Here is a 57,671-nt window from a genome sequence, read left to right as displayed (position 1 = left end):
AAAATGATATACCATACTTCCTTTCGAAAGAAACAGCTGAAGTCCCGCAAGCCTTAATCTCAATATCAAATCATCATCTTCACAGAACATAGGAAAAAAAAGAGGGTCAAGCCCTTTAATTTCCATCAGTTTCTTTCTTGATGCTGCGAGAAAAAATGTGGTGTCGGAAATTGGCGGTAACGCATTGCTATTATCCGCATTGTTTTTTTCGTATGCGTAAAATTCGTCATATTTAAAATCCCAGAAATCGCTTCCGAAATCCTGAACCGCTTTCCATGATCTTTCATCTCCGGCAAATAATGGAGGTTCTACAGCAAGATAACCAATAACTTTCTCTTCTGACAAATGCTTCCGGAGATTTTCAACAAAGTGTTTTCCGGGCACCATATCATTATGAAGAAAAGTCACATAATTTCCGCCAGCTATTTCAATAGCTTTATTGTAGGTATCAGATAAAGATTTGTTTTCCCCTGAATAATAATATTTAAGATAAGGGTCATTTAAAGAATCCAGCCATTCATGAGTTCCGTCAGTACTTCCAAAACTTACGAAGACAATTTCCTGCCCGGGAAAATTATTCCGTGTAACTTCGTAGAACTTCCTGGAATACTCCAAATTATTCTTTAATCCTATCAAAAGCGAAATACTATTATCCATATTTACGATATCCTGATCCTGAATATTATTTGTTAATTCCTGTCGTACTCGTCCTCAAGTCTCACTATATCGTCCTCGCCGAAATAAGTACCGGTCTGCACTTCAATAAAAACAACAGGTTTATCAGAAAGATTCATCATACGGTGTTTAGCACCAAGCGGGATAAAAATACTTTCGCCATACTTTAAACTGACTTCTTTATCATCCAGAACGACGGTGGCATCACCTTCGATGATCGTCCATTGTTCCTGTCTTTTATGATGATATTGATAAGATAGTTTCTGACCTGCATTAACTTCGATCCTTTTTAGCTTATAATTTGGCTCATCGGCCAAAACATAATATTTTCCCCACGGTCTTTCCCCTATTTCTAACATATTTTTTTGTTACAAATTTAAATATTTAAGTACTTAAAAAACCAAAATTACACAATCTTTTTTCAGTCTGATAAAAAAGAAGGAGACTGTTTTATTCTACAGTCTCCTTTATTTTTAATACTATTGCTTTTACATTGATTAAAATACAATAGCAACGATTGATTATGTTTAGTATGCATAGAAAGGGATACCTTCCGCTACATATCCATTCGGGGTACCTGGATAAGTGCTGAAATAATGATCTCTCTGGCTTCCACTATAGAATTGGTAAATCGGCTTTTTAGAGCTATCCATTGTGGCGTAGAATACAATTCCCTCGTATGTATAATTCCATGGTGTACCAGAGGAAGTTGAGTAATAGTGATCTTTGTCACTTGCGCTATAAAACTGATAGATAGGAACCGTGTTTGGTGCTCTGTAACTGTATACTTTGAATTGTTCACCTTCAGCCTGATAATTATTAGGTGTTCCAGCATAAGTAGAAAGATAATGGTCTCTGTCTGAAGGACTGTAGAAACCATATACAGGCACTGGTATATAATCTAAAAACACTTTATTATCAATCAGGTATTGATTTACATAAGTCTTCAGTTCTTGTTTTTTCACCGGATCTTTTATCAGATCATAAATAAACACCAATCCATTTTGTCCGAAATCAACTAAGACAGAATTGTTAACAGTTGAGCTACTCTGCCAGTTAGAAATATTAACTTTCGTAGTCGGTTGCTCTAGATTAATCTCACCTATCAAACCTTTTGAGGGATCTCCTCCTATTGTTCTATACCACAATTTACTAGAGTAGTTCTTATAAGATTCTGATGTATTTACATCATTTGTAACATTCACATCAAAAATTTTATCCATACCCACTTTAACTCCGATTCTGGCAGCACGTTCACGATTTTCATTGGTTGTTTCTGATTGGAACATAATATTCATTTTAGCTCCGGTATAAATATCAACGGCTACGTGTGTACCATAGTCCTGCACAATCTGCTGAGGCGTTTTAGTTTGTAAATCCTGAATAAATTTAGGAGTCAGATAATCACCAAGCATATCAACAGTCGCATTAAATCTTAATCTTTTTTGTTTTATAGTAAGATTATAACTTCCGTAGATGTACTTAGCATCGAATTTATTATTCGTAGTAACAGCAGAATTAAATGCTATAGAAAGTGTTTTTTTTAAATAATGGTATTCCAGCGGTAACGTCTACCTTTGTTGAAACCATTTTAGAGTATGCTTCTGCATTTTCGCCATACTCTTCGTTGTACTCTTGGGAAAAGGTATTTTCAGAGATCACCCTTCCCGACTGCTCAGCTTTGAGCCTTTCAACATCAATAACTTTAAAACCAGATGCTGTGGCATTAGCATATTCTCCAGTGGCATTATAACCGTGTCCTAAAACATCATAAACTCCGTCACCTGCATATTTCGCGGCAGAAATGTTGTTTCTTGAGGCATTTGTGCTTTCTACATTAGCATTGTTATCAAGCTCTTCGACTGAACATGAGGTCATGAAGACCAAAGGTAAAGCACCTAAAAAAAGGGCAAATTTTCTTTTCATAGTATAATTTTAATGTGTCACAAAAATATTAATCACCAAGCTGCGATAAAAAATAAAGTCCATGGTTTTTATCATAACAAAGTGAAAAATTATTAAAGCAATCTCATTTACAATCCATTACACTTTAAGAAAGTTCATCAGTGATAAAAAAAGGATTTAAGTGAACAAAACTTAAAACAAAAGAAATTTAGAAATTTTTACCTTTATAATTTTAACTAAATTTGCATCAAAATTTTAATTGAAATGGGGAAAGTAAGAGTACGTTTTGCTCCAAGTCCTACAGGACCTTTGCATTTGGGAGGCGTAAGAACTGCATTATATGACTATCTTTTTGCTAAAAATCAGGGTGGCGAGTTTGTATTGAGAATTGAAGATACCGATACCGCAAGATATGTGGAGGGTGCCGAAGAATACATCGAGGAAGCCCTGGAATGGTGCGGGATCATTGCCGATGAAAGCCCTAAAAAAGGAGGAAAATTTGCTCCCTACAGACAATCCGAAAGAAGAGATATTTACGATCGTTATACGGAACAGATTCTGAAAACAGATTATGCCTATATCGCTTTCGATACGGCAGAAGAACTTGACGAAATCCGCGCCCAATACGAAGCGAAAGGTGACGTTTTCTCTTATGACAACAGAACGCGAAATCAGTTGAAAAACAGCCTGACACTTTCTGATGAAGAGGTTCAGAAGCTGCTTGATGAAAAAACGCCGTATGTCGTAAGATTCAAAATGCCGGTTGACAGAACACTGAACCTTGAGGACATCATTCGTGGAAAATTCTCCGTTAATACCAATACATTAGACGATAAAGTTTTAGTGAAAAATGACGGGATGCCGACGTATCATTTCGCCAATATTATTGATGATCACGAAATGGAAATTTCTCACGTGATCCGCGGTGAAGAATGGCTGCCATCTTTAGGTTTACACACATTATTATACGAAGCGATGGGCTGGGAAGCGCCTCAGTTTGCCCACCTTTCTTTAATTTTAAAACCTGAAGGAAAAGGAAAACTGAGCAAAAGGGACGGCGACAAATTCGGGTTCCCCGTATTTCCTCTTGATTTCACAGATCCTGCTACCGGAAATGTTTCAAAAGGATACCGTGAAAGCGGCTATCTTCCGGAAGCTTTCATTAATATGGTAGCGCTTTTAGGCTGGTCACCTGCCGATGACAAAGAAATCCTTTCTCTGGAAGAAATGGCGAAAGAATTTGATTTAAATAAAGTTCATAAAGCCGGAGCAAGATTCAGCAAGGAAAAAGCAGAATGGTTCAATCACCAGTACATTCAGAAAACGTCAGACGAAGAATTGCTGCATATTTTAAAAGATTCAGGTTTACCGATAAAGCTTTCAGATGATACGTTATTAAAAATAATTCACCTGATGAAAGAAAGGGCAACCTTCCCGAAAGATATTTATGAAAACGGTAAATTCTTTTTTGAAGCTCCGACTTCTTATGATGAAAAAGCATCAAAAAAAGCCTGGAATGACGAAACTTCTGTGATCCTGGGAGAGCTTGCTGCAAATTTGCAGAATATTGAATTTAATGCCGAAAATATCAAAGACTCCGTTCATCATTTTGCGGAAAACAAAGGCCTGGGAATGGGTAAAGTGATGATGCCTTTACGTCTCGCGCTGGTAGGGGAACTGAAAGGACCTGACGTTCCGGATATCATGGAACTTCTTGGAAGAGAGGAAGCTATCTCCCGGATAAACAATGCAATTAATAATTTTAAATAGATTCATATAATTTTTCATAAATTTGAAAGATTTAATTTACTTCAAGAAATGGAATATTTAAGTTTCGAACTTCCTATCAAAGATCTTATGGATCAACTGCAGACCTGTTCTTTAGTAGGAGAAGAAAGTGGTGTTGATGTAAAATTAGCATGTAGCCAGATCGAGGATAAGATTTTGGAAAAGAAAAAAGAAATCTACAGCAATCTTACCCCTTGGCAAAGAGTACAACTGTCCCGTCACCCTGATCGTCCGTATGCACTGGATTATATCAACGGTATGGCTGATAAAGGCAGCTTCCTTGAACTTCACGGAGACAGAAACTTCGCTGATGATCCGGCAATGGTAGGCGGATTGCTTACGTTGGACGGCCAGAAAGTAATGGTGATCGGAACGCAGAAAGGAAGAACAACAAAAGAAAGACAGCACAGAAGATTCGGAATGCCGAATCCTGAAGGATACAGAAAAGCATTGAGATTAATGAAACTTGCCGAAAAGTTTCAGATCCCTATCGTAACTTTAGTGGATACACCGGGTGCATATCCGGGCCTTGAAGCTGAAGAAAGAGGCCAGGGTGAAGCTATTGCCAGAAATATTTTTGAAATGGTTCAGCTAAAAACCCCGATCTTTACTTACATCATCGGAGAAGGAGCCAGTGGAGGTGCATTGGGAATTGGTGTAGGAAACAAGGTATACATGTTGGAAAACACCTGGTATACCGTAATTGCACCGGAAAGCTGCTCGTCCATCCTCTGGAGAAACTGGGATCATAAGGAAGATGCAGCCAATGCATTAAACCTTACCCCTAAAGATGCTTTAAGAGAAAAGTTCATTGACGGTATCATTGAGGAACCTCTGGGAGGCGCCCATTATGATCCGGCCGGAGCTTTCCAAAACCTTAAAACTTCTATTTTGCAGAATATCAAAGCGTTCTCAAAATTCACAGGACAGGAACTGGAAACCCAAAGACAAGATAAATTTATTGCGATGGGGCAATTTAAAGGATAAAATAAAAACAAACGGCTGGAAAATTTATTCCAGCCGTTTGTTTTTTTATAAATTTCTTTTTGTCATCAATCTCTCAGATTCAACTCAATCTCAATATCTTTATTGATCTTTTTTAATGAAGAGTATTTGGCATCGCAAACCATGGTCGTCAGGATGTATTCTCCTTTTTCCACCAAAAGAAAATTCTGCCCGTTGGCAGGAACATCTAGATTATAATATTTTTTGCCGTTTATTTTTACAATGAGATTGCATTTTGACCGGTTCCGGATATTGATATATGCTTCCTTATCCATCGGATCATTACTAAAAAGATGGGTAAGCATTGCGGCTGTTTTGTTATGCTGTTCGCTTGTTCCGGACTTTTTAGCGGCTGTACCGGCCACACTGGCATAATTTACGGTACGTTCGGGAGTTGTCGCACCGGCCTTAACTGCGATTGCTTTGGACTTGTTAAGACTATTTTCATCCAGCACCATTTGCTTGATTTTATCTTCACTTATTGCTTTAATGGTAGGCTTTGCTTCCGGCGAATTGTTTGCCATAACGATCTGCATGAGCTTTCTTTTGAAATAATCCGTTTTGGCATGACCCGGGTTTTGTTTTAGAAATCCTGCCACTACCCTGGCCTCTGCTGTTGCTTCCGCGTCACTTTCCGTGTAAATGATCACCGTTTCTTTCTCTACGATCGTTTTCGATTTTGTCTTTTTCTTTTTCTGTGAAAAACCAAGGGTAAATATGCATAGAAATATGAGGAGAAATATTTTTTTCATTAACTAAACATTTAAAAATTTATTAAATATATAAAATAACGCAAAAAGTCATTTTTTAGTTTATCATTAAAATCATTATCTTTGCATCGCTTTAAAATTAAGCTAAAAATTAATACTAATCTTAAATAAAAAAAATAATAGATATTATGTCTTATACACCAGCTGCTGCAGACGTAGCAAAATTGAGAAACCAGACAGGTGCAGGGATGATGGACTGCAAAAAAGCTTTAGTTGAAGCGGAAGGAGATTTCGAAAAAGCAGTAGATATCCTTAGAAAAAAAGGACAAAAAGTTGCTGCCAACAGAGCTGACAGAGAATCTACCGAAGGTGCAGTGATCGCAAGAGTAAACGAGGATAACACATTAGGTGCTATTATCTCTTTAAACTGTGAGACTGACTTCGTTGGTAAAAATGAAGCTTTCATCGAGCTAGCTTACGAATTAGCTGAAATGGCGATCTTTGCTGCTACTAAAGAAGAATTATTAGCTACAGATTTCCACGGAATCACTGTTGCTGAGAAATTAATCGAGCAGACAGGTGTGATCGGTGAAAAAATCGAGATCGGTGCATTCGAAAGAATTACAGGGCCTTTCTTAGGAGCGTACATCCACGCCGGAAACAAAATCGCTGCCATCACTTCTCTTTCTGCAAAAGTAGACGGAGCTGATGAAGTTGCCAAATCTGTTTCTATGCAAGCTGCTGCCATGAACCCAATTGCTCTTGACGAAACTTCTGTTTCTCAGGAAACTATTGATAAAGAATTGGAAATCGAAAGACACAAACTTGTAGAAGAAGGAAAGCCTGCTAATATTATCGACAATATCCTGAAAGGTAAAATGCAGAGATTCTACAAAGACAATACTTTGGTACACCAGGATTTCATCAAAGACAGCTCTATATCAGTTGCTGATTATGTGAAGTCTGTAAATGCTGATCTTAAAGTAACAGGATTTGTAAGAGTAAGCTTATAATCTTTTTCTGATTTAAAAAATTCATCCCGGCGAAAATTTTCGCCGGGATTTTTTTTGCATATTACCCCAGAAGTTCAAACTTTATCTACAAATGATTGCTCGTCGGAAAAATTAAATGAGACGCAAGCCGATAAAATTACCAGTTTCATATCCAGGATGTATTTTAATTAAAAATCGTGAATAAAATTAACTTTCTTTATGATTTATTAATAACTTATTGAATAATAGTTTATTTTTGTAGAAATCATAATCCATATCCATATGAAAAGACTTCTATTATCTTTCATATTAATGCTTTTGGGTATTAATATTGTTTTTGCGCAGAGAGATACAGAACATTGGTTTGCACCGATGAAAAATAATACAAGCCTTATCGGAGGCCAGAACAGCCAGGCGATTTATTTCTCTACCGATTCCGTACAACCTTTTGACATCGATATTTATAATAACAACCAGGTAATAGAAACCGTTACGGTCTCTAAAGGTAATCCTGCCATATATAATATTCCGATTACAAGTGCAAATTCAAATATTATTACGCCGCTGCAGACTGATCTTTTCAAAACGATTACAAAAGGATTATATACGAAAGGGCCAAAACCTTATTATGCTAATCTCAGATTCTCAATTCCTAATCACGGGGAAATTATAACTTCTAAAGGTAAAGCGGGGATTGGTAAAAAGTTTTATGCAGCTGCGGCGCCCATTACGGATGTCGGAGGAGGTGACATTTACAATTTCATGACGGGAATTCTTGCCACAGAAAACAACACCGTCGTTACCGTATCAGGATATAGCTCCGGCGTGGTATTTTCAAACGGTACTACAGGAGCCAATACACCCTCCATGTCTTTCACTCTGAATAAGGGACAATCCTACATTATCGAAGGAGCGGGAAACCAATCCGGAAATGCAACGGGTTTTATTGGTGCTAAAATCGAAGCCGACAAACCTGTATCAGTGACCAACGGTAACTTCAACGGCCAGTTTTCATGGGGCCCCGTAGGGTTAAGCTCTGATATCATTATGGATCAATCTGTTCCGGTAGAAAGACTCGGAAATGAATTTATTATTGTAAAAGGAAACGGTGATGTATCCGCCAAAATGGAAGATGCCTTAATCATTGCAACCGAAAGCAACACCGAGGTGCGGATCAATGGAGGACCTGTGGTTGCAACACTTGCCGAGGGACAATATTACAGGGTAAACGGGCCGAATCCCGGTGCTCCGGCCAATAATGTCAATTATATAGATCAGGGCAACGGGCATTACAATATGCACATTAAAACGTCTAAAAACGTTTACGTTTACCAGCTTCTTGCAGGCCTGTCCACAAGTATTGCAACCCTGGGATACAATTACATTCCGCCTTTAAACTGTTTTCTCCCGAGAAAAATCGATGAGATTGCTTTAATTAATAACCTTAACGGGACTACGAATGATATTAAATTAAACATCATTACAGAAACCGGTGCAACGGTCACTTACAGTGTTAACGGAGGCGCTCCGGTAACTCCGACAGCTGCACAGGGACCTTATCCCGTTCAGGGTACTTCAGACTGGCAAACCTACTCGATCCCGGCACTTGCCGGTAATGTCGCCGTATATTCTACGAAGGCCGTAACCGCAGGAATTGCAGGAGGAAGTGGGGCTGTCGGCTACGGAGGATATTTCGCGGGATTTTCATCCATTCCTGTAATTGCCAAACAATCGGGAGACTGCGTTCCCGGAATCGTTCTTGAGGTTGATGACAGCTTCGAAACCTACCAGTGGTACCTGAATAATATTGCCATTCCCGGGGCTACGCAAAACGTCCATACACCTACACAGGCAGGAAATTATACGGTAAAAGTAACGATGGGAACATGCCCTCCGGTAACGACCCCTATTTACAAGGTATTCGCCTGCGTGACCAATACCACAGCAACCCTGAATGCGTGCGCCACCAAAGTGATCACCCCGGCATTTTCATTCAATACTTCACAAACGCCGGTAGCCAGCACAGTGACCATCCTTACCTATCCTACGCACGGAACAGCAACACTCAACCCGTCAAACGGACAGATTACCTATATTCCGAACACAGGCTACATAGGACCTGACACCATCGTATACCAGTTCTGCGGTAATGCCAATGAATTTATCGATTGCGAACATGTGACTTTAACCTTAAATGTCGTTCCTTTCATTTTAACCGACAAAACCGTTAAGGCCTGCCAGTACAACGGAAAAGGATTCTTTGACCTCACGACCGCAGCGGTTACTACCTACAATCCTGTGGTGAAAAAGTTCTACCCTACCCTGCAGAGTCTTAATGAAGGAACCAATATGATCACAGAACCCACCCATTATCTTTCAGCAGAAGGCTTTGTCTACGTAAAAGTGACGACCAATGAAGGATGCGTGGGCAGTGCTAAAATAACCTTATCATTCTATCCTTCACCGGTAGTAAATGAAGCAACACTCAGTGAATGTTTCCTCGAAACCGATGAAACCAAAGCTAAATTTGATCTTACAATAGCCAGCGTAACAACTGAAAGCCCGGTAACAAAAAAATATTACCCTACTTTCGTGGATGCCAGCAACGGGACCAATGAGATACTTAATGCAGACACGTATATTTCCGGAGACGGAACTGCATTTATAAGAGTTTATAACAGCAATCAGTGTTATTCTATTGCCAAAGTCAATTTAAAAGTTATCCCTCCTAAAAGATCCGCCGTTCTTACTGACAAGATCATCTGTATAGATAACAGAACAAACCTTGATGCCGGACCGGGATACGCTTCTTATGAATGGAACACAGGAGCAACTACACAAGTACTGGAAGGCGCAACAGTGGGAGAATACTGGGTGATCCTGGAAGACAACGGATGTTTTATAAAACAGTTCGTTCATGTAAAAAAAGCGGATGCTCCGGTAATCACGGAAATTGAAATTTCAAACAATACAGCCACCGTACATGTGACAGGAGGTTCAGGTCCCTATCAGTATGCTGTGGACTCCCCTTCCAACTGGCAAGAATCGAATGTATTTACAGGGCTTTCCAGAGGTCAGCACATCTTCTTTGTTAAAGACTTCTACAACTGTACCCCAATATCTGTTGAAGTCACTGTACCGAATCTCATCAATGCCATCACTCCGAACGGTGACAACAAAAATGACTTTATAGACTACAGTGAGCTTACTTACAAAGACAATCTTTCCTTTGTCGTTTATGACAGATACGGAAACAAAATCTTTACAGGAGATAAGTTTAATAACTACAAATGGGACGGCAAACATTATGATAAAAAGCTGATCACCGGAACTTACTGGTTCCATATCAACTGGAATGAGCCTAACAAAGAAAAAACACCCATTAAATATACCGGATGGATATTGGTGAAAAATATTAATTAAAAAGGAATTTAAAATACTCATCAAGGAGGCTGTCTTATCTGACAGCCTCCTTGATTTAAAAGAGTAGTAAAAAGACCTTAATATAAAAGCTATCCCACTAAAAATTAAAGATTTTTACAAATATTTATGTTTTTTTTAAAAGAATTAAAAAAATATAATGACCTTAATAATTAATTTGTAAATTTGGGGACTTTAAAATTTTTATTAAATGAAGAAAATATTACTTTATGGTTCTATGATGCTCTCGTTAGCTTTAACAGCACAGCAGCAACATAGAATCTGCGGTTTTGATGAAGAATTAGCATTACAGGAAAGACAAAATCCTGGAATGAGGGAACAGTTTGAAAAAATTTACAAAAAGATCAGAGCTGAGCAGTTAAAAAATCCTTCTGCGACAACTTCAAAACTGGTAAATGGTGTTTATGAAATCCCGGTAGTTGTCCATGTTATCTATCCTAATGGCGCTGCCGTTGGAACTACATATAACAAATCTGATGCACAAATTCAAACCTGGATAGAAAACGCCAATAAGATGTACGCAGGAACCTATGCCTGGCCTGCCAGCGGAGTAGCATCTGACTTTGGTCAATCAGCAGTTTTTCCAATTAAACTGGTTTTAGCGAAAAGAACCCCAAATTGCGAACCTACCACAGGAATTGTAAGATATAATGGCAACTCATTACCCGGCTATAATACCAACGGTATGGCCTATGCCACCAGCAACGGAGCGAGCAGGACAGCAATCAAAAATTTGGCTCCACATTGGCCTGAATCGGCATATTTCAATATCTATGTTATCAGCAAATTTGACGGAGACAGCTCTCCTAATTCCGGACTGATGGGATTTGCATCTTTTCCTAATAACTTAGATTCAAACTATGAATCTTTTATGAAATCGGGGGTCGTTACCAATCTTCACGATACAACATTTGCTCACGAATTTGGACACGCTATGGGATTACTTCATACTTTCCAAGATGGTACTTACGATGCAATTCCTGGAGATTCTGATTATTGTCCGCCAACCACGGGAGTTTGCGAAGATGATGATGATGGTATTTGTGATACAGAAAGATCAGGTAGCGGATACACACTCTGGCCGGTACCAAGCAATTCCGATATTAATCCTTGTACTGGTGTTAACTATCAGGGTGTGCAGTATAATATGATGAATTATTCCAATTCCACTGCTCAGAAATTTACCGCCGGACAGGGAGAAAGAATCGACAACTATTTCATGTTGATCAGAAGCAGTTTAACAACATCAAAAGGAGCTACTGCATTACCTTCAACACCAGCAACCTCTATGGTTCCAATTGCAGCAACATGCAATCCTACAGGAGTAACAAATGCCGCGACAAATGGTTTTTTAACCGGACCTGTGGCAGTAAGACTAGGACAAATTAATAATAAATCTGCAGGGCTGTGGGGAGCTGCTCCTTCTTTTTATGTAGATTATACCACTCAGTCTTGCCTGGTGAATTCTTCTACTGATCTGGTGGTAGGACAACCTCAAACCGTAGAAGTTGACATTATGCTAAATCCTCAATCCGCAAGAGTATGGATTGATTATAATAATAACGGAACGTTTGAAGCTTCGGAATTAGTAGGGAGCGCAAATAATATTGCTTTAAACTCAAGTTCGATTGGAACGCTAAGTGCTACATTTACGCCTCCCGCCAACGCAGTATTGAATACACCGCTAAGAATGAGAGTTTTGGTAGATGCTGAATCTCAAAACAATTATGCACCATGTGGACAATTAGAGTATGGACAAGTAGAAGATTATTCTGTAAGACTGGTAAACAATCTTGCAACAAGTGAAGCTCAGGCTGATAATGACGACCTGGTTATCTATCCTAATCCTGCAGTAAGTGGTGACCAAGTATTTATTAAAGCTAAAAACGGAAAAGGCCTGAAAGTTTCCATTTCGGATATGTCCGGTAGATTAATTGCAAATCCGGCTGTTACTGAGGAAGGAAAAGATCTTTACAAAATGAATCAACAGCTTGAAAAAGGCGTTTATATGATCCAGATCTCGAACGGTAAAAACACTAAGGCATCCAAGCTGATTATTAAATAATCTCTTGCCTGCAATAAAAGAAATGTCTCCAATATTTTTATTGGGGACATTTTATTTTAAGAGCAACGCATACTATTTTATTTTCTTATATTCAAATTTCGGTTTGATTACGTAGTTTAAGAATCTTCCCTTTGACTGTACCGTTTTAAAACGTTCAATGATCTCTACAGGAACCTCCAGATAATCATAAACCGCACCCGACTGATAAAAAATCCTTAAAATCTCAGTCTCAGGAAAATAATGATATCTGTTAATCACTGATGATGGCATAGATATTTTTAAACAAAAAATATTCCTTAATGAAACTTTCAGCAGCAAATAAGCCTTCCGGAAATACTCCCGAAAGGCTTTGATATGAGATATATAAATGAATTACCTGCCTAATTTATCTTTAAAATCATCGATCCGGAAATCCGTTAAAGCATTGCCTTTCTCTACTTTTTCTTTTGAATAAAGCCTGAAATCGTTTTCGGTTTTTTCCAGGAGATAATCATAAGGCCCGACGTGGGAAATCAGTTTTACCAGCACCGGCGAAATCTCAAGACAGATAAAAAGACCCATGATAAAGGTCGCCGCCAATCCGATGATCGCAGAATTTTTTCCCAGTTCGTCCAAAGCCTGCAGCCTTGCCGCAAACCCGTTGAATTTATCCTCAAATGTTTCCGTGGATTTTCTTTCGGATTCAAGATTGGTGTAGACTTTCGAGATTTCCTTATCCAGGTATTCCAGACGGGGAGCAGCCTGCTTACGGTAATTCTCCAGATCCAGCCTTCTCTGTTCTTTCAGCTCCTGCTTACGTTTGGCATTCGGGCCGAAACCTTCTTTTCCGCTGGTTAGCCCGGATTGTTTTCCTAAGATCTCTTTTTCCAGCTCTACGGATGCGGAGTCATAGGATTTTTGGTAGTAGGCAATTTTATCGGAGATCTGTTTCTTTTCCGTTTCAAAGGGCCCGCTCTGCTGAAGAATCCGGCCGCTCATTTCGCCCTGAAGCTGTTTTTTGTTTCTTTGAATGATGGTATTCAATTGTTTATTTACCTCTTTCTCAAAAATTTTGAGCTCTAAAGGTTTGGAGATAATGATTCCCAGGAAAGTCGCCAAGATCAGTCTTGGAATGGCCATCAGAACCTGATTCCACCAGGTTCCCGTTTTTTTGATGGAAGAAACGATGTAACGGTCCAGGTTAAAGATCATTAGTCCCCACAACACGCCGAAGCCGATGGCCGTCCAGATCTCATCGAAGACCGTGTACATGGCGTAGCCTGCGGAAAGTGTGGCAAAGACTGCCGTAAACAGGACAATGCCGCCGATTCCGGCAAACTTGTTCCATTCGCTCGGTGTTTTTCTCAGGATGTGAATGTTTCCTCCGGAGCAGATCATCAGAAACTTTTGGAACCAATTGATGTTATGATTCGCTTGATTTATAGTTTGTTGGTTGTTTTTCATGACAGAAAATTTATACAAAGGTACTACTAAAATTCATACCAATGTAAAAGATAGTATTATGTTTTACCAAGTATGGTCATGTAAATGGTTATTTAATTGTTAATCAGTAAATTAAATTTATTCCGGAAAATATTCTTATCTTTAAGTAACAATCATTAAAAATTTAAATATGAAAAATGCAATCAGCCTTTCCCTGGTATGCCTAACATTGGCTTTAACTTCATGCAAAAAGGAAGATAAAATTGACGATGACCTTAAAGAAGTGGCGGCAAACATCAACAAGACCACACCTCAGATCCTTGCCGATGGGGTTCGCCTGGACAGTGTTTCGGTACAGCCCGGTAAAATTTTCAGGTATAATTACACTTTAACGGATGATACCAAAGATGCGGTAAGTCCGGATCAGATCGAAACCTTTAAAACTTCGGCAAAAGAAGGGGCACTGCGTGTAGTGAAGACGTCGCCGGAAATCAAGGAATTCCGCGATCGGGATGTAACGATGGTTTATACGTATTACGACAAGGACGGCAAGAAAACGGCAGATTTTAAAATTACACCCGAAGAATACAAAGCAAAATAAAATTCGGTAAAGAATAAAAGATCCCGCGAATATTGTATTCTGCGGGATCTTTTATTTTAAGCGGTCCGGATTCTGTTTCAGGAAACTTTCCCAGCCGGTATACGATTTTGTGTCAGCAATTGTTCCGGAATTGAAATGGTGGCAGACGGCAACGGCCAAGCCATCGGAGGCATCGAGGTATTTGGTCGGGAATTCTTTTAATTTCAGAAGGTTTTGCAACATTCCGGCGACTTGTTCCTTGCTGGCATTTCCGTTTCCGGTAATGGCCATTTTTATTTTTTTCGGGGAATATTCCGTGATGGGTACATTGCGGTAAAGACTGGCAGCCATGGCTACGCCCTGCGCCCGTCCCAGTTTCAGCATACTCTGCACATTCTTTCCATAGAAAGGCGCTTCCAATGCCACTTCATCCGGATGGAACTCATCAATCAGCGCCAGGGTTTTATCAAAAATATATTTGAGTTTGGTTTCGTGGTTGGGATATTTATGAAGCAACAGTTCATGGATCGAAATCATCTCCATTTTGCCTTTTTTCACGGAAATAATTCCAAAACCCATCACCGTTGTTCCGGGGTCGATCCCTAAAATAATTTTCTCTGCAATCATTGGGACAAAGATATGATTTTCTAACCTTTTATGGAGAAATGAAGAATTAATGTTTCGATACATCAACTATAAATTTCGGTTATACGATTTCAGAGTGCGTTTCACTAATAAATATTTTAAAATTAACAAGTTATGGCTTGATTTATTAATCTTTTACGTTTTATAAGCTGAATTTGAATATGTCGATTCTAAGATTTATTACTATTAAATAAGGATAAACTTCGTTTGAATGAAGTATATTAAGTAGAGTTCATAAAAAAATTATCAGCTACGATTTAAGCAAGGGTTTAAAATCAATAATTATTTTAATTCTAAAAATTAAAAACAATAAAATTAAATTATAATACATAAGAAAATTATGCATAAATTTGTGAGGTATAAAAGATTCGATATTGAAAAAGAACAGTCTTTATAAAGGAACATTGCAGAACATCATTCTGAAGCTGCTTGCGAAGGAAGTGAAAATGTATGGCTACCAGATTACCCAGCGTGCGAAAGAACTTACCCAAGGCGAGCTGGAAATGACGGAAGGCGCGCTGTATCCTCTTCTCCATAAGTTGGAAGCGGAAGGAATGATTACTTCCGAAATTCAGAAGATCAACGGAAGAGACCGGAAATATTATCTTTTGACCGACAAGGGAAAAAAACAGCAGGTCACACAAGAAGAGGAAATGAAAAGCTATTTGTTTAACCTAAATACCATTTTTAATATATGATTTCATTGGAACAGGAAAAGCAGATTACCGCTTATCTGAATTCGAAAAAATTGTCTCCTCAGATACTTGATGAGGTGAAAGATCATTTCATGATGCAAATTGTAGGTCTTATGGAAAATGAAAATATAGGTTTTCAGGAAGCATTTCTGATGGCCCGGATCAGCTGGAAAAGAGAGCTTGAAATGGTACGGGCCGATCTCCTGTCTTTTAAAAAGATAGCCAGGATCGAGAAGCAGGTAGTACAGATGAGGTTCCGCAAGATAACATTGGTTTCAATGGTATTTTCAGGAGCAGGTTTTTTATTATTACAGGTAGATTCCGATTTATTTATGAATCTGCAGATCTTGCTGTTTATCGTATGGATTGCCATGCTTTTATACAATGCTATCAGAAAAGGCTTCAGGGTTTCAAATTATGCAAGTATGAATTTTCATCCTTTACTGGTCAGGAATATGTTGGCCGGGTTGGCTGTATTTTATATTGGCTATGCTGTGACGGCGGATCACTGGGAGATTTTAGACCTTCAGATCAGTAAAATTTTCTGTATATATGCACTGGCGGTTCAGCTACAGCTTTTATATTTCAGTTCTAAAAAGATTAATGTTTTGGTTTAAAAAAGAGGATAAAATGATAACCACAGAACAGGAACGGCAAGTTACTAACTATCTTATTTTTCACAGGCTTCCGCTGGATATTCTGCTGGAAGTAAAAGACCACATGATTTCCCAGGTGGCGTATATTCAGGCTGAAGAAAATATGAGTTTTGAGGAAGCTTTCCATAAGACGCAGAAATTGTGGGAAAGTGAATTTAAAACTACAAAATATTCTTTTTTCTTCCAGGAGGAAATTCCTGCAATTGTAAAGAAAATTGTAAAAGCGAGAAACAATCATCTTTTGAAAAAATCGGCATTGTTGGGTTTGATATCTTTAGCGATTACTTTTGTGCTTATTTATCTGGCAAATGATGTAAATGTTTATACGGATTTTTTCAGGATACAGAACGGCTTATTTATTTTTGTTCCGATTATCATCTGGGCGTTTCATTACAAAATGCTGAAGTACATGAAGCATGATCAGAAATACAAAGGAAAGCTGTTGTATACCATCTATCAGCAAAATGTAGCCCTTAGTCTCTCTATGATAGGCCTGATGGCGCAAATCATTGTAAAAGACGGAAAATATCCGTACCTGTTTTTCAGAGAAAATGAGTACAGTGAAATGGGATATGTATCGGTAACACTGCTTTTGCCTTATACTGTGCAGGTACTGATTATTTTTGTCATGCTAAGCTTTTTCGCACATAAGAAGACGCTGTTCCGGATGGAGAAATTTCTGACTGCTCATTCATAAGATTTATATTAATTATATTGAAGTAAGAAGGAAATTAAAAAGAGTGTATTGGTTTTCATAACCTTATTTCAAAGAAAAGCCTCCCAATAAAATCGAGAGGCTTCTGTAATGATGAGATACCGATTAAAAAGAAACTGTATTTACGGTATTTGTAGCTGAGGTTGTAAAAGTGCTTTTTAAAGTTCCTCCGCTATTGGAGTAAGTACCTCCGGTATACAGTCCCCATCCTGAAGTTCCTCCTACATAGCTTCCACCAGTGTAGCTTCCGCCGAAATATACTTTGTAAACCACATTTTTATTTAGGTTAGGACTTGAAAAATGGAAATAATAGACTCCGTTTTTTGGCTTGAAGGTTACCATTTCAGTCCCGGCTGCATTTTCGATATGCAATAGGGAAGTGGTAGCAAGCTGGGCGCTGGATTTCAGGTACATTCCCACCTGCGTGGAAGCGGCTCCCATCGCTTTTGTCATAGTTGAATTGGAGCCTCCGGAAATGAGCAGCCCTCCATTCATCAGAAATGTTCCGTTGTAATCGATTCCTTCTTCCGGTTGGCTCGTCGGGCCGTTGACGATGGTTGTGCCACCCGTTACAGTAATATTTCCATTGCTGTCGATCGCATCGCTTCCGGTTACCACATGAATTCCTCCTGTAATATAGAGATGGCTGTTGTCATTAGCTTCCGTTCCGCCGGCGACAGTTCCGTACGTTGCATTGATGCCGTCATTGGAGGCGGTGATATTATTTACTCCGCCTGCCAGGGTGATGATGGGTGCTTCTACGCCTTCGCCAACTCCTGAAGTAGCAGAAATTGCAGAAACGGTATTGATTCCTCCGTTGATGGTAATGGAGGCATCGGAATGAATGCCGTCATCCGTAGAATTAAATGTATTATTTCCGTTGTTGATGGTAACAGCTCCGGCAGCCACTAATGTTTTCGGATGGCTGTAATCGGTGCCCGAAACTAAGAATCTGGCTCCTGTTGTTTTAATCATTAGTGTAGGATTGCCCGTTGTACTTCCGATGGTTACCGTTCCGTCTGCTTTTAAGCCTTTTCCCCCTGTTCCCGAGCTGGTGGTTGTCAAGTTACCCGCATTGATCAGCAGATTTCCGTCGGCCGTGATTGCAGATGCTGAATAAGAATCCAGCGTTCCTGCCGTATTGGTATATGTTGCGCCGTTTCCGGCTGTGGTAATGGTAATATTTCCATTATTGATGGTGATATTCTGTCCTGCCGAAATCCCTTTTCCGCCATTAGCCGTTGAAGCCAGAGAAAGATTAAATGTTCCTCCGTTGATGATTACTCCGGCATCCGTTTTTATAGCAGTGGAATAAGACGGGTCGTAGCCGCTGCCTGAAGCCGTAAGAACGGCAGCCCCGGAAAGACTGGCTGTTATATTGCCACCGTCAAAAGTAATGTTTCCTTTGGCACTGATGGCCTTGGACTGTGCCCCTGTTAAGGTTAAATTAAAAGTGCCTCCTGAAATTCCGACAGTCGAAGTTCCTGTTTTGATGGCTTTTACGTCAGCTGATGCTAAAACAGCCTTTACATTCCCTCCTGAAATGGAAATGGCGGCATCCCCTGCATCCACAGCATCGCCTGTTGCTGTAATGTCTACCGTTCCGTTGCTCATGATATATCCTTCTGAATGAAACCCGTCCGATGCGGCCGAAATTACTTTAAGTGTACCATTCTGGACTTCAATACCGGAAGAAGTAGAGATGCCGTGTTTTTTAATTCCTTTGATGTTTAATGTGCCGGTGCCGTTAAGAATTATTTTTCCATCGGTCTGTAAAGTTCCGTTCTTTGTGCTTGAAGAACCATCTGTCAACGAATTGACAGTACCCGCCTGAAGAGTGAAGGTATGAGGCTGTCCGCCTGTAATATTAATGGCAGGACCGGAGATATTCGTAATGTTAAGATTATTCATTACGAAATTTGCCGGAAGTGTTGAACTCATCGTCAGGCTCCCGGTTGTGCTGGTGCCCAGTAAATTATATTCCAGATTATTGATCGTTGCTGTTGAAACGACATTTACTGTTCCGCCGACTGCCGTAATATTTACGCCTTGTCCTGCATATGGATTGATAATGGTCGCGTTGTCCGAACCCTTATAAATGATATAAATTTTAGTTAAGTTCACAGCAGTAGAAGAAAAGGTCAGACTGTCGACGGTACTCTTTGGCAGGTTTAAACTTGCCGTACTTCCGCTGAGGTGAAACTTGGCATCATTGGTATCGAACTTTATACTATCTACCACCGGGGTCGGAGAAGCATACATGGTATTTCCCGAATTATGGACGATGATGTTGCTCTGTGCTTTTATTCCGAAAGATACCAGCACGGCAATTAAAATATAAAATTGCATTCTCATTTTTTGATCAGTTTTAAAGTGGTATTGTTTATCTGAACTAAGTAAAATCCTTCGCTGAAGCTGCTGATGTCGATGTCTTCGCCAGGTTGAAAAGTTCCATTCAGAACAAGCCTTCCTGTAGCGGAGAATATTTTTACTTTTAACATTTCTTTTTTGTCCGAGGTAATCCTTATAAACTCTGCAGAAGGATTCGGATATAGCCTGATATGATCCTTATTGGCTCCAATCTCCTGGGTCGACAGCACTGATGAAGAAAAAGTGATTTTCCTGCTAATCCCGATAGGAATGGAAACTTCCGGGGCAGAACCTGAAGTTTTTACCAGCAGATTATTTCCGGCGAAATAAAGTTTTCCATTTGTATTGACCGTGTAATCCTGTGAGGATCCGGTATAATAGGTAATTTTTATGGTGGTCTGTGCAAAAGAATAAGCGGCAGATAAAAATAAGAATGGGAGAAATTCCTTGCTTAAAAGTTGAATTATTCTCATTGTCAAATTAATTTTATTAATTCAAAATTAAATTTTAGCTGATCAAAATGGAATAATTTGAGGTAAACGGTGAGAATGTGCCGGTAAAAATAAGCTTGTTGTTGTTTAATCAATAAATAGGTTATTTAATAAAAGCAATAAATATGTCCTGGATTTTTTCATTATTGGTAAATGCCCGGGTGTAAGGTTTCGGAATATAGTATACTTCATAGCGGTCATGAAAAAGCAAATAGCTTTTGTTGAAGATTTTATAATCTACCTTTTTCCCTTCCAAAACTACTATCGAGTTCTGGTAAGGCCATACTTCACTCACTTCGCCGTATTCTGCGTAAATTGTATTTTCTGAAAGATGGGTGATATTCTTTTTTAAAATTTCTTCTTTCTTAAAAGTTACCAATTCGGTACTTAACGTTTCAGCAAAAGGTTTAAATTCAATTAAATTCTCTTCCCTAATAGCCGTATTGGGAATTTCAAGAGAGTAAAAACCATCCTTGTCTGTTATGCCTTTATAAACTTTTTGAAAAGTAATTAATTTTACCGTTACGTCAGGCACCGGCTTTCCCGTGTTTTTATTGATGACTTTCCCTTTGATAATCGTATTTCCGTCATCTTTGTGGGGCTCTTTTACTTTTTGTTTATTTACCGTATTTGTCGTGATGGAAACTTCGGGCGTGTGAAGTTTTGCAGACTGCGCAGGGTATAGATTGATGATGCTTGCGGTGAGGGCCAGCCCTGCTGTAATTTTAGTAAAAGATCTTATACGCTTTAATGGAATCTCCGGACTAGAAATATTCTCTGAAATAGCTTTATGCAGATGATTTTTAGATAAAATCCCACAAATTCTCTCTTCTTTGTTTTCATGAAAGATTTTCTTAATTTCCGAACCTTGCAATTGAGAAAAATCCAATACTTTTTTAGAACAGGTGATGCAGAATTTTCCTCCATCAATATCATTCATTCGGTCTAAAGATTCTTTACAAGGCTTGTCGATTTTTAAAATCAGATTCATAGTAACAGTTTATAATCTGAACGCAATTTATATTTAATTATTTTGCCATCAGATCACAGAACCAGAAAACATAGTCACCGTTTTCTTCATGGCTGCCGGATTTGGGTTTCGGGTAGGTCTTCCTTACGATTTCTCCTACCTCAAAACCAATCGGATTTTTAAAAACAGGACCGTCAAAAGTGAACGTGTGGAATTCGCCATTTTCTCCACAGGGATCTACATTTTCAGGTAAATCTTCAATAAACTTTTGGTCAATAATCCTGCCGGCGAAGCTTTTGTCCAGATAGGTTTCGTTCACGCAGGTAACAATGGTTTTAAATCCGAGATTCAGAAACTCTTCAATGAGATTTTTCGTATCGGTCTTCCACAAAGGAAAGACGCCCTGCATGCCTACTGCCGCCAACTGATCTTCCCTGTATTTCCTCAGATCTTCAAGGAAAATATCCCCGAAAACGGAATGCGTAACGCCCTGCTGTTTAAAATCATTCATGGTGCTTTCCATTAGGTCACGGTATTCCTCCATGGACGGTTCTTTCGGGAGTTCCAACTTGGCTAGAGGAAAACCCAGACTTTCTACCTGTTTTTCCAGCAACGAAACATGGACCCCGTGCATGGAAATTCTCTGAAACTCTTTATTGACACTGGTGAGTAAAGAAATAATTTCAAATTTTTCTTCCTGTAAAATTTTATACAGGGCGAGGGCAGAATCTTTTCCGCTGCTCCAGTTGAAGATGGCGTTGGGTTTCATCTAAACAAATATGAACTTAATAAGTTGAAAATTTAAATTTTTCAATAATGTTTTATTTATTATCCGGTTTTCCGAAATTATTAAATTCGTTCGGTTCTATTTTTTTTCTTTCGGCTTCTTGCCTTTTTTGTAATTCCTCAGTATTCCTGTTCATGTCACTTTTATGCGTGGCAGCCATCGGATATGAATTGCAGCTTTTTAAGAATGTTACAGCGAAAAGTATAAGCGTTAAGAAAGAGAATTTTTTCATTAATTTTTTTAAATTAAAATATATAGATAGTTCAAAAATACAAAAACCTCAAAGAAAATTCTCTGAGGTTTACTTTATAATTTTTAAACAGTTAGTTGTAAAAATTCCCTGTCCGGCTACGGACTACATATTTCTTCTGTACTTACCGCCTACTTCAAACAAAGCATTGGTAATCTGCCCAAGCGAGCAGTATTTTACGGCATCCATCATGACCTCAAATAAGTTTTGCTGATTGATGGCAGCGTGTTGCAGCGTTTTCAGGGCTTCTTCGGATTTATCTTCATTCGATTTCTGGAAATTATGAAGCATCTCGATCTGGAACTGCTTTTCTTCTTCGGTCGAACGGATCACTTCTCCCGGACGAACCGTCGGCGAACCGTCTTTTCCTAAAAACGTATTCACCCCGATGATCGGATATTCCCCGGTGTGTTTCAGCCATTCGTAATGCATCGATTCTTCCTGGATCTTGGAACGCTGATACATCGTTTCCATAGCACCCAGAACACCGCCTCTTTCCGTAATCCTGTCGAATTCTGCATACACAGCTTCCTCCACCAAATCCGTCAGTTCTTCGATAATGAATGAACCCTGAAGCGGATTTTCGTTCTTCGCAAGCCCCAATTCTTTATTGATGATCAATTGAATGGCCATCGCTCTTCTTACAGACTGCTCGGTCGGAGTCGTAATCGCTTCATCGTAAGCATTGGTGTGGAGCGAGTTACAGTTGTCGTAGATCGCATACAATGCCTGAAGCGTCGTTCTGATATCATTGAAATCAATTTCCTGGGCGTGAAGCGAACGTCCGGAAGTCTGGATGTGGTATTTCAGCATCTGGCTTCTTTCATCGGCGCCATACTTCAGCTTCATGGCTTTGGCCCAGATTCTTCTGGCGACACGTCCGATCACCGAATATTCAGGATCGATCCCGTTGGAGAAGAAGAAGGATAGGTTAGGGGCAAAGTCGTTGATGTCCATTCCTCTGGATAAATAATATTCCACATAGGTGAAACCGTTGGCCAGGGTAAAAGCCAGCTGGGAAACCGGATTGGCGCCGGCTTCTGCAATATGGTATCCTGAAATGGAAACGGAGTAGAAGTTTCTTACTTTTTCCTTAATAAAATATTCCTGAACATCACCCATCAATCTCAAAGCAAATTCCGTAGAGAAAATACAGGTATTCTGTGCCTGGTCTTCTTTTAAGATATCGGCCTGAACGGTTCCCCGGACGGTAGCGATGGTTTTCGCCTTGATTTCCGCATATACATCGGCAGGAATAATTTCATCACCGGTAATTCCCAGTAATTTCAGCCCTAAACCGTTGTTTGAAGGCGGCAATTCGCCGTTGTATTTCGGTCTTGCTAACCCTTTATCGTCGAATTTAGCTTTTAAAACCTCTTCAACTTTAGATTCCAAGCCATTCTCAATAATATATTTTTCAACGTTCTGGTCGATGGCTGCATTCATAAAGAAAGCCAACAGCATTGGCGCAGGTCCGTTGATCGTCATTGAAACGGAAGTCAGTGCGTTCACCAGATCGAATCCGGAATATAGTTTTTTAGCATCATCCAGGGTCGCAATGGAAACTCCGGCATTTCCGATCTTACCGTAAATATCCGGTGGTAAAGCGGGATCCTGACCATATAAGGTTACCGAGTCGAAAGCAGTAGACAGACGTTTGGCCGGCATTTCCGCAGAAACGTAGTGGAATCTTCTGTTGGTTCTCTCCGGGCCTCCTTCTCCGGCGAACATTCTCGTCGGGTCTTCTCCGGTTCTTTTAAATGGATAAATTCCTGCTGTGTAGGGGAAACTTCCCGGCAAGTTTTCCTGGCCTTTCCATTTGATCAGGTCGCCCCAGTCGTTGTATTTCGGTAAAGCGATTTTCGGAATTCTTAAATGGGATAAAGATTCCGTTGAGGTCTCGACTTTGATTTCCTTTCCTCTTACGAAATAAGAATAAAACTCAGCGTGGAAAGCTTTTTTCGTATCGTCCCAGGTATTAAGGAAGTCGATGTTTTCCTGCTGCAGTTCTTTTTCCGCCTTCTGGTATTCAGCATCCAGGGATTCATGGGAAAGGATTTTTTTAACGCCATCAATATGATACATCGTTCTTGCAAGCTCAGCTTGTTTTTCGATGTTGGCATCATAGATTCTATTGTTTTCAACGATTTCAGAAAGGTAACGCACTCTTTTTGGAGGAATGATCGTTACTTCGTCTGTAATTTCCTGCTCAACAAAACCCTGTAGATGTAAATCAGCAAATTTATCGTTTACCTTAGAAACTAACCTGTTATATAATTCAGTCGTTCCGTGGTCGTTGAACTGAGATGCTTTTGTTGCATACACTGGCATTTCATCCAATGGCTGTTCCCATAATAAATGGTTTCTCTGGAACTGTTTTCTTACCGCCTGAAGTGCGTCAAGAGCCCCTCGTTTGTCGGATTTATTTAAAGCGACCAGATCAGCGTAATCCAGCATATCGATTTTTTCCAACTGTGTAGAAGCTCCGTATTCCGGGGTCATCACGTACATTGACACGTCAGCAAAATCTGAAACTTCCGATCCGGATTGTCCGATTCCTGAAGTTTCCAGGATAATCACATCCGGATGTGCCAGTTTCAGCACATTTAAAGCCGACTGAATGAATGGCGAAACGGAAACGTTGTTTTCCCTGGTGGCCATCGAACGCATATAAACCCTCGGGTCATTGATTGCGTTCATACGGATTCTGTCGCCTAATAATGCGCCTCCTGTTTTCTTTTTAGAAGGGTCGATGGAAATGATGGCAATTTTTTTATCGGTGTTGGAACGTAAGAACCGTCTTACCAATTCGTCTGTTAATGAAGATTTTCCGGCTCCTCCGGTTCCTGTGATCCCGATGATCGGAATGTGCAAATCTTTTGATTTTTCGTCGATGGCAGCAACCAGTTCAGGCTTTTCTTCCGAGAAGTTTTCAACCGCTGAAATGATTTTGGCGATGCTGGTCGGGTTTTCAAAGCTGATGGCATCCAGATCCTGTGCTGTCACTTCCTTTCCTGTAGCAAAATCCGATTTCTTCACCAGGTCATCGATCATTCCCTGCAGGCCAAGCTCACGGCCATCGTCCGGAGAATAAATACGGTCGATTCCGTAATCCATTAATTCTTTGATCTCTTCCGGCAGGATCACCCCGCCGCCGCCGCCGAAAATCTTAATCTGCGGGGAGTTTTTTTCTCTTAAAAGATCGTAAATGTATTTGAAATATTCGTTGTGCCCGCCCTGATAAGACGTTAAGGCAATCGCATTGGCATCTTCCTGAATAGCGGTGTTCACCACTTCCTCAGCCGATTTGTCGTGGCCGAGGTGGATCACTTCACATCCTGTTCCCTGGATCACACGTCGCATGATGTTGATCGCCGCATCGTGGCCGTCGAACAATGACGCTGCCGTCACAATTCTTACTTTATTGTTTGGAGTATATTTTTGGGTTTCCATAAAAAATCTAGAAAATTTCTGAATTTCCAAATATAACAATAAAATAACAACCTTTGATTTTAATTTAAAACACTGATTTAAAGATTTTTAATCAAAATACCGACACTCTGATTTTCACAACAGAACAAACATTAGTTTAGAATAAGGTGGAGATGATGACAAAGGCAGACAAGGCTTCTGCTATGCAGAAAACTTCATGGCAGAATTTACCATTTAAAAACTCAGATTAATTTCTATACTTTTGCAGTTATATTTAAAAGGATATGAAAAAGGCATTACTCTATTTTTTACTGGGAACTGTTTTAAGTTTTTTGATTAATTATTTCTTCTACAGTTCAGAGAATATAGGGCTTGATATTTATTATGCCATAGCCTTCGGATTGGCCTGGGGAACAGCTTATTTTCTGGATACCCCAAATTTCACACTGCCTCAGAAATTAGGGCTTTCTTTTTTGTCCATGGCAATATTGGTAGCAGTTGGTGCTTTACTGTTTAATATTGAACTGGCTATTCCGTCGATCCTTAAGTTTTCTACCGTATTCGTAGCGTACTATCTTATTGCAAGTTTCCGGGCTTCTAAGACCCTTCGTCACTAATGAAGCATGATAAAGCTTATATACATTAATAAAAGCAGCATGCATAAAATTCCGATAAAATTTATCAGAAGCAATGCAAAACCTTTCATCACACTGATGCCTCTCGAACTTTCATACACTCTGTGATGCGCCACAAAAAAATAGATGAACAGGTAAATTACACCCGCAGTGTAGGCTAATATCTTCAAGAGACTGATAACAATATTGTCCGGAATAAGATCGATAAGCCTGTTGAAAAATATCAGAATAAGAATTCCCAGCAATAAAAAAGAGAAATAATGCAGGGTAAAAATACCGTGATCGAAATACCACCATTTTCTCTTATTGTGAAAAATCCAGAGAAAAAAAGCAAAAACGGGGAGATAAACAAAAAGCGCTTTCGGTAGTGTATGAATAAAGGTTTCGGAGAACTTTTCGAAAATTTCTTCTTTATTTAATCCCTTACTCTGTAAGTAAAATACTTTTCTTGCGAAAGGCCTCATAAAATCATAGACCCGTCGGGCGTCTGCTTTTTTGGCATACAGGGAATCAAACTGCTTCATATTTGATGCGCCGAGAATGGTGAGCTTTCCATCAGCAGTTTCTTCTATGGCATCGGTTTCTATATCATTGCCGTTTATTTTTGTGATTCTGGCATCTTTGATTATTGCTTCTTTCTGAGCATTGTTCATCTTCTGGGTAAGACTGTCCGTAAACCTTGCGACCTTCTCCTCCTGTTGTTTTTCCTCAATTTTCTGAGCTGCTTTTTCTGTTTTAGTTTCCGATTCTTTAGATTCCTTAGAGCCGGAAAATAAGGAAGGAAGCAGAAAAGTAATGAAACTTATAAAAATATAAAGCTTTACCGGAGCAACATAAGCCTGCCTTTTTCCTGCAAGATAAGCACTGGTAAGCCTCCCGGGATTGAGCAAAAGATATCTGATGGTTTTCCAGAACTGTCCGTCATAATGGGTAAAATCTTCAATAAAATGGGTAAAGAGAAAATGAAAACGCTGCTTGGTTTCAACATTTTCCTGTCCGCAGTGTGGGCAGAATCGTTCTTCAACAGTATGACCGCAATTGAGACAGTTCTTTTCTGCTCTGATTTTTCCGTGGCTCATGGCTTTAACAAGGTTTTGCGCAAATATACAGAATTACCAGCGATCCTAATGATATCCGTAATTTTTTAGCATTAATTTTAAATTAAATAAATTTATTTCAACATCCAGCAGCAAAAAATACAATAGACGCATTATATTATTACATCTTTAAAGACCTACAAACACATCCTGAGAACTAATGTTTTAAGCAAAACCAATACGTCCACCCATTTGAAGATTAAATATATAGATCAAATATATTTTGCATTCCGAAAATAATTTGTACCTTTGCACACCCTTTTATGGGAAAATTATGTTTAATCTTTAACTAAAACGTGTGAATACATTAAGTTACAAAACTGTTTCAGCGAACAAAGCTACTGCTAATAAAGAATGGGTTGTGGTAGACGCTGAAGGACAGCCGTTAGGAAGACTAGCTTCTACGGTTGCAAAGATTTTGAGAGGTAAGCACAAAACGAATTACACACCTCACGTAGATTGTGGTGATAACGTAATCGTTTTGAATGCTGGGAAAGTTACTCTTTCCGGAAACAAGTGGAACGACAAGACTTATATCTGGCATACAGGTTACCCTGGAGGTCAAAAGTCTATGACTGCGGCTGAACTTCAGAAAAAAGATTCTTTAAAAGTATTGGAAAAATCAGTAAAAGGGATGTTACCAAAAAACAGACTGGGCGCTGCGATCCTTAAGAATCTTTATTTATATGAAGGGACTGAGCACAAACATGAAGCTCAACAGCCTAAAACAATTAATGTTAACGAATTTAAATAATTAATTATGTCTATAGTTCACAAAATCGGAAGAAGAAAAACTTCTGTAGCCAGAGTTTACGTAAAGCCAGGAACTGGTAACATTACGGTAAACGGTAAAGATGCTGCAACTTATTTCTCTACAGACGTGATGGTTTACAAATTGAACCAACCGTTCATCCTTTCTGAAACTGTTGGTCAGTATGATGTTACCGTAAACGTATTCGGTGGTGGAAATACAGGTCAGGCAGAGGCTATCAGATTAGGTATTTCAAGAGCTTTATGCGAAATCAACGCTGAGTTCAGATTAGCATTGAAGCCAGCTGGTTTACTTACAAGAGACGCAAGAATGGTGGAAAGAAAGAAGCCAGGTCAGAAAAAAGCAAGAAAGAGATTCCAATTCTCAAAACGTTAAGAATTGCGGTAAGCTTAAAGCAATATGCAATAAGCTATTTGAACTTATTAAAATTTTTAATCCGCTTAAAGCTTGCAGCTTAGTGCCTACAGCTTAAAGCAAAATTGCCCGTTACGTTTAGCATCCAAACGCTTCTCCCATCTAAAGAAGTTGTTGATTGTTTAAAAAACGGAAAGTAAACTAACAAAAACAGAAAACATGGCAAAAGCAAATGTAAAAGACCTTCTAGAGGCTGGCGTACACTTCGGTCACATGACCAGAAAGTGGAACCCAAATATGGCTCCATACATTTTTATGGAGAAAAACGGTATTCACATTGTAGACTTACATAAAACAGCAGTTAAATTGGATGAAGCGTGCAGCGCTTTGGAAAAATTAACTTCTGCAGGTAAAAAAGTTCTTTTCGTAGCCACTAAAAAGCAGGCGAAAGAAGTAGTGGCTAAACACGCTGCTGAACTGAATATGCCTTATATTACAGAAAGATGGCCTGGAGGGATGTTAACGAACTTCGTTACCATCAGAAAGGCTGTTAAAAAAATGAACTCCATCGACAAAATGAAGAAAGATGGTACGTTCGAAACGTTATCTAAAAAAGAAAGATTACAGGTAGACAGACAAAGAGCTAACCTTGAGAAGAACTTAGGTTCTATCTCTGACATGGTTCGTCTTCCTTCTGCAATCTTCGTTGTAGATATCATGAGAGAGCACATCGCGGTAACTGAAGCTAAGAAATTAGGTATTCCAGTTTTCGGTATCGTTGATACTAACTCTGACCCAAGAAAAGTAGACTTCGTAATCCCAGGAAACGATGATGCTTCTAAATCTATCGATATGATCCTGAGCATCGTTTCAGAATCGATCAAAGAAGGTCAGTCTCAGAGAAAAGCTGATAAAGAAAAATCTAAAGAAGAAGGAGAAGTAGTATCTGCTGATAAAGATGCTGACTTCGATGCAGAATAATCATTAAGATTTTCTTACCATACAAAAAACCGTTGGATTCAAAGAATCCAACGGTTTTTTTATTTTTATCAGTTTGAAAGCTTTACTTCATAAGAGTCTGACACAAACCTGGTTTTCTGGTAAACGGCATTACAGACCATCCCCGAGAGGTTGTAATTCTGATTTTTCGGAACCATCACTGCTCCGATCTTCCTGGCACCTATAGGGATTTTTTTAAAGTAATTATTTCCGCTTATCGTAAGAACCATATTGCAGGGTGATGTATTTTCTACGGTGATCGATGTCCTGGGATCATTGGAAGAATAATTCAGCAAATGCGTTAAAACCTCAGCGGTTTCAGACTTGTAGGTTTTCATTAAAGCCTGATATTCCCTTTCTACCTGTACTGCGGAAGTTGTGCTGCTTCCGGTATTTGCAGGAACAGGCCTGGGCTGGCGGACCGGATAATGTGTGGTAGAAACTTTATTGCCGCAGCTGTTCAGGAACAGGGCAAACATTACTGAAAACAAAACATATTTCTTCATATCAATACATTTACACCTACAAAGGTAATCTTTACCGCTGAAATAATGCCGGATAAAGGATTTTAACGAGCATAGCAAAACGTCGAGACCATTTACCCAAAACGTCGGGACCTTTTTACTAAAACGTCGAGACCTTTTTACTAAAACGACGGGACCTTTTTACCAAAACATTTCGACGTTTTTTTAACGACACAATAAACAGGCAAAAACAGGGCTGGAATCCGGCCGGAATTGTTAAGCCAGGGTTTTATTTAACCATAAAAAACAAATGCTACTTTTTGCCCGCAGGGTTAGTGGCTGCCGGTTTAGGATTGCTGATGGTTAAGAAAATGCTTTTGGTAAGATCTTTTTTAGACGAATACACCACATCACAGACATTACCGGTCAGGGTATAAGTCCCTTTTTTGATTACGATAAAATTTTCGCCTTTTGCGGGTACGGCCATATTGTAAAAGTCTTTTCCCTGAATCTTCAGCACCAGGTTACAGTCCGACTGATTTTTAAATAAAAGAATGACCTCCTTGCTGTTGATATCCTCATCAAACATAGCATTAAGGAGCTTTACGGTTTTGTCTTTATGTTCCTGGGAAGTAGAAGTGATGAGTCTTTTAAATTCTTCAGCCTCGTTAGAATTCGGTTTGCTCAGCGCACCGCTTGGTATTTCGGAAATAATAGGTCTGGCTTCCATGGGTTTTGCATCCTTTTTACCTTTTGTCCACTCCGCGTTTTTCAGTGCGATGAGCTTAGGTTTCAGGACACTTCTTTTCGGGTCGTCCGGATGTGTCGTGGCCAGGTAATTTTCGATTTCCTTAATATCGGTACTTTCTAAAATGTCATGGGAACGTTTTTCGACACCGGTACTTTTACATGCCACAAGGCTGCATAATAAAATGATAAAGATATTTTTTTTCATAGCTGATGTTATGTGTTTTATATAAATAAGAATAGAAGAATATAATACATATATCCTTCGGAACAAACTGTATCGCTTGCCTAAAATACGATAAGACAGGTTGGTAAGACTGGAGGGTGTGTTTTTTTCATCATTTTTTTGTTTTTTAATTAATTCGGAATTTAATGTAGGTAATTGTTTTTCCTTTAGCAGAAAATAATTCTTCGTAATAGGTTTTAATGTCTCTTAAATGCGGCGTATTCGGATCATATTCTACAGCACCGTAAATATCGTGGTGCGCTGTAATGATATCGTATCCGGCTCCCTGCAGATAGCCCAGCGTGTAGCCATGAAGAAACTCGGAGTCTGTTTTTAAATGAATAATTCCGCCGGGTTTCAGGAACTTCTTGTACCGTTCTAAGAAATCGGGATGGGTAAGCCTGTGTTTGGTACGCTTGTATTTGATCTGCGGATCCGGGAACGTGATCCATATTTCATCGACTTCATTTTCTCCGAAATAATGCTCTACCAGCTCAATCTGGCTTCTGAGAAATGCCACGTTGTGCATATTGCTCTCATGCGCTTCTTTGGCTCCAAACCAGAACCGCGCTCCTTTAATGTCGATACCGATAAAGTTCTTTTCCGGGAAAGTTTTGGCCATGCCCACAGTATATTCTCCTTTGCCGCAGCCAAGCTCCAGGACAATCGGATGATCATTCTTAAAAAAATCTGTTCTCCATTTTCCTTTAAGCCTAAAACCTTCCAGCGCTTCCTCTCTCGTCGGCTGAATGACATTTGGTAATATCTTGTTTTCTGCGAATCTTGCTAATTTATTTTTCCCCATGGAACATTTCTAAAATCTTGCAAAAATAACAAAATTTATAGATGCTTTCTTTAAATCACCAATTAAAATCGGAATTTATTTCTTTGCGGAGCTTCCAAGGGCAACCATGAGGGGTTTCTGAATGGTTTTCTGAGAAGCGTACTGAGCACCGCAGACCACACTTGTGAACAGGTAATCCCCCTTCTGCACCACAACGGAATTGTCGCTATGAGCCGGAACGGGCAATCTGTATTTGGTCACTCCTATCCCTTCAATCCTTACGATAATATTGCAGTCGGATTTGTTTTCAATCATGACAATACATTCTTTGGCGTTAGGATCGTTATCGAAAAGAGAGTTTAATATTTTCACGGTTTTATTTTTATGCTCGACAGGATTTTCCGCCATCAGCATATTGAATTCCGATGCTTCGGTATCGGGTACGGCTGCTGTGGTCACCGATGCTACATCGGTAGGTGCAACATAAACATTTTTCGGGTTACTCGGCGTATAAACGACTGCAGACTGCCCCACCTGGAGTTCCTTCTGATACCGTGCGATCTGTTTTTTTCTGATATTGGCATTAAATTCTTCAAATGATATTTTGGTAGAAGGCCGTCTTTTCAGCATGGCCAGCCAGTCCTGCATTTGCCTGACCTTGGTGTCGCCGGGTTTTGCATGCTTAATGTATTCTTTCATCATTTCCATGACGCGGGGCTTCAGGACAGATCTTCTGGGATCGTCGGGATGGGCATCGCGCAGGAAAGCATTAATCTCATATATATTTTTGCTTTTTAAAATATCACTGTAGTCTTTGCCTTTTTTCTGGGCCGAAACATTTACGAAAACAATAGCACAAAAAATCAAAAGGATCTTTTTCATTCAATTACATTAAGATTTATCACTAAGTACTTTAGTATAACGGAAATTTTACTCTTTTTATATAAACTGCACTTTATCGTGATAAAATTAAAAATAATTTAAAGAACAAAAAAAATGTATACGGCTGATTGCGGTATACATTTGATATTATAAAATTAATTATTTATTTCACGATTTCCTGAAGATGGGAGTTTCGCAGTCTTCGCTGGTAGATCGGCAGATATTTTTCTATAGGAATCTTTACCGCCTCAAAATTACCGGCCATGATGTAAGGCTCAATATTTTCAGAAGTATAGACAAACTGGAGGAAATTATCAATAAGGTTCTCCGGGATTTTGAATTTTGTGAAGTAGTCTTTCCCCAGATAATTTTTGATCTGTGTCACCGAATTGTTCATTTTTTCGTAAGCCATATAACGCTGCTTTTTCTTACGTTCTCCAGAAAGAATATCATAAATACTTTCCAGGCTGAAGGTCAGTCCGCCATCTCTCAGTCCGGCAACCGGTAATTGAGGCGGGGTACCATCCCCTTTAGGTTCAGGCAAGCCAATCACTTTTTTTATGGCTAATGCTTTATCTTCCTTCCTTAGGGCATTTACATCATATCTTAAGTTTCCTGTAGGCTTAAATCTGTTGATCACGACTTCCTGGATATCGTGATAAGCAATTTTCAATTCAATTAAATTTTTCTGGCTGATCATATCAGGAGTGAGCTTTACATCTTTCCGCTCGGTAACGATTGATGTAAAACGGATAATATCCCCAGGGTTGGCAGAAATACTGAAATCACCATTATAATCACTGAGAACGGTCTTCTGAGTAGTAATGTTGGTAACATATACCTGATTGAGATATAATACGGAGTTGTCTCTTAAAAAAACTTCACCGGAGTACGACTGAGCGTTAATTTTTATCAGAAAAACCAACAGCAATAGGATAAATAGTTTCTTCATATAATGAGAGCAAAATTAAGCAGAAAAGCATGAATTTATACCTATTTTAGTAGTGAAAAGTGGTTAAAGTTATATTAAACTTTAATCAAAACTGTTAATGAATGTTATAAATGATGATTGTATTTAATATTAAACCATTATCACGTTCGTATCAGTAATTTTTCACCAATAGCCAGCTTGTGTATTTTACGGTAGTGGTCCCCCCGAATTCTGTCCAGCTGATGAAATACCAATAGGTAGCTGTGTTGACAGGCCGCCCGGTAATTCTTCCATTCCAGGTAAAGCGATTTTCTGAACTTCCCCGGAAAATTTCAGCGCCGTACCGGTCGAATATTCTGAAGACAATATTATCATTATTCATTAAAGAAGAATAATCAATTCCATCGTTGTAGCCATCATCATTAGGAGTAATGGTATTAATAAGGTTGATCATCACAAAAGGTCTAGTCACCTCTTCGCACTGGTTGGAATCCCTTACATGAACCGTATGGTTTCCGCTCGGAACATTGATAAAGACATTAGAACCCTGCCAGTTGTTTCCGTCAAGAGAATATTCGTATGGCGGCGTGCCTCCGCTTACCCCTATCGTTACGGTAGTTCCATTGATCTCGATGCTGGTGATGGCCGGGAGAACCGATTCTGTCACGGTAACATTTTGCCTGTATGTACAGCCGTCATAAGTAAGATCTACCCAGTAACTTCCCGGACCTACATTGCTGATGGACGGAGTGGTAGCTCCCGTACTCCACAAATAACTGTCAAAGCCCGGACCTGCATTCAATGTGGTTTTCGTTTTCGGACATATCACTTTGCTGACCAGAATATCAGAATGCTTCGGCGTTTTGATATTAATAACAATGGTAGCTATATTAGGACATGATCCCGGTTTTTCAAAGCGGATATAAATCGTTTGTAATCCTGTGATATTGATCGGGCTGGTGAGTGATGCCGTATCATTCTGAGCATCCAGCTGTGTGGCATGAAAGGTAGCCGTTACGGCAGGATCTATGGTAAACTGGTTGATGTATGACAGTACATCGATCGCCTTGGTCCCGTCGAGATCATCATCACATAACGTAACCGAATGTGTCGTTTTTATGAGGGGAAGTCTGGGACCGATGGTAAATACAAGAGGTTTGACCACAGGCGCACAGCCATCCGGAGACTCCACCCTGATATATATGGTGGTGGTTGCCGTGTAAGACCAGTTATTCGGAAGAGTATTGGTATTCCCTGAATTTGCATCATCAATATTTCCATAATATCTTACTGATGTAAAGTAGGTTGGGTTATTCAGTACAATCGGTGTTACATCTGATAAAACAATATTTACAGTACCATCCAGATTATCATCACAGAAAGATCCCGTATAGTTATTGACTATCACCGGATAAGGATACAGATTAAGGGTAATCTGCGCTATGCTTTTACAGCCGACATTGTTTTTTACCACAGCATATACGATCGTTCCGTTACCCGCAGGATAAGAATTTGGACTTGATATGTTTGTCCCGGCGGTTTCATTCTGAGCAGTAAGCAGAGACGGATAATATGTAATCGTTACAGGTGTATTATTGGTAACCACCCCGGTCGTTAAATTAAAAACACCTTGTCCAGATCCATTATCGCATGCGCTGATGGTCGCATTATTTACCGTTAAAGCCAGAATATGAATGGTAACGGTTACCGTCTCGCAGTCAGGGAGATTGGGATCATTTCCACAAAAAGTATAAGTAAACGTATCGGTTCCCGTCGTTCCCGGATTGGTGACCGTATAAGTAATAACACCTGTTGCGGCATTCACCGTAGCGGTCCCTAAAGCAGGAGGTGTAACGATGGAAACTGTCGAGGGCGAAGGCGTTTGTGCAGAAGTGGTAAATGTAGGCGTGATGGTCTTTGTATCACAGACATCATAACTTACTGATGAAAGCTTGGTACAGTTTAATACTTTAAACTGCTCTGTTACCAACGGAGCACAGCTTCCCATCGTTACCGAACAGGTATAAAATCCTGATCCGGCAGGCGTTATGGAAGGCCCCGTAGCCCCCGGAATAATATTCCCGTTATTATACCACTGGTAGGTATCGTAAATAATCGGGTCTACCGTCAATACAACGCCCGGAGCACAACCTCCTCCCGAGGTTAAGATAACCGGCTGTGTGGGAAAGCCCGCAAAGAACCCGCCGTAACCTACAGCATCACTTCCAGCGTTAATTCCCGCCATAATGGCTTTAGAAGAAACAACGGTAATGGTTCCTGTGGTATTCGGAATGCCATAGGTTACCCAGTTCGTGGTGCCACTCATACTAAAAGGGCCGGTATTTCCTGGCGGTACGGCTCCGTTCACGGTAACGACAGCTCCTCTTTCCGTAATAAGGTTTAATTTGGTGGGAATATTCAGAATCCCGGTTGGGTTTCCGGTTGAATAGACAAAATTTTCATCAATAAATCCAAGCTCATTAATTTGCTTTGGAAGATAACAGTTGAGTGCCGGTATAAAGTTGAATCCCCCGGTAGCCGTTTCGAAACCAACGGTATTTGCACCTGAAAGAAGCTGGTATACGTAGGCATTTTTGGAGGTTCTGATATATAAATTGTAGTGCCCGTTCCCCTGCAGCTGGTACTTGGTATCAGGGATCATAAAGTACTCGCCGATATTTAAAGTGGCCACAGGAATCAGCTCATTATTAACACGAACTTCGGTATTGTTTTCAGTAGCGACGACCAGTGCACCTTCCATATTGGAACCAATATTTCCATTTCCTTTTACAACCGCAAATTCATTTCCCAGCCTTTCAACGGGAACAGACTGATCCATCAGGATATCCGAACTGAGTGGGAAGTTCCCTGCATATTGACCGTTGAAATTTCCGTTGGTGACATTTACAGGTTTATTGGAAACTATTTTTGCCCCGATAAATCCGTTGGCGTTTCCTGCAATATCTCCGATACCATCTACGATATACGATTGTCCTTTATTTAAAGTAAAAGTTATTGTCGGATTTGTAGTCCCCGTCGTTCCGTTGGAAAACTGCACAGCAGGTTTATATCCGGAAATAGTAACCGTTGTATTATCTTCTGTCGCAAGAACACTTGCCATGAAATTGAGGATGTCATTATTAACCGTAATGGGTGCACTAGCAGCATAAAACAATTTTCCTGTAGATGATATTCCTTTTGATGTGATGATCTCTGCGTGGTTATACACAGAAAATCTAAAATTCGCATAGAAAGGGAATTCTGCTTTTACGTAAAGTCCTTTTGTGGTGGGTGTAAACAAATCGGTCTGCTGGGTCGTAATGATATATTCTCTCGGAATATCAATTTTCTGCGGATTATTCTTACTGATATTTACAGTAGCAATCAACACATTGTTATTGTAAATGCTTACCGGAAAAGGCGTGGTGCGGTTGGTGGAAAGGTATAATTTCTGAAAAGGATTGGGGTTTCCCGTCCTGTCTACCATCGGGGCAAACCAGTGTTCCCTGTCCAATTGTGAGAAAGCAGAAGTGAAAAAATAAAATATAAATAAAAGAGATAAAATTTTCTTCATTCAGTTATTACTTTTATCACAAATTTAACAATAAAATGTATTGTTTTGCTGAAAATATTAAAAAACAATTTCGTTATGATTTTACTTTTAAAATTTCATTATAATTTTAATATTCATCGTATATAGCTGAACATTCATTATCCCCCCCGTCAATAAAAAATAAAGAAGGTGCCTTTTCAGACACCTCTCTAATTTATATTAAAAAAAATTTACAAAGAATAATTCGGAGCTTCCTGAGTAATGATAACGTCATGAGGATGAGATTCTTTTAAACCGCTTCCTGTGATCATTACCATTTTTGTTTCTGTCTGTAAAGCTTCAACATCTTTAGCGCCACAGTATCCCATTCCTGCTCTGAGGCCACCTGTTAACTGGAAAATAACATCCTCCAGTTTACCTTTGCTCGGAACCCTTCCTTCGATTCCTTCAGGAACGAACTTTTTGGCTTCGCTCTGGAAATATCTCTCCTTACCGCCTCTTTTCATCGCTGAAAGGCTTCCCATTCCCTGGTAGGTTTTGAATTTTCTTCCCTGGAAGATAATTTCTTCTCCCGGAGCTTCATCAGTTCCCGCTAAAAGTGAACCCAACATTACAGCTCCTGCTCCACTGGCAATCGCTTTTACAATATCTCCTGAAAGCTTAATACCACCATCGGCAATAACAGTCACGTTTTTGGTTTTGGCATATTCGTACACATTGTAAATAGCCGATAACTGAGGAACACCAACCCCTGCCACAACCCTCGTTGTACAGATAGATCCAGGCCCAACACCTACTTTAAGGACATTTGCTCCGGCTTTGATCAGATCTTCAGCCGCTTCAGCCGTTACGATATTTCCACCGACGATATCCAGATCCGGATATGCTTTCCTGATTTCTGCGATTTTATCCAGCACGCCCTTAGAATGTCCGTGTGCAGAATCGATCCCGATAATATCCACGCCGGCTTTTACCAACGCTTCAATTCTTTCGAGAGTATCTTCGCCAACGCCAACGCCTGCTCCAACGATTAACCTGCCATTCTGATCTTTATTTGCATTTGGATATTCGAGCTGATTATCAATATCTTTAATCGTGATCAATCCTACGAGCTTATTCTCTCCGTCTACAATCGGAAGTTTTTCCACTCTGTTTTTCAGAAGGATTTCCTTAGCTTTTTCCAGATTGGTATTTTTATCAGAAGTGATGAGATTATTTTTCGTCATAATCTCTTCTACTTTCATATCAAGGTTTTCCTGATATTTAACATCTCTGTTGGTAATGATTCCGATCAGGGTATTTTCCGCGTCTACTACCGGCAGACCTGAAATTTTATATTTGGCCATCGTATCTTTGGCCTGAGCCAGTGTATGGTCTTTTGAAAGCGTTACGGGGTCTGAGATCATTCCGTTTTCAGAACGTTTCACTCTGTTTACCTGAGCGGCCTGTTCCGCAATCGTCATATTTTTGTGGATGAAGCCCAAACCGCCCACTCTTGCCAGTGCAATCGCCAGTTCGGCCTCCGTAACCGTATCCATAGCCGCGGAAACGATAGGAACATTAAGCGTAATTTTGTCGGTAAGTCTTGATTTTAATGAAACCTGATTAGGTAAAACTTCTGAATAAGAAGGAACTAGAAGCACGTCATCGAAAGTGATGGCTGTCTCTACAATTTTGTTATGAATAGACATCTTTACTTTCTTGCAAAATTAAGGTATTTTGACGGAATATGAAAATTGATTTTAATAGTTTAAATAAAACTTAATAATCAATAACTTAAATTAAAAAAACCACTCCTTATTAAGAAATGGTTTTCACAAAATAAAATTTAGTATATGATTGAATATGAATATTTCTACTTATCTTTTGCTGAAGCGATCATTCTCGAAATATCGTCGGCCGTAAAGCTCCCCTTGATGTCGACAAAGACCAGTTCCTTATCCGAATTTACCGTAATCATCATGTTTTTAATGGCATCTCCTTTTTGTTTTACCCGGATGTTCACATTATCACCGTCATGTTTTATGGTTGCCCATTCTTCATAATTATTGTTGTTCAGATAGCTGGCAAAATCTCTTAGCATTTCGCGATCACCGTTTTCTACGGTCATGACTTTTATTTTTGAAACTTTTTTTATAAGGTTGATGAGCTCTTCATCTTCTCCGTCTTCCTTTAAAGCTTTCTTAATGTAGGGTTTTGCAAGAAATAACGGAACATTGATACTAACAAACTTGGCATCTCCAAAGTCACGGCCCGATTTTGAAAAGTACGCTATATTAGGCCTTTCGGAAACAATGCAGGATTGCATCATACACATTAAGGACACGATCACAATGATATTTTTTAAAATTTTCATGGCTTTTGCTTTTAGTTGATTTGTTTCAGGCTTCCACCGGAAGTTTTGCTGATATTTGAATTGATAACAGGATTTCCTTTATATTTAATGGCTCCTCCCGAAGAAGCTGTAGCTTTCAGTCTTTCTACCGCATGGCCGGATAACACTGCTCCAGACGTAGCTTCTGCTTCAAGCTCGTTGAACTGAAATTTTTCTCCATTACAAACCGCTCCGCTGCTTACATCTATAAACCCTGTGTTTGCGTTTCCTGTAAGATTTGCCACTGCCCCGCTGGATGCTTTGATCGTAGCCATTTTAGAATTGATGGTAGAATTAATAACCGCACCTGAACTCAGTTCTACTTTTGCATTATTGGTGATATTGAAATTACCGTTCACTACAGATCCTGATGAAAGGTCTACGGACAGGGCATTTTCATTGATATTGTTGACAGCATTGAAAACAGCTCCCGATGAAGTTTTAATGTTATCAATTTTCGGTGCAGAAACATTGACACTGATATTTTTAAACTTTAAATTTCTCTGCCCTTTATTGTCAATATATACTTTCAGAACCCCGTTATCAACCTTTGTGATAATATACTGAAGTTTATCTGCATCTGCGATGACCTTTACAGAAGCCGGATTTTCCTGTTTAAAATTCACGATAACACCGGTACTTACCTGAACTCCGTCGAATTCCCCGACACTTCTGGATTCGCCGCTGAGATAAGAAGGGCTATTTTGGGAAGCAAAGTTAACTCTCGTACTTGTTGAAGAACTGGTTTTGGTTTCTGTAGAATTGATAAGCTTGTTGATATCATTCATAGAAAGTCTGCCGTCCAGCTTTATCAGGATACTTTCTTCTCCTCCGCTGTCGATACTCAGCAGCAAATCATCAAGAATCCCGTCCTTTTCCTCTGCCGAAAGGAATTTTATTTTTGCCCCATTGCTGTTCATGGTCATGATCTCGCTGTAATTCAGATTACTTAAATAAGATCTTATATCTTTATTAATCTGAGACAATTGCTGTCCCTTTTTAGAATTTGCATCCTCTGGTTTTTCTGCGATGAAAACCTTTAGTCCTTTAATTTTTGATAATAAAGGTTTGATCTGATCAAGTTCTGCGTCTCCCAGGTCAAGGTTGCTCAGCATACCGAACATGGGTTTTGCAATTTTGATTGAAGTTACGCCCTCCACTTCCTGGTACTTGTCAAAAAGCTGGTCTAGTTTATCCTGCCCGTACACATTGAAAAAATGTGAAAAGGCAAATGCGAATATGATGAATATTTTTTTCATGAGTCAATTTTATTTTTTTGATTATTAGTGCCTGATCAGGTGCATAATCTTTAAGGTTAATTAATAGTCGTCGTCTACGACTGTTGGTTTTGCTAATTTTTCACTAACGTTATTTGCAAATATCTGGAATGAATACTTAGTCACATTAATGGCTTCTTCCACATTATCAATTCTTTTCCCGTTTACGATCACGTAAGAATCTTTGTAAACTGTGGAATCTTTTGAAACCTTTCGATAAGAGGAATTGGAAACAAATCTTGGCTTTCTCTCTTTTTTAAGCCTTCCTCTTTTAGGTAAAATTTCATCTAAATAATCTTTTTCAGCCACCGTATTCTCCTGGAAAACAGAGTCTTTCTTTACTCCGGATACTGAATCTGATACAGAATTCACCGCAACCTGAGTCTGATGTTCACTATTTTCCTCGATGAAACGATCTTTCTGCTGTTTGATCTGATTTTCTACCAGCTGTGCCTGATCTTCAACATTTTTTTGATTGTAATTAAATATAAAACCTATACTTAATAAGATCACCACACTTGCTGCCATCCAGAACCACTTTGGCATCGACGGCCTGGCTTTGCTGCCAATCGGAATAACGGGAGTTTCATCATTTGTCCGTACCTCATCTTTACCTTCAGCTGTTTTCAGGAAATCCTCAAAATCCCAGTCCATTTTCTCTTCCTTTAAATCCTGGAAGATCTCGTTATATTTATCTTGAAATTTGTCTTTGCTCATAGCTCATCAATTGTGAGATTTGTTCTTTTACTTTTTGTCTAGCCCGCATCAGATTTACTCGTACTGCGTTTTCTTCCATTTCCAGCATTTCTGCTATTTCCGAAACTTCATATTCTTCTACATCTTTCAAATGGATAACCATCTTTTGTTTTTCAGGGAGCTGATTGATAAAACCAATGATATGCTCCTTGAGATTATTTACTTCCATGCTGTAAAGCTCCGACCGGTGAAGCTGCATATCTGCAAAACCCGTTTTTACCTCGTGGTGCTTCAGCCTGTTCAGACATTCGTTCCGGACTGCTTTCAAAGCATAGGATTTTAAATTCCCAAACTGTTCCAATTCGTCTTTCTTCTGCCAGAACTTTATCATCAGGTCCTGAACGACATCTTCCGCTTCATCACTGCTCATGACAAACCTTTTCGCAAAGCGATACATCTCATTTTTGAGAATAAATACCGTACTCTTGAAAGTATCCTGGGTCATAAGTTTTGTTTCTATAAGTAAGACAACCGGATTTTACATAATATTACATTAAAAACAAAAAAACTTCAAAAAAATTTGAAGTTTCCTTTATTGATCGGTTTAATACGTATCAAAAATATGTTTTAAAATAGCCTTATCTTCGTCTTTCAGAGCGACTTTTCTTCTGGCCATGGCTCTTTCCGCAACTTCGTAGGCTTTATCTAATTTAAATCGTTCGTCATCTTTAAATCCGCCCCATGAAAAATTCTCCACAAGATTCGGAGGAAATCCTTCCTTGAAAATATTGGAAGCCACACCTACGACAGTCCCGGTATTCAGCTGGGTATTGATGGCTGTTTTGGAATGATCCCCCATAATCAGTCCGGCAAATTGAAGTCCGGTATCCTCGAATGCCTTTCTTCTGTAGTTCCATAATCTCACATTTCCATAATTATTCTTCATGTTGGAAGAGTTGGAATCTGCTCCGAAATTACACCACTCCCCGATCACCGAATTCCCGATAAAACCGTCATGCCCTTTATTGGAGTACCCGAAAATAATAATATTGCTCACTTCTCCACCCACTTTAGAATGCGGGCCAATAGTCGTTGCCCCATAAATCTTTGCGCCCAGATTAAATTTAGACTCTTCACAAAGCGCGATCGGGCCACGAAGATGACATCCTTCCATGACTTCCGCATTTTTCCCGATGTAGATTTTACCCGTTTTCGTATTGAGGGTTGAAAATTCGATCTGTGCACCTTCTTCGATGAACAGATCCTTTTTGTCCCCTAAAAAGCCATTCGTGGAAGACAGTTCCTGAGAAGTCCTGCCTTTTGTCAGCAAATCGAAATCAAAATCGATCGCTTTCTGATTATAGGTAAAAAGATCTGCCGGCCTTTTAAAAAAAACAAGCTCTTCTTTAATATCCGTCATTTTTTCGATCTGGTGGAGCGAAAAACCATCCATATTGATTTTGGCAGCAATTAATTCATCTTCATACACCAGGGCTTCACCTTTCTTAAGGTCCTTAATTTGTTGGATAACTTTTTCTGTAGGCAGAAAGTTCGTTACCAGGAAAAGGCTTTCTTTCTTTTCTGGCTCCGGAAATTTTTTCTGTAAATACGATTCTGTAAAAAAGGAGATCTCTGTGCTGTCCAGAATTTTCTGCCATCTTTCAGAGAATGTAAGAATCCCGCAGCGCATTTCAGCTATCGGGCGTGTAAAAGTAAGCGGAAGAAAATCTTCCCAATATTGTGCATCTGAAAATACCAATTGCATTTTGATAGAAGTTAGAGGTTAGAAGCTAGAAGTTAGAGACCGGAAGTTTTAAACTAACGTCTAATTTCTAGTTCTAACAAAATTACAATAAAAAAAAGTCTTCCGAAAACGAAAGACTTTTAAATTATTGTAATGTCAAAAAATTACTTAGCGAATTTTTTGTATTTGTTCATGAACTTATCAACTCTACCTGCCGTGTCAACCAATTTCACTTTACCGGTGTAGAAAGGGTGAGACGTTGAAGAGATTTCCATTTTGATCAAAGGATATTCTTGTCCTTCGTACTCGATAGTGTCTTTTGTTTCTGCTGTAGACTTGCAAAGAAATACTTCGTCGTTACTCATATCTTTGAAAACAACAAGTCTATAATTTTCTGGGTGGATTCCGTTTTTCATGTGTAAATTTCTTTTTTTGTTAATGTCACATGTAACCTTGCGGTTTCATAATACAATGTTAAAAATTAAAGTTTGCTTTCGAAATAGTAATGGATATTTCTCTGCTAATTTTAGGTTGCAAAAGTACAATATTTTTTTGAATTTGCAAATATCCTGTCAATATTTTTTTCTTCATAAGAAATTCAAAGTATTTTCGTTACATTTGAAATTTATTAAACTTTAATTTCGATGAAATTCAAATTATTACTGGCTTTTTCATTCTGGATGCTTGTTATGGCGGTATCATGCAATAAGGACGACATTAGTTTTGATACGCCTTCACAAAAATTAAGCTTTTCAAGAGACACGGTTTTTTGTGACACGGTTTACCATCAGGTTCGTTCCGAAACTTATGCCGTGAAAGTTTATAATAATGAAGATAAAGACATCCTGATTCCAAGGATTCATCTGGAAAAAGGGAACATATCTCTGTATAAAATCAATGTAGACGGAAAACCCGGATACGATTTTAAAGATATTCCTTTAAGAAAGAAAGACAGTCTTTATATTTTTGTGGAAATTGCTCCGGAAGCCACCGGCCCTGAAGCGATTGCTGAAGACAAAATCCTTTTCGACAGTCCTGCCGGGCAACAAAACGTAGTTCTTTTCTCGGTTGTACAGGATGCGGAATTTTTCATTAAAAGCCCATCCAACCCGAATATCATCACTTCTGATGCAACCTGGAACAACAATAAAGCTAAAATAATCTACGGGGATCTTACGGTAGACGAAAATGTAATCCTGAATATTCAGCCGGGAACAAAAGTCTATTTTCACAAAAACAGCGGTATGAAAGTACGGTCCGGTGCTACCTTAAATATAAACGGAACCTTAGCCAATAACGTTACCCTCCGCGGCGACAGAAATGATCCGGCGTATGACACCATTCCTAAAAACTGGAATTCCATAAAGATGGAAGCGGGTTCTACTTTAAATATGAATTATGCAAGGCTTTTCGGAGGAACAAGAGGCCTTGAAATGAAGCAAACCAATGCCACCATCAGCAATTCATTTATTCATACTTTCCAGGAATACGGGATCTATGCCGTCGCTTCTACCGTGAATGCCAAAAATCTTGTCATGAACAACTGCGGAGAATCGGCCATCGGAATATTTAAAGGAGGCACTCACAATTACATTCATTCCACCATTGTCAATTATTCCGACCTTCTTCAATCTATGAACAGGAACGGTATTTTTGCCACCAATGAATGGAAAAACGAATCTAACCAGACAGAACAGGGCGCTTTGATCCTGAATGTAAGGAACAGCATCGTTTACTCCGACCGTGACAATTCAGTGTTTTTCGAGCAGACCCCGGGGCAGTTATTTAATTTTGCATTTCAGAATTGCCTTTTAAAATATTCAAATCAATCGGAGGCAGGTTTCCTCGATACCGCACCAAGCGTGACCCAGCTTGTCAAAAATCAGGATCCTCTTTTTGTTAATTATTTTGTAGCCCAAATGAATTTAAGGGTAAAACAGAATTCCCCTGCCATAGGAAAAGGAAACACTGCCGTTGCAGCAACCGTTCCTGTTGATATTGCAGGACTTTCAAGAACGTCAAACCCTACTTTAGGCGCTTACCAGTATCCATAATTTTTAAATAAACCGATTCAGTGCCTGAGAACACCTGAAGAAAGACCAATAATAAAACAGTAATGGAAATCACGAATCTGCAGCAGCAAGTTGATGAATGGATCAAAACCATCGGAGTCCGTTATTTCAATGAACTGACCAATATGGCGATGCTGACCGAAGAGGTCGGAGAAGTCGCAAGGATCATCGCTAGAAGATATGGGGAACAGAATGAAAAAGAAAGCGACAGGAGCAAAGACCTGGGCGAAGAGCTGGCAGATGTATTGTTTGTCACCTTATGTCTGGCCAATCAGACCGGAGTCGATCTTCAGGAAGCTTTCGACAAGAAAATGAAGATCAAGACGGATCGCGACAAAGACCGTCATCAGAATAATGAGAAATTAAAATAGCTGGAAGCCGGAAGTTTAAACTAAACTTTTCACCTCCCTCTTCCAACTTCCGGCTTTCAACTTAGATAAACAATGAAGAAGCTAGAAAAATCAAATCTATTAGAGAATAAAACCATACAGATCAGCGGTTCGAAAAGTATTTCGAATCGTTTGTTGATTTTAGAAAATCTGTTCAATACCATAAAAATCGGAAATCTTTCCAATTCACAGGATACCGGCCTTCTGAAAAAGGCTTTATCTGAAAATACAGAGGTGGTGGATATTCACCACGCCGGAACCGCCATGCGTTTCCTCACGTCCTATTATGCTATTCAGGAAGGAAAAACAACCATTCTTACCGGTTCGAAAAGAATGAAGGAAAGACCGATCAGAAACCTGGTCACGGCTTTACAAAATCTCGGGGCAGAAATCACTTACATGGAAAATGAAGGATTTCCTCCCTTGAAAATCGAAGGAAAAAAAATCGTTCAGAAAAAAGTGGATGTTCCGGCAAATATATCGAGCCAGTTCATCACTTCCCTGCTTCTGATCGCAGGAAAACTTGAAAACGGATTGGAAATAAACCTTGTCGGCGAAGTCACTTCGAGATCTTATATTGAAATGACATTGGATATTTTAACGAAATTCGGAATTACAAACGACTTTACCGGAAATACAATTAAAGTAGAACCCTTCATCAGTCATCAATCATCCATCATCAATTATGAAGTAGAGAGCGACTGGAGCTCGGCTTCTTACTTCTACTCTTTTGCAGCACTGGGAAGAAAAACCATCCATCTGAAAAGTTTTTATAAAAAATCTACCCAGGGAGATTCTGCCATTGCCAAAATCTACGAAGACTTCTTTGGAATCGAAACCACTTTCAATGAAGATGACCATAAGATCACGCTAAAACCCAATCCCGATTTCACATTTCCGGAAAAAATTGTTCTAGACATGAACAACTGTCCGGACATTGCTCAAACGCTTTGTGTAACCGCCGCAGCCCTGAAAATCCCTTTTGAAATTTCCGGACTGGGAACATTAAGAGTAAAAGAAACCGACAGACTGCTGGCATTACATCAGGAACTTAAAAAACTGGGTACGGAAACTGAATTTACCGATCTTACCATTAAATCAACAAGCTTTAATGATCCGGAAAAGCATATTTCCATCAAAACCTACCAGGATCACAGGATGGCCATGGCTTTTGCCCCTTTCTGCCTGGTTCAGGAACTCCATATTGAAGATGAAGAGGTCGTAGAAAAGTCTTATCCTATGTTTTGGGAAGATTTAAAATTGATTTTAACTGAAAACTCATGAATACAAAAACCATAATCATCACCGGGACTTCATCCGGGATCGGCCTCGTACTGGCAGAATATTTCGGAAAGAAAGGCCATAAAGTCTACGGCCTGAGCCGTAAACCTACCGAAAGCACCTATTTTACCTCTATTCCTACCGATGTAACGGATAATGACGCCGTACAAAATGCCATTGCACAGGTTTTAAAGACCGAAACAAGAATCGATGTTCTCATCAATAACGCCGGAATGGGAATGGTGGGTGCCGTAGAAGATTCCTCTAAAGAAGACATTTTAAAATTGTTCAACCTGAACCTTGTCGGTGCGGTACAGATGATGAGTGCCGTGATGCCGAAGATGCGCGAGAACAAATTCGGGCAGATCATCAATGTGTCCAGCATCGGAAGTGAAATGGGACTGCCTTTCAGAGGATTTTACTCTGCTTCGAAATCTGCGCTGGATAAAGTAACGGAAGCCATGAGATATGAAGTGTATCCGTGGAACATTCATGTTTGCTCGCTGCATTTAGGTGATATCAAAACCAATATTGCGGAAAACAGGGTGCGGACAAAAGTTTCGGAACCGTATAAGAACGTTTTCGACAAAGTCTATGCTTTGATGAACAGCCATGTAGGCGACGGCACCGAACCTCTTGAAGTGGCGGAATATGTAGATCAGCTTTTGCATAAAAACAAATGGAAAGCCCACTATTATTTCGGTAAATTCGGACAAAAAATAGGGGTTCCCCTGAAATGGATTCTTCCCCAGGGTACTTATGAAAATCTGATGAAGAAATACAATAAACTGGCTTAAATTGAGTTAACTATTAAACTTTATCATCCTCTTTTCAAAATAAAGCAGCATATTGCCATCCCGGTTGGAATGACAAACGAGATTCTAAAACTTTGTATTAATTGAAATTATTTCTGAAAATATTCTTTGTCCTACTCTGCGTTTTCGTTCAGGCGCAGAAGAAACCCTATTTTCTTATCGACTCGGAGACGAAGGTAAAAAAAACGGTCAAAGACTCTGCTTCAGCAGTCAAGTTTCTCGATTCGCTGGCGCAGAACAATTACTTTTTCACGCAGCTGAAAGAAGTCAGAAAAAAAGGAGACACCACGGAAATTGTTTTTCATAAAGGGAAAAATTTCAATGAAACCTATGTCAGGCTTTCAGATTCTATCTCCCGCAAAGTAAAAACAGAGAAGGAGTTTTTTACTAAAAATTTAGATTCAACCAAGAAAAACATCAACAAAAAATATATTGATGACGGGTTTGCATTCAGCAGAATAAAATCCAAATACAAGGGACAGAAAAACGGATATCCCATTGTGGAACTCGACATTAATAAGAACGACAAAAGAACCATTGACGGGTTTGTGGTAAAAGGATACACCAGCGTTCCGAAAAGATTTATCAAAAACCTGGAAAAGGAATTTAAAGGTAAAACGTATGATGACAAAAACCTGATCGCCATCAACAAATCTTTTCAAAGCCACCAGTTTGTTTCTCTGGAGCGTCCTCCGCAAACGCTTTTCACCAAAGATTCCACCAGCATCTACCTCTTCATGGAAAAGAAGAAAACCAACAGCTTTGACGGGGTAATCGGGTTCGGAAATGACAAAACGGACAAGTTTACGCTGAACGGAACCCTGAATGTGAATTTCAGGAATATATTCAACAGCTTTGAAACCATCAATCTTTACTGGCAGCGAAACCCGGACAAAGGGCAGACCTTTGATCTCCAGGCCGACGTTCCTTACCTCTTCAAATCGAATGTCGGGCTGAACATGAAAGTCAATATTTTCCGCCAGGATTCTACTTTTGCCAATGTAAAGGCGCTTCCTGCATTTTATTATCACCTCAATTCCAGGAACAAGATCGGTTTGAGGGGTACTTTTGAAAGCTCAAGCATTATTGACACCCTGTATGTCCAGGGGAAAGACTACAACAAAAAAGGGATCGGGGTCTGGTTTGAGATGGTAGAACCGACCGATATTGATCTTTTCCTCTATAAAACGAGAATCAACGCCGGATACGACTATCTGGCCACAACATATACCAAAGACAATATCAGTTCTCCGCAGAATCAGTTTTACTTTTTTGGCGAACACAATTATCACATCAACGGAAACCATTTCCTCAACATCAAAGCAGAAGGGGCGATGATGGATTCTAAAATTGATTTCTCCGCCAACGAATTGTACCGTTTCGGGGGCTGGAATTCCATGCGGGGGTTCAATGAAAATTCCCTTGCTGCCGACTTCTATTATTACGGAAGTTTAGAATACCGCTATCTTATCGGAAGCCAGGCGTTCTTTGATGTCTTCGGCCAGTACGGCCAGCTGAATAACAAATCGCTGAATGTAAAGCCCAAACTGTACAGCGTCGGGCTGGGATTCAATTTCTTTATCCCGATCGGGCTCATGAGCTTCCAGCTTTCCAACGGTAATGAGTTTGGAAATCCTTTTAAGTTTAATGATATTAAAATCCATTGGGGAATCCTGAGTAGATTTTAACCAGGTTTTATATACTCCCGCGGATTGAGCAAATCGAGCAGATTTTTTTTTGAATTAAGATCTGCATAATCTCCATGATCTGCGGGAGACTTGTTTTCAGTCAAATTTAAAGCAGACACAAAATTTTAGATACTCCCGCGGATTGAGCAAATTGAGCAGATTTTTTTTTGAATTAAGATCTGGATAATCTCCATGATCTGCGGGAGACTTGCCTTCAGTCAAATTTAAAAGCAGACACAAAATTTTAGATACTCTCGCGGATTGAGCAAATCGAGCAGATTTTTTATATTTGAATTAAGATCTGCATAATCTCCATAATCTGCGGGAGACTTGTTTTCAGTCAAATTTAAAAGCAGACACAAAATTTTAGATACTCCCGCAGATTGAGCAAATTGAGCAGATTTTTTTATTTGAATTAAGATCTGCGTAATCTCCATAATCTGCGGGAGAATATTCTCAGGCAAATTAATATTTTGCGGGCTTTTGGGCTTCTTCATTAAAACTTTAGGTCTTTTTGACCAGGCTTTAGGTGAATTTACGTTCCTTTTAGATCTTCTTGCTTAAACTTTAGAACTTCTTATCAAAAATTTAGGTCCATTTACCAAAATTTTAGGTCCGCTTGCCAAAAATTTAGGTGTTTTTGTCAAAACTTTCGATCCGGTACACTGCAAAAGGGCTTTCTTCACCGAAAGCATAAAAACTCGCTTTTCAAAACTTAAAACCGATACTATATAATAATTAAAAAAAATAAAAATCTGAGGAATAATGCAAGTTCCCGGACTTTATTTTTATATTAATTTTCATCATTGTCCCATATTGAAATTATATTTTTATCTTAATATCGACGTAAAACTGTGGTAACAATGCCTGTCTAAATTTGTTCTCAAAAAAAATGAAGAAAACTTTAGCCACTTTTGCTATTTTTTTACTCCCACTTTATCTTACGGCACAGGAAATCAATATTTCCGGAAACGTAAAATCTGAAAACGGAACCAGTGTCTCCGGAGTTAATATTACCGATAAAAACACAGGAAAAACCGCCATTACTGATGAGAATGGTAATTTCACCATCTCTGCCAATCCGAAAGACATTCTTGAATTTTACTCTCCGGAATTTTCTGCTTACACAATTGAAGTTTCAAACAGAAAAAATTACTCGGTTGTTCTGAAAAAAGTAAATGAAAAACAGATCGAAGGGGTTGTAATCACAGCATTAGGGATTGCCAAAAAGAAAGAAAAGATAGGGTATGCCACGCAGGAAGTCGGGACGAAACAATTTGAAACCATCACCACCCCAAGCATCGGGAATTTATTTTCAGGGCAGGTTGCGGGACTGAATGTCTCAAACCCGACCGGAATGCAGCAGGCTCCACAGTTTACTTTAAGAGGAAACAGTAACCTCGTTTTCGTCATCGACGGTGTGATCGTAGAGAAAGAAGTTTTCCAGAATCTGGATCCGAATAATATAGACAATATCAACGTGCTGAAAGGAGCTACCGCTTCAGCCCTCTACGGTTCGAGAGGAAGATTCGGAGCCGTTCTTATCACGACGAAAAGCGCCAAAAAGAAAGGGTTTACCGTTGAGTTTTCACAAAATACGATGATCTCCGCAGGGTTCACCAATCTTCCGAAAACACAGACCGAATACGGAAACGGCTCCCATGGTAAATATGAATTCTGGGACGGGGCCGACGGCGGGGTGAACGATGGCGATATGATCTGGGGACCAAAATTTGTTCCCGGACTGAAAATAGCACAATGGAACAGCCCGATCAGGGACAAGCAAACCGGAAAGATCGTTCCGTGGTACGGCGCAGTGACGGGAACCCAATACGACGATAAATCCAGATACGAAAGAGTGCCGATCGACTGGAAATATCATGACAATCTCGACATTTTCCTGAAGCCGGCCGTCATTAACAATAATAATTTTGCCATCAGCTATAAAAACAATAAAGATGTATACAGGCTTTCGGGGAATTTTATGAATTATGATGATCGGGTTCCTGAATCGTATCTTCAGCGTTATGGGGTAAATTTTTCCTCTGAAAATCATCTTGGAGAAAAATTAATCTTCGATACCAAATTTAATTTTAACCAAACCTTTACGCCCAATATTCCGAACTACGACTATAATCCGAGCGGTCATATGTATACCATCCTGATCTGGATGGGGGGCGACGTAGACGGAAGAGACCTTAAAAACCACCTGTGGATTCCCGGAAAAGAAGGCAGGGCACAGGCCAACTGGAACTACGCATGGTACAACAACCCATGGTTCGGCGCAGAATATTATAAGAATAAAAACAGAACCGACATCATTAATGCACAAACCGGCCTGGAATACAAAGCAACAAAGGATTTTTCGGTAAAAGGTAAAATTTCAATTGTTGAAAACCACAACAAGCAGGAAATTCTGAGCCCATATTCTTACTTCAATTACAGCGCACCCAGAAGTGGAGGCTACATTTTAAACGACACCAAAACATGGAATCTCAATTATGATGTCTTAGCCACTTATAAAAAGAAGATTTCTGAGAATTTTGATTTTACCATCAATGCCGGAGGTTCTGCCTTTTATTATAAAAATGATATCGACAATGCATCGACGGACGGACTTAAAATTCCTGAGCTCTACACTTTAGACAATTCCATCGGCGCTGTAAAATATTATGATTATCTAAAAGAGAAACTCATCTACAGTGCCTATACAACCATTGATATCGGATTGTACAATGCTTTCTTCCTGAATGTTTCCGGCCGTAACGACTGGTCTTCTACCCTTCCGAAAGCCAACAGATCATACTTTTATCCTTCCGCTTCATTAAGTGCGGTGATTTCAAATCTGGTTAAAATGCCGGAATCGATCAGCCTGTTAAAATTATCAGCTTCCTGGGCCAAGGTAGCGTATGATTTCCAGCCGTATTCCATCAGAAATTATTATGTCAACAACAGCGGGATCACTTTTAACGGAAATCCTACATATTACTATCCGACGACTTTAAACGTTGAAAACACATTAAAACCGGAGCAGACAAAATCATATGAACTTGGTTTAAGTGCCGGATTATTCGATAACAGAATCACCCTGGATGCGACCTATTTTAGAACACTGGATTATAACAACATCCTTCAGTTTCCAAGTGCACAGTCTTCAGGCTTCACTTCACAGTACGTCAACGGAAACGAATATACCACAAAAGGTCTTGAAATTTCTTTGGGACTAACGCCTGTAAAAACGGCTACTTTTACCTGGAAATCTCTGATCAACTGGAGTACCTACGAACAAAAGCTGACTTCCATCTACGCCGGTATGCCGAATTACAACAATATTAAATTAGGCGAAAGAATGGACAGCTACTACGATTATACCTGGCAAAAATCTCCGGACGGAAAAGTAATCCTGAACGCCAATACGGGAATGCCGACCAGAGCCAACACCCCAACCAATCTCGGACATTTCAATCCGGACTGGACGTTTGGGTTTAACAATACCTTTAAATATAAAAAGTTTAGCCTGAACATAGGCATCGATGGCAGCATCGGTGGTGTTATGAGGTCGCAGGTCGTTGAGAAAATGTGGTGGGGCGGGAAACATCCGAACTCTACCGCTTACCGCGATCTCGAATACGCCAACCCGGGAACTTATTATTTCGTACCGGACGGTGTCAATTACAACCCGGCTACAGGGGCATATACCCCTCACACCAAAGCCATCAGTTTCCAGGACTGGGCCCAAAACTATCCTTACCAGGCAAGGGTGACTGAAGACGAAAGCGAGCTTTTTGCCAATGTTTTCGACAGAACATTTGTAAAACTGAGATCCGTAATTCTTGAATACGACTTCTCTTACCTGCTAAATCCGAAAGGAATGGTAAAAGGCTTTACGGCAAATATTTCCGGCTACAATCTTGCCATGTGGAAAAAATCTAAAAATCTTTACTCGGACCCGGATTATAAGATCGGGACAGGAAATGATATCCAGGATCCTTCCAGCAGATGGATCGGAGTTGGGTTTAATCTTAAATTTTAATTAAAAAACGTACATCAGAAATGAAACATATTATAAAATCAGTTTTTGTAGCAGGGCTTCTGTCGATGACTTCCTGCGAATCTAATCTCGACACCATCAACGAGAATCCGAATGACAAAGCCAGCGTCGATCCCAAATATTTATTAACCTATGTATCTTCCAATGCCTTTCAGGTAAACGGAGATAATATGTACGCCTCCAGAATGATGATCGGAACCGATGGAGAAAATGTGTACCAATACCTGAAATGGAATGATGCTTCCTTCGATACCTATTCAAAAGGTCTTCTCAATACGGTAAAGATGATGCAGGAGGCAGAGAAGATTAATAATAAGAATTATCAGGCCATCGGTAAATTCTACAGAGCTTTTTATTTTTTTAATTTAAGTTTAAAATTCGGAAACATTCCGTATTCAGAGGCCGTAAAAGGAGAAAGCGGAATTACCCAGCCGAAATATGACTCCCAGGAAGCAGTGATGGCCGGAATTCTGACAGAGCTGAAAGAAGCCAATGATTTAATAAATTCAAACGACAAGATCGAAGGCGACATCATCTACAACGGGGATGCATCAAAATGGAAAAAGCTGATCAACGCTTTCAGACTGAAAATTCTGATCACAATGTCCAAAAAAACTACAGTTGGAAGTTATAATGTAGCCACAGAATTTGCTACTATCGCAGGGAACCAGCCTTTAATGACATCCATCGCCGACAACGGAGAACTGAAATTTGCGGATGCCGCAGACAGCCGCTATACGATGTTCAACAACAGCGGATATGGTTCCAGCCTCTATATGGCGAATTATTTCATTGACTTATTTAAAGCCAGACAGGATCCGAGATTATTTACTTTTGCGGCACAGACAACAGGGGCAAAAGAAGCAGGAAAGCCTGTTACCGACTTTTCAGGATACAACGGTGGAAACCCTACTTCTCCCTACTCAGACAACGCAGCACTCATCACGGCAAAGAATATTTCCAAAGTAAATGACCGTTTCTATAAGGATGCCACCAATGAACCGTCGTCTGTACTGAGCTATTCGGAACTCGAATTTATCTTAGCAGAAGCAGCAGCCAGAGGATGGATTTCGGGATCTGCAAAAAACCATTATGATAATGCAATTAAAGCAAGCTTCACGTTTTACCAGACTTATGTTAAAAATCCGGGGCAGTATTTTTCAGGCTTTAATGTGAATACTTATTTAGCGACACCTTTGGTAGTCTATGATAATTCAGCATCTCTGCCGACACAGCTTGAAAAAATCATGACCCAGAAATACATGACTATGTTTCACCAGTCACAATGGACTTCCTACTACGATTATCTGAGAACAGGATACCCGAACTTTCCGTTGCAATCGGGAGTTTCCGCACCCTTCCGCTTCAGATATCCACAGTCGGAATACAATTATAACAATACCAACCTGCAGGCCGCTCTGACCGCACAATACGGAGGAAACGACAATATCAATGGAAAACCTTGGTGGTTGCAGTAATATTTTTAACATTTAAATAAAAGAAATCGCAGGAAAACCTATTAACTTGCGGTTTCTTTCCATTAGATACAACATGAACAGAAGAGAATTTTTAGAAAAATCAAGCCTTTTGCTGGCCGGACTGGGGACTTCAAGCGTACTGCATCCCGCCATTCTTAAAGCTTTAGAAATTGAGCCCGCTGCTCAGTCTACCTTTTATGATGCGGAACATGTCGTAATTCTCATGCAGGAAAACCGTTCCTTCGATCACGCATTCGGTGCATTAAAAGGCGTGCGGGGATTTTCCGACCGCCGGACCTTTACAAAACAGGATGGGCATTCCGTTTTCTTTCAGAAGAACAACGCCGGTAAATACGCCGCGCCTGCCCGCCTGGACCTGATGAATACAAAATCTACGTGGATGAGCTCACTTCCTCACTCCTGGGACAATCAGCAGCACGCTCTGAATAAAGGAAAATATGATCAATGGCTCCAGGCAAAAGCCTCGGGGAATAAAGACTATAAAAATATCCCTTTAACCCTCGGATACTACAACCGCGAAGATCTTCCGTTTTACTATCAGCTGGCGGATGCCTTTACCATTTTCGACCAGTATTTTTGCTCGTCATTAACGGGCACTACCCCCAACAGACTTTTCCACTGGTCGGGAACTTTACGTGAAGAGAAAAACGGTAAGGTAAAAGCGAATGTCTATAATGAAAACATCGACTATGATAAAAACCACCAGGCAAGATGGAAAAGTTTTCCTGAAATCCTGGAGGAACAGAATATATCATGGCGAATTTATCAGAACGAGATCAGCCTTCCGAAAGGAATGTCCGGTGAACAGGAAGCCTGGCTCAGTAATTTTACCGATAATCCGATTGAATGGTTTTCCAGGTTTAATGTAAAATTTTCCAAAGGCTACCATCAGAATATCCCCAACATCATTACCTATCTGCAAAACGAAATTGAGAAGCATCCCAATCAGAAAGAAAGGCTTGAAAAGATGATTGCGGAACTCGAGGAAGATAAAGTAAAATATCATCCGGATAACTTTGAAAAGCTTTCACCCGAAGAAAAGAATCTTCACCAAAAGGCATTTACGATCAACAGCGACGATCCCGATTACTGGAATCTGGAAATCGGTCAGGATGAAAATGGCGAAAGACTTGTGGTTCCTAAGGGTGATGTTCTGCATCAGTTCAGAAAAGATGTTGAAAGCAAAAATCTACCTTTGGTTTCCTGGCTTATTGCCCCGGAACATTTCTCCGACCATCCGGGTTCCCCATGGTACGGAGCCTGGTATATCTCCGAAGTCCTGAATATACTGACCCAGGATCCTGAGATGTGGAAAAAAACAATATTCATCATTAATTACGATGAGAATGATGGTTATTTTGACCATGTTTTACCTTTCGCACCCCCTCTGAACCTAAGTCAGCCGGTAGATATGAATGGTCCTGATGGCGTAGAATATGTAAATAAAAATCAGGAATACATGTCATCCCCAACGCTGAAAGACCATGAAAAAGTGGAAGGAACTGTTGGCTTGGGATACCGCGTTCCGATGATCATAGCATCACCATGGACGAAAGGTGGTTTTGTAAATTCTGAAGTTTCCGATCATACTTCTGTTTTAATGTTTCTTGAAAAATTTATTCAGAAGAAATTCAATAAAAAAGTTACGGTAGATAATATCAGTGACTGGAGACGCGCGATTTGTGGAAATCTGACTTCGGCATTCAATGCTTCAAACGTGAAAATTCCGAAAATGAATTACCTGGACCAAAAAGCGTATGCAAAAACGATCAACGCAGCCAAAAACAAGCCGGTACCTGATCTGAAATGGTACAATGAAAATGAATTAAATAATGATCTTTTGAAAATCCAGGAAAAAGGATCAAGACCCTCCAATGCGCTTCCCTATCATTATCACGTCAATCTGCAAGGTGGTAAAATTGTTATGAACAACTTAAAGGACCGGGCAGTTCCCCTTATCGTCTATGACCGCACCAGATTTGAAGCAGAAGATTTCTACTTTTCCTATGCGCTATACTCCAATCAGGAATTATCGCATCCTGTAGACTCTGACATATATGACCATGAAGTTTTTGGCCCAAATGGCTTCTACAGACATTTTAAAGGTGAAACTCCTCCTCTAATAGACATTTCGTTGATGGGTAATCCATCAAAAAATACCGTTGAAATATTCGTCAGGAAGAATATAAAAGAAAGCACGAGCAGAAAAATGAGTATTGAAAATCTCTACGAAAACAAAAAAAATGAATTCCTATTAACGATAGTAGACGAAAAATTTATTATTGATCTTCATAAAACAAAAGGTTGGTATGATCTGATCATTAAGTCTGAAAATAACATCTGGCATTTCGCAGGTCGCCTTGAAACCGGTAAACCATCTATCTCGGACCCGCACTGGAGCTAGAATATTTTATTCACAACCTCTAAAGCCTTACAGTCATGTAGGGCTTTATTTTTCCACTTATCAATCTTATATTCCAGATCCATATAAATACGGAATAACACTATACCAATCTGATTAATTTGGAGCTGATTCCCGCTATCCACTGCTACTCCTCGCGCAGGTCTTAGCCCTTGCTTAAAGCCTTCCTTTCCCCTTCCCTGCTGTGGGGTATCCGTTTCTATCGGGGCTAGGGTGGCAGGCAAGCGTATAGGCAGTAGGTAGTAGGCAGTAGGCAGTAGGCAGTAGGCAGTAGGCAGTAGGCAGTAGGCAGTAGGCAGTAGGCAGTAGGCAGTAGGCAGTAGGC

49 protein-coding genes (1 of these 49 cut by a window edge) are annotated in these 57,671 nt (G+C 39.7%); 21 read left to right on the top strand and 28 right to left on the bottom strand.

Features of this window, described 5'->3' with window-relative positions; translation table 11 throughout:
- The 4 genes from AC0N32_RS18210 to AC0N32_RS18195 form a co-directional block, all read right to left on the bottom strand.
- Window positions 1-657, bottom strand: the 5' portion of a protein-coding gene (locus AC0N32_RS18210) for a glycosyltransferase family 2 protein (protein ID WP_476395268.1). Its footprint begins 531 nt before the window's first position; the window shows 657 of its 1,188 coding nt (coding positions 1-657); the start codon lies at window positions 655-657; the stop codon falls past the left edge of the window.
- A gap of 32 nt (window positions 658-689) precedes the next feature.
- Window positions 690-1,034 carry a phosphomannose isomerase type II C-terminal cupin domain gene (locus AC0N32_RS18205; RefSeq protein ID WP_476395267.1) on the bottom strand — a complete coding sequence of 115 codons (345 nt, stop codon included), beginning with the start codon at window positions 1,032-1,034 and terminating at the stop codon, window positions 690-692.
- Window positions 1,035-1,202: 168 nt separating this feature from the next.
- A complete protein-coding gene (locus tag AC0N32_RS18200; protein ID WP_476395357.1) occupies window positions 1,203-2,204 on the bottom strand; it encodes an MAC/perforin domain-containing protein in 1,002 nt (333 codons plus the stop codon).
- Window positions 2,194-2,601 (bottom strand): hypothetical protein, encoded by a 408-nt coding sequence (locus AC0N32_RS18195; protein ID WP_476395266.1) that lies wholly within the window; start codon window positions 2,599-2,601, stop codon window positions 2,194-2,196. The genes AC0N32_RS18200 and AC0N32_RS18195 overlap by 11 nt, the downstream gene beginning before the upstream one ends.
- Before the next feature lie 243 nt (window positions 2,602-2,844).
- Here AC0N32_RS18195 and gltX point away from each other — a divergent pair, with 243 nt between their 5' ends.
- The gene (gene gltX, locus AC0N32_RS18190) at window positions 2,845-4,350 is read left to right on the top strand and encodes a glutamate--tRNA ligase (RefSeq protein ID WP_476395265.1); all 1,506 of its coding nucleotides are present in this window, start codon (window positions 2,845-2,847) and stop codon (window positions 4,348-4,350) included.
- Window positions 4,351-4,398: 48 nt separating this feature from the next.
- Complete coding sequence (locus tag AC0N32_RS18185) at window positions 4,399-5,355, top strand: acetyl-CoA carboxylase carboxyltransferase subunit alpha (RefSeq protein WP_476395264.1); 957 nt, start codon at window positions 4,399-4,401, stop codon at window positions 5,353-5,355.
- Between the two features lie 65 nt (window positions 5,356-5,420).
- Here the strand turns inward: AC0N32_RS18185 and AC0N32_RS18180 are convergent, their stop codons facing one another.
- The gene (locus tag AC0N32_RS18180) at window positions 5,421-6,125 is read right to left on the bottom strand and encodes a DUF6759 domain-containing protein (protein WP_476395263.1); all 705 of its coding nucleotides are present in this window, start codon (window positions 6,123-6,125) and stop codon (window positions 5,421-5,423) included.
- 146 nt (window positions 6,126-6,271) lie between these two features.
- Between AC0N32_RS18180 and tsf the strand changes: the two genes are divergently transcribed.
- The 3 genes from tsf (at window position 6,272) to AC0N32_RS18165 (ending at window position 12,581) form a co-directional block, all read left to right on the top strand.
- A complete protein-coding gene (gene tsf / locus AC0N32_RS18175) occupies window positions 6,272-7,096 on the top strand; it encodes a translation elongation factor Ts (RefSeq protein ID WP_476395262.1) in 825 nt (274 codons plus the stop codon).
- Between the two features lie 261 nt (window positions 7,097-7,357).
- Window positions 7,358-10,498, top strand: a complete 3,141-nt coding sequence (locus tag AC0N32_RS18170; protein WP_476395261.1) for a T9SS type B sorting domain-containing protein — start codon at window positions 7,358-7,360, stop codon at window positions 10,496-10,498.
- A 208-nt stretch (window positions 10,499-10,706) separates the two neighbouring features.
- Window positions 10,707-12,581, top strand: coding sequence for a GEVED domain-containing protein (locus AC0N32_RS18165; RefSeq protein WP_476395260.1), 1,875 nt, complete (start codon window positions 10,707-10,709; stop codon window positions 12,579-12,581).
- 72 nt (window positions 12,582-12,653) lie between these two features.
- Here AC0N32_RS18165 and AC0N32_RS18160 read toward each other — a convergent pair whose 3' ends face one another.
- Together AC0N32_RS18160 and AC0N32_RS18155 are read right to left on the bottom strand one after the other, a co-directional pair.
- Window positions 12,654-12,851, bottom strand: a complete 198-nt coding sequence (locus AC0N32_RS18160) for a KTSC domain-containing protein (RefSeq protein ID WP_476395259.1) — start codon at window positions 12,849-12,851, stop codon at window positions 12,654-12,656.
- Window positions 12,852-12,953: 102 nt separating this feature from the next.
- Window positions 12,954-14,024 carry a DUF4407 domain-containing protein gene (locus tag AC0N32_RS18155; protein WP_476395258.1) on the bottom strand — a complete coding sequence of 357 codons (1,071 nt, stop codon included), beginning with the start codon at window positions 14,022-14,024 and terminating at the stop codon, window positions 12,954-12,956.
- 169 nt (window positions 14,025-14,193) lie between these two features.
- On the opposite strand from AC0N32_RS18155, the gene AC0N32_RS18150 reads away from it, so the two are divergent.
- A complete protein-coding gene (locus tag AC0N32_RS18150) occupies window positions 14,194-14,604 on the top strand; it encodes a hypothetical protein (RefSeq protein ID WP_476395257.1) in 411 nt (136 codons plus the stop codon).
- A 51-nt stretch (window positions 14,605-14,655) separates the two neighbouring features.
- On the opposite strand, the gene ruvC is transcribed toward AC0N32_RS18150, so the two are convergent.
- Window positions 14,656-15,210, bottom strand: a complete 555-nt coding sequence (ruvC, locus tag AC0N32_RS18145) for a crossover junction endodeoxyribonuclease RuvC (RefSeq protein ID WP_476395256.1) — start codon at window positions 15,208-15,210, stop codon at window positions 14,656-14,658.
- A gap of 392 nt (window positions 15,211-15,602) precedes the next feature.
- Between ruvC and AC0N32_RS18140 the strand changes: the two genes are divergently transcribed.
- From AC0N32_RS18140 to AC0N32_RS18130, 3 genes are read left to right on the top strand one after another with little or no spacing between them, the layout of a single operon-like run.
- Window positions 15,603-15,926: a PadR family transcriptional regulator gene (locus AC0N32_RS18140; RefSeq protein WP_294200646.1), complete on the top strand. Its 324-nt coding sequence runs from the start codon at window positions 15,603-15,605 to the stop codon at window positions 15,924-15,926.
- Window positions 15,923-16,540 carry a hypothetical protein gene (locus AC0N32_RS18135; RefSeq protein ID WP_476395255.1) on the top strand — a complete coding sequence of 206 codons (618 nt, stop codon included), beginning with the start codon at window positions 15,923-15,925 and terminating at the stop codon, window positions 16,538-16,540. The genes AC0N32_RS18140 and AC0N32_RS18135 overlap by 4 nt, the downstream gene beginning before the upstream one ends.
- A 13-nt stretch (window positions 16,541-16,553) precedes the next feature.
- Window positions 16,554-17,276 (top strand): hypothetical protein, encoded by a 723-nt coding sequence (locus AC0N32_RS18130; RefSeq protein WP_476395254.1) that lies wholly within the window; start codon window positions 16,554-16,556, stop codon window positions 17,274-17,276.
- A 123-nt stretch (window positions 17,277-17,399) separates the two neighbouring features.
- Here the strand turns inward: AC0N32_RS18130 and AC0N32_RS18125 are convergent, their stop codons facing one another.
- From AC0N32_RS18125 to AC0N32_RS18100, 6 genes are all read right to left on the bottom strand, one after another.
- A complete protein-coding gene (locus tag AC0N32_RS18125) occupies window positions 17,400-19,649 on the bottom strand; it encodes a carbohydrate-binding domain-containing protein (protein ID WP_476395253.1) in 2,250 nt (749 codons plus the stop codon).
- Window positions 19,646-20,137: a T9SS type A sorting domain-containing protein gene (locus AC0N32_RS18120; protein WP_476395252.1), complete on the bottom strand. Its 492-nt coding sequence runs from the start codon at window positions 20,135-20,137 to the stop codon at window positions 19,646-19,648. The genes AC0N32_RS18125 and AC0N32_RS18120 overlap by 4 nt, the downstream gene beginning before the upstream one ends.
- Before the next feature lie 121 nt (window positions 20,138-20,258).
- On the bottom strand, window positions 20,259-21,146 hold the full coding sequence (locus AC0N32_RS18115) for a peptidase associated/transthyretin-like domain-containing protein (protein ID WP_476395251.1): 888 nt from the start codon (window positions 21,144-21,146) through the stop codon (window positions 20,259-20,261).
- A 37-nt stretch (window positions 21,147-21,183) separates the two neighbouring features.
- A complete protein-coding gene (locus AC0N32_RS18110; RefSeq protein WP_476395250.1) occupies window positions 21,184-21,894 on the bottom strand; it encodes a Dph6-related ATP pyrophosphatase in 711 nt (236 codons plus the stop codon).
- A gap of 52 nt (window positions 21,895-21,946) precedes the next feature.
- Window positions 21,947-22,144, bottom strand: coding sequence for a hypothetical protein (locus AC0N32_RS18105; RefSeq protein WP_476395249.1), 198 nt, complete (start codon window positions 22,142-22,144; stop codon window positions 21,947-21,949).
- Window positions 22,145-22,267: 123 nt separating this feature from the next.
- A complete protein-coding gene (locus tag AC0N32_RS18100) occupies window positions 22,268-25,615 on the bottom strand; it encodes a methylmalonyl-CoA mutase family protein (protein WP_476395248.1) in 3,348 nt (1,115 codons plus the stop codon).
- Between the two features lie 263 nt (window positions 25,616-25,878).
- On the opposite strand from AC0N32_RS18100, the gene AC0N32_RS18095 reads away from it, so the two are divergent.
- A complete protein-coding gene (locus tag AC0N32_RS18095; RefSeq protein WP_476395247.1) occupies window positions 25,879-26,211 on the top strand; it encodes a hypothetical protein in 333 nt (110 codons plus the stop codon).
- On the opposite strand, the gene AC0N32_RS18090 is transcribed toward AC0N32_RS18095, so the two are convergent.
- A complete protein-coding gene (locus tag AC0N32_RS18090) occupies window positions 26,208-27,308 on the bottom strand; it encodes a DUF3667 domain-containing protein (protein WP_476395246.1) in 1,101 nt (366 codons plus the stop codon). The two genes, AC0N32_RS18095 and AC0N32_RS18090, sit on opposite strands and share 4 nt — an antisense overlap.
- Before the next feature lie 316 nt (window positions 27,309-27,624).
- Between AC0N32_RS18090 and rplM the strand changes: the two genes are divergently transcribed.
- The 3 genes from rplM to rpsB all read left to right on the top strand — a co-directional run bounded on the left by rplM (window position 27,625) and on the right by rpsB (window position 29,433).
- A complete protein-coding gene (gene rplM, locus AC0N32_RS18085) occupies window positions 27,625-28,080 on the top strand; it encodes a 50S ribosomal protein L13 (RefSeq protein ID WP_027381190.1) in 456 nt (151 codons plus the stop codon).
- Window positions 28,081-28,086: 6 nt separating this feature from the next.
- Complete coding sequence (gene rpsI / locus AC0N32_RS18080; RefSeq protein ID WP_034678948.1) at window positions 28,087-28,473, top strand: 30S ribosomal protein S9; 387 nt, start codon at window positions 28,087-28,089, stop codon at window positions 28,471-28,473.
- A 198-nt stretch (window positions 28,474-28,671) separates the two neighbouring features.
- Window positions 28,672-29,433, top strand: coding sequence for a 30S ribosomal protein S2 (gene rpsB, locus AC0N32_RS18075; RefSeq protein WP_294296453.1), 762 nt, complete (start codon window positions 28,672-28,674; stop codon window positions 29,431-29,433).
- A gap of 68 nt (window positions 29,434-29,501) precedes the next feature.
- Here the strand turns inward: rpsB and AC0N32_RS18070 are convergent, their stop codons facing one another.
- From AC0N32_RS18070 to AC0N32_RS18010, 13 genes are all read right to left on the bottom strand, one after another.
- Window positions 29,502-29,957 carry a DUF6759 domain-containing protein gene (locus AC0N32_RS18070; protein WP_476395245.1) on the bottom strand — a complete coding sequence of 152 codons (456 nt, stop codon included), beginning with the start codon at window positions 29,955-29,957 and terminating at the stop codon, window positions 29,502-29,504.
- Window positions 29,958-30,228: 271 nt separating this feature from the next.
- The gene (locus tag AC0N32_RS18065; RefSeq protein WP_476395244.1) at window positions 30,229-30,870 is read right to left on the bottom strand and encodes a DUF6759 domain-containing protein; all 642 of its coding nucleotides are present in this window, start codon (window positions 30,868-30,870) and stop codon (window positions 30,229-30,231) included.
- A 145-nt stretch (window positions 30,871-31,015) separates the two neighbouring features.
- A complete protein-coding gene (gene trmB / locus AC0N32_RS18060) occupies window positions 31,016-31,693 on the bottom strand; it encodes a tRNA (guanosine(46)-N7)-methyltransferase TrmB (protein ID WP_476395243.1) in 678 nt (225 codons plus the stop codon).
- A gap of 75 nt (window positions 31,694-31,768) precedes the next feature.
- Window positions 31,769-32,554 (bottom strand): DUF6759 domain-containing protein, encoded by a 786-nt coding sequence (locus AC0N32_RS18055; RefSeq protein WP_476395242.1) that lies wholly within the window; start codon window positions 32,552-32,554, stop codon window positions 31,769-31,771.
- A gap of 163 nt (window positions 32,555-32,717) precedes the next feature.
- Entirely contained in the window at window positions 32,718-33,506 is a 789-nt protein-coding gene (locus AC0N32_RS18050; RefSeq protein WP_476395241.1) for a hypothetical protein, read from the bottom strand.
- Window positions 33,507-33,657: 151 nt separating this feature from the next.
- Window positions 33,658-37,059, bottom strand: coding sequence for a T9SS type B sorting domain-containing protein (locus AC0N32_RS18045; RefSeq protein WP_476395240.1), 3,402 nt, complete (start codon window positions 37,057-37,059; stop codon window positions 33,658-33,660).
- Between the two features lie 209 nt (window positions 37,060-37,268).
- On the bottom strand, window positions 37,269-38,729 hold the full coding sequence (gene guaB / locus AC0N32_RS18040; protein ID WP_476395239.1) for an IMP dehydrogenase: 1,461 nt from the start codon (window positions 38,727-38,729) through the stop codon (window positions 37,269-37,271).
- A gap of 164 nt (window positions 38,730-38,893) precedes the next feature.
- Window positions 38,894-39,394, bottom strand: coding sequence for a DUF4252 domain-containing protein (locus AC0N32_RS18035; protein ID WP_476395238.1), 501 nt, complete (start codon window positions 39,392-39,394; stop codon window positions 38,894-38,896).
- A gap of 11 nt (window positions 39,395-39,405) precedes the next feature.
- Window positions 39,406-40,671 (bottom strand): DUF4252 domain-containing protein, encoded by a 1,266-nt coding sequence (locus tag AC0N32_RS18030; RefSeq protein ID WP_476395237.1) that lies wholly within the window; start codon window positions 40,669-40,671, stop codon window positions 39,406-39,408.
- A 60-nt stretch (window positions 40,672-40,731) separates the two neighbouring features.
- Window positions 40,732-41,406: a hypothetical protein gene (locus tag AC0N32_RS18025; RefSeq protein WP_476395236.1), complete on the bottom strand. Its 675-nt coding sequence runs from the start codon at window positions 41,404-41,406 to the stop codon at window positions 40,732-40,734.
- Window positions 41,381-41,890: an RNA polymerase sigma factor gene (locus AC0N32_RS18020; protein ID WP_476395235.1), complete on the bottom strand. Its 510-nt coding sequence runs from the start codon at window positions 41,888-41,890 to the stop codon at window positions 41,381-41,383. Before AC0N32_RS18020 ends, AC0N32_RS18025 begins: the two co-directional genes overlap by 26 nt.
- Before the next feature lie 99 nt (window positions 41,891-41,989).
- Entirely contained in the window at window positions 41,990-43,150 is a 1,161-nt protein-coding gene (locus AC0N32_RS18015; protein ID WP_476395234.1) for a GlmU family protein, read from the bottom strand.
- Window positions 43,151-43,293: 143 nt separating this feature from the next.
- The gene (locus AC0N32_RS18010) at window positions 43,294-43,545 is read right to left on the bottom strand and encodes a type B 50S ribosomal protein L31 (RefSeq protein ID WP_002976190.1); all 252 of its coding nucleotides are present in this window, start codon (window positions 43,543-43,545) and stop codon (window positions 43,294-43,296) included.
- A 228-nt stretch (window positions 43,546-43,773) separates the two neighbouring features.
- Here AC0N32_RS18010 and AC0N32_RS18005 point away from each other — a divergent pair, with 228 nt between their 5' ends.
- From AC0N32_RS18005 to AC0N32_RS17970, 8 genes are all read left to right on the top strand, one after another.
- On the top strand, window positions 43,774-45,183 hold the full coding sequence (locus AC0N32_RS18005; protein ID WP_476395233.1) for a hypothetical protein: 1,410 nt from the start codon (window positions 43,774-43,776) through the stop codon (window positions 45,181-45,183).
- A gap of 62 nt (window positions 45,184-45,245) precedes the next feature.
- Complete coding sequence (locus AC0N32_RS18000) at window positions 45,246-45,572, top strand: nucleotide pyrophosphohydrolase (RefSeq protein WP_476395232.1); 327 nt, start codon at window positions 45,246-45,248, stop codon at window positions 45,570-45,572.
- A 72-nt stretch (window positions 45,573-45,644) separates the two neighbouring features.
- Window positions 45,645-46,874, top strand: coding sequence for a 3-phosphoshikimate 1-carboxyvinyltransferase (locus tag AC0N32_RS17995; RefSeq protein WP_476395231.1), 1,230 nt, complete (start codon window positions 45,645-45,647; stop codon window positions 46,872-46,874).
- Window positions 46,871-47,668, top strand: coding sequence for an SDR family oxidoreductase (locus AC0N32_RS17990; protein WP_476395230.1), 798 nt, complete (start codon window positions 46,871-46,873; stop codon window positions 47,666-47,668). Before AC0N32_RS17995 ends, AC0N32_RS17990 begins: the two co-directional genes overlap by 4 nt.
- Before the next feature lie 101 nt (window positions 47,669-47,769).
- Window positions 47,770-49,374, top strand: coding sequence for a BamA/TamA family outer membrane protein (locus AC0N32_RS17985; protein WP_476395229.1), 1,605 nt, complete (start codon window positions 47,770-47,772; stop codon window positions 49,372-49,374).
- An 892-nt stretch (window positions 49,375-50,266) separates the two neighbouring features.
- Window positions 50,267-53,407 (top strand): SusC/RagA family TonB-linked outer membrane protein, encoded by a 3,141-nt coding sequence (locus AC0N32_RS17980; protein WP_476395228.1) that lies wholly within the window; start codon window positions 50,267-50,269, stop codon window positions 53,405-53,407.
- 20 nt (window positions 53,408-53,427) lie between these two features.
- Window positions 53,428-54,903 (top strand): SusD/RagB family nutrient-binding outer membrane lipoprotein, encoded by a 1,476-nt coding sequence (locus AC0N32_RS17975; RefSeq protein ID WP_476395227.1) that lies wholly within the window; start codon window positions 53,428-53,430, stop codon window positions 54,901-54,903.
- A 73-nt stretch (window positions 54,904-54,976) separates the two neighbouring features.
- Entirely contained in the window at window positions 54,977-57,328 is a 2,352-nt protein-coding gene (locus AC0N32_RS17970; RefSeq protein ID WP_476395226.1) for a phosphocholine-specific phospholipase C, read from the top strand.
- The last annotated feature ends 343 nt before the right edge of the window (window positions 57,329-57,671 follow it).

The organism is Chryseobacterium endophyticum, from assembly GCF_056333165.1.
The sequence above is the reverse complement of the archived record's forward strand: the minus strand, read 5'-3'. Positions and strand labels throughout refer to the sequence as shown.

Coding starts and splice junctions, on each gene's coding strand:
- AC0N32_RS18205 (WP_476395267.1), bottom strand. CDS start 1,034: ATGTTAGAAATAGGGGAAAGACCGTGGGGAAAATATTATGTTTTGGCC.
- AC0N32_RS18195 (WP_476395266.1), bottom strand. CDS start 2,601: ATGAAAAGAAAATTTGCCCTTTTTTTAGGTGCTTTACCTTTGGTCTTC.
- gltX (WP_476395265.1), top strand. CDS start 2,845: ATGGGGAAAGTAAGAGTACGTTTTGCTCCAAGTCCTACAGGACCTTTG.
- AC0N32_RS18185 (WP_476395264.1), top strand. CDS start 4,399: ATGGAATATTTAAGTTTCGAACTTCCTATCAAAGATCTTATGGATCAA.
- AC0N32_RS18180 (WP_476395263.1), bottom strand. CDS start 6,125: ATGAAAAAAATATTTCTCCTCATATTTCTATGCATATTTACCCTTGGT.
- tsf (WP_476395262.1), top strand. CDS start 6,272: ATGTCTTATACACCAGCTGCTGCAGACGTAGCAAAATTGAGAAACCAG.
- AC0N32_RS18170 (WP_476395261.1), top strand. CDS start 7,358: ATGAAAAGACTTCTATTATCTTTCATATTAATGCTTTTGGGTATTAAT.
- AC0N32_RS18165 (WP_476395260.1), top strand. CDS start 10,707: ATGAAGAAAATATTACTTTATGGTTCTATGATGCTCTCGTTAGCTTTA.
- AC0N32_RS18160 (WP_476395259.1), bottom strand. CDS start 12,851: ATGCCATCATCAGTGATTAACAGATATCATTATTTTCCTGAGACTGAG.
- AC0N32_RS18155 (WP_476395258.1), bottom strand. CDS start 14,024: ATGAAAAACAACCAACAAACTATAAATCAAGCGAATCATAACATCAAT.
- AC0N32_RS18150 (WP_476395257.1), top strand. CDS start 14,194: ATGAAAAATGCAATCAGCCTTTCCCTGGTATGCCTAACATTGGCTTTA.
- ruvC (WP_476395256.1), bottom strand. CDS start 15,210: ATGATTGCAGAGAAAATTATTTTAGGGATCGACCCCGGAACAACGGTG.
- AC0N32_RS18135 (WP_476395255.1), top strand. CDS start 15,923: ATGATTTCATTGGAACAGGAAAAGCAGATTACCGCTTATCTGAATTCG.
- AC0N32_RS18130 (WP_476395254.1), top strand. CDS start 16,554: ATGATAACCACAGAACAGGAACGGCAAGTTACTAACTATCTTATTTTT.
- AC0N32_RS18125 (WP_476395253.1), bottom strand. CDS start 19,649: ATGAGAATGCAATTTTATATTTTAATTGCCGTGCTGGTATCTTTCGGA.
- AC0N32_RS18120 (WP_476395252.1), bottom strand. CDS start 20,137: ATGAGAATAATTCAACTTTTAAGCAAGGAATTTCTCCCATTCTTATTT.
- AC0N32_RS18115 (WP_476395251.1), bottom strand. CDS start 21,146: ATGAATCTGATTTTAAAAATCGACAAGCCTTGTAAAGAATCTTTAGAC.
- AC0N32_RS18110 (WP_476395250.1), bottom strand. CDS start 21,894: ATGAAACCCAACGCCATCTTCAACTGGAGCAGCGGAAAAGATTCTGCC.
- AC0N32_RS18105 (WP_476395249.1), bottom strand. CDS start 22,144: ATGAAAAAATTCTCTTTCTTAACGCTTATACTTTTCGCTGTAACATTC.
- AC0N32_RS18100 (WP_476395248.1), bottom strand. CDS start 25,615: ATGGAAACCCAAAAATATACTCCAAACAATAAAGTAAGAATTGTGACG.
- AC0N32_RS18095 (WP_476395247.1), top strand. CDS start 25,879: ATGAAAAAGGCATTACTCTATTTTTTACTGGGAACTGTTTTAAGTTTT.
- AC0N32_RS18090 (WP_476395246.1), bottom strand. CDS start 27,308: ATGAGCCACGGAAAAATCAGAGCAGAAAAGAACTGTCTCAATTGCGGT.
- rpsI (WP_034678948.1), top strand. CDS start 28,087: ATGTCTATAGTTCACAAAATCGGAAGAAGAAAAACTTCTGTAGCCAGA.
- rpsB (WP_294296453.1), top strand. CDS start 28,672: ATGGCAAAAGCAAATGTAAAAGACCTTCTAGAGGCTGGCGTACACTTC.
- AC0N32_RS18070 (WP_476395245.1), bottom strand. CDS start 29,957: ATGAAGAAATATGTTTTGTTTTCAGTAATGTTTGCCCTGTTCCTGAAC.
- AC0N32_RS18065 (WP_476395244.1), bottom strand. CDS start 30,870: ATGAAAAAAAATATCTTTATCATTTTATTATGCAGCCTTGTGGCATGT.
- trmB (WP_476395243.1), bottom strand. CDS start 31,693: ATGGGGAAAAATAAATTAGCAAGATTCGCAGAAAACAAGATATTACCA.
- AC0N32_RS18055 (WP_476395242.1), bottom strand. CDS start 32,554: ATGAAAAAGATCCTTTTGATTTTTTGTGCTATTGTTTTCGTAAATGTT.
- AC0N32_RS18050 (WP_476395241.1), bottom strand. CDS start 33,506: ATGAAGAAACTATTTATCCTATTGCTGTTGGTTTTTCTGATAAAAATT.
- AC0N32_RS18045 (WP_476395240.1), bottom strand. CDS start 37,059: ATGAAGAAAATTTTATCTCTTTTATTTATATTTTATTTTTTCACTTCT.
- guaB (WP_476395239.1), bottom strand. CDS start 38,729: ATGTCTATTCATAACAAAATTGTAGAGACAGCCATCACTTTCGATGAC.
- AC0N32_RS18035 (WP_476395238.1), bottom strand. CDS start 39,394: ATGAAAATTTTAAAAAATATCATTGTGATCGTGTCCTTAATGTGTATG.
- AC0N32_RS18030 (WP_476395237.1), bottom strand. CDS start 40,671: ATGAAAAAAATATTCATCATATTCGCATTTGCCTTTTCACATTTTTTC.
- AC0N32_RS18025 (WP_476395236.1), bottom strand. CDS start 41,406: ATGAGCAAAGACAAATTTCAAGATAAATATAACGAGATCTTCCAGGAT.
- AC0N32_RS18020 (WP_476395235.1), bottom strand. CDS start 41,890: ATGACCCAGGATACTTTCAAGAGTACGGTATTTATTCTCAAAAATGAG.
- AC0N32_RS18015 (WP_476395234.1), bottom strand. CDS start 43,150: ATGCAATTGGTATTTTCAGATGCACAATATTGGGAAGATTTTCTTCCG.
- AC0N32_RS18010 (WP_002976190.1), bottom strand. CDS start 43,545: ATGAAAAACGGAATCCACCCAGAAAATTATAGACTTGTTGTTTTCAAA.
- AC0N32_RS18005 (WP_476395233.1), top strand. CDS start 43,774: ATGAAATTCAAATTATTACTGGCTTTTTCATTCTGGATGCTTGTTATG.
- AC0N32_RS18000 (WP_476395232.1), top strand. CDS start 45,246: ATGGAAATCACGAATCTGCAGCAGCAAGTTGATGAATGGATCAAAACC.
- AC0N32_RS17995 (WP_476395231.1), top strand. CDS start 45,645: ATGAAGAAGCTAGAAAAATCAAATCTATTAGAGAATAAAACCATACAG.
- AC0N32_RS17990 (WP_476395230.1), top strand. CDS start 46,871: ATGAATACAAAAACCATAATCATCACCGGGACTTCATCCGGGATCGGC.
- AC0N32_RS17980 (WP_476395228.1), top strand. CDS start 50,267: ATGAAGAAAACTTTAGCCACTTTTGCTATTTTTTTACTCCCACTTTAT.
- AC0N32_RS17975 (WP_476395227.1), top strand. CDS start 53,428: ATGAAACATATTATAAAATCAGTTTTTGTAGCAGGGCTTCTGTCGATG.
- AC0N32_RS17970 (WP_476395226.1), top strand. CDS start 54,977: ATGAACAGAAGAGAATTTTTAGAAAAATCAAGCCTTTTGCTGGCCGGA.